This is a genomic window from Lentimonas sp. CC4, assembly GCF_902728235.1.
GTDB lineage: Bacteria > Verrucomicrobiota > Verrucomicrobiia > Opitutales > Coraliomargaritaceae > Lentimonas.
Map to the genome: position 1 here is coordinate 2,869,562 of NZ_CACVBO010000001.1, position 57,671 is coordinate 2,927,232.

Annotated in this window: 40 protein-coding genes and 1 tRNA gene (2 of these 41 running past the window's edge); 19 read left to right on the top strand and 22 right to left on the bottom strand. The window is 51.4% G+C overall.

The genetic code is table 11. From position 1 onward, the window contains the following. The 9 genes from GZZ87_RS12380 to GZZ87_RS12420 all read left to right on the top strand — a co-directional run. Positions 1–117: the end of a MoxR family ATPase gene (locus GZZ87_RS12380; protein ID WP_162025042.1), read on the top strand. 855 nt of this gene lie to the left of the window's left edge; the window shows 117 of its 972 coding nt (coding positions 856–972); its start codon lies off the left edge, out of view; the stop codon is at positions 115–117. A 12-nt stretch (positions 118–129) separates the two neighbouring features. Beyond that, entirely contained in the window at positions 130–999 is an 870-nt protein-coding gene (locus tag GZZ87_RS12385; protein ID WP_162025041.1) for a DUF58 domain-containing protein, read from the top strand. Positions 1,000–1,023: 24 nt separating this feature from the next. Beyond that, positions 1,024–1,746 (top strand): hypothetical protein, encoded by a 723-nt coding sequence (locus tag GZZ87_RS12390; protein ID WP_162025040.1) that lies wholly within the window; start codon positions 1,024–1,026, stop codon positions 1,744–1,746. Continuing rightward, a complete protein-coding gene (locus tag GZZ87_RS12395) occupies positions 1,743–2,768 on the top strand; it encodes a VWA domain-containing protein (protein WP_162025039.1) in 1,026 nt (341 codons plus the stop codon). Before GZZ87_RS12390 ends, GZZ87_RS12395 begins: the two co-directional genes overlap by 4 nt. Next, positions 2,765–4,888, top strand: a complete 2,124-nt coding sequence (locus tag GZZ87_RS12400) for a VWA domain-containing protein (protein ID WP_162025038.1) — start codon at positions 2,765–2,767, stop codon at positions 4,886–4,888. The genes GZZ87_RS12395 and GZZ87_RS12400 overlap by 4 nt, the downstream gene beginning before the upstream one ends. Continuing rightward, positions 4,888–7,473, top strand: coding sequence for a BatD family protein (locus GZZ87_RS12405; RefSeq protein ID WP_162025037.1), 2,586 nt, complete (start codon positions 4,888–4,890; stop codon positions 7,471–7,473). Before GZZ87_RS12400 ends, GZZ87_RS12405 begins: the two co-directional genes overlap by 1 nt. 215 nt (positions 7,474–7,688) lie before the next feature. Beyond that, positions 7,689–11,246, top strand: a complete 3,558-nt coding sequence (gene nifJ / locus GZZ87_RS12410; protein ID WP_162025257.1) for a pyruvate:ferredoxin (flavodoxin) oxidoreductase — start codon at positions 7,689–7,691, stop codon at positions 11,244–11,246. A 33-nt stretch (positions 11,247–11,279) separates the two neighbouring features. Further along, positions 11,280–12,281, top strand: a complete 1,002-nt coding sequence (locus GZZ87_RS12415; protein WP_162025036.1) for a dihydroorotate dehydrogenase-like protein — start codon at positions 11,280–11,282, stop codon at positions 12,279–12,281. A gap of 566 nt (positions 12,282–12,847) precedes the next feature. Beyond that, entirely contained in the window at positions 12,848–13,801 is a 954-nt protein-coding gene (locus GZZ87_RS12420; RefSeq protein WP_162025035.1) for a hypothetical protein, read from the top strand. Between the two features lie 578 nt (positions 13,802–14,379). Here the strand turns inward: GZZ87_RS12420 and GZZ87_RS12425 are convergent. The 4 genes from GZZ87_RS12425 to GZZ87_RS12440 form a co-directional block, all read right to left on the bottom strand. After that, positions 14,380–15,885: a pyruvate carboxylase subunit B gene (locus GZZ87_RS12425; RefSeq protein WP_162025034.1), complete on the bottom strand. Its 1,506-nt coding sequence runs from the start codon at positions 15,883–15,885 to the stop codon at positions 14,380–14,382. Between the two features lie 107 nt (positions 15,886–15,992). Beyond that, positions 15,993–18,590 carry a PAS domain S-box protein gene (locus GZZ87_RS12430; RefSeq protein WP_162025033.1) on the bottom strand — a complete coding sequence of 866 codons (2,598 nt, stop codon included), beginning with the start codon at positions 18,588–18,590 and terminating at the stop codon, positions 15,993–15,995. A gap of 149 nt (positions 18,591–18,739) precedes the next feature. Beyond that, positions 18,740–19,930, bottom strand: coding sequence for an alanine racemase (gene alr / locus GZZ87_RS12435; protein WP_162025032.1), 1,191 nt, complete (start codon positions 19,928–19,930; stop codon positions 18,740–18,742). Beyond that, positions 19,888–20,574, bottom strand: coding sequence for a hypothetical protein (locus GZZ87_RS12440; RefSeq protein WP_162025031.1), 687 nt, complete (start codon positions 20,572–20,574; stop codon positions 19,888–19,890). The genes alr and GZZ87_RS12440 overlap by 43 nt, the downstream gene beginning before the upstream one ends. Positions 20,575–20,721: 147 nt before the next feature. Between GZZ87_RS12440 and GZZ87_RS12445 the strand changes: the two genes are divergently transcribed. Further along, positions 20,722–21,231 carry a shikimate kinase gene (locus GZZ87_RS12445; protein WP_162025030.1) on the top strand — a complete coding sequence of 170 codons (510 nt, stop codon included), beginning with the start codon at positions 20,722–20,724 and terminating at the stop codon, positions 21,229–21,231. A gap of 89 nt (positions 21,232–21,320) precedes the next feature. On the opposite strand, the gene GZZ87_RS12450 is transcribed toward GZZ87_RS12445, so the two are convergent. From GZZ87_RS12450 to GZZ87_RS12465, 4 genes are all read right to left on the bottom strand, one after another. Beyond that, the gene (locus tag GZZ87_RS12450) at positions 21,321–21,869 is read right to left on the bottom strand and encodes a DUF4136 domain-containing protein (RefSeq protein WP_162025029.1); all 549 of its coding nucleotides are present in this window, start codon (positions 21,867–21,869) and stop codon (positions 21,321–21,323) included. A 93-nt stretch (positions 21,870–21,962) separates the two neighbouring features. Continuing rightward, complete coding sequence (locus GZZ87_RS12455) at positions 21,963–22,928, bottom strand: CPBP family intramembrane glutamic endopeptidase (protein WP_162025028.1); 966 nt, start codon at positions 22,926–22,928, stop codon at positions 21,963–21,965. 3 nt (positions 22,929–22,931) lie between these two features. Then, positions 22,932–24,227, bottom strand: a complete 1,296-nt coding sequence (locus tag GZZ87_RS12460) for a dihydroorotase (RefSeq protein ID WP_178106553.1) — start codon at positions 24,225–24,227, stop codon at positions 22,932–22,934. Between the two features lie 50 nt (positions 24,228–24,277). Continuing rightward, a complete protein-coding gene (locus GZZ87_RS12465; RefSeq protein ID WP_162025027.1) occupies positions 24,278–25,237 on the bottom strand; it encodes an aspartate carbamoyltransferase catalytic subunit in 960 nt (319 codons plus the stop codon). Positions 25,238–25,549: 312 nt separating this feature from the next. Here GZZ87_RS12465 and GZZ87_RS12470 point away from each other — a divergent pair. The 4 genes from GZZ87_RS12470 (at position 25,550) to ispF (ending at position 27,678) form a co-directional block, all read left to right on the top strand. Then, a tRNA-Val gene (locus GZZ87_RS12470) sits at positions 25,550–25,626 on the top strand. A gap of 196 nt (positions 25,627–25,822) precedes the next feature. Beyond that, a complete protein-coding gene (locus tag GZZ87_RS12475) occupies positions 25,823–26,620 on the top strand; it encodes a fumarylacetoacetate hydrolase family protein (protein ID WP_162025026.1) in 798 nt (265 codons plus the stop codon). Positions 26,621–26,787: 167 nt separating this feature from the next. Then, complete coding sequence (locus tag GZZ87_RS12480) at positions 26,788–27,192, top strand: nucleoside-diphosphate kinase (protein WP_162025025.1); 405 nt, start codon at positions 26,788–26,790, stop codon at positions 27,190–27,192. A gap of 6 nt (positions 27,193–27,198) precedes the next feature. After that, a complete protein-coding gene (gene ispF, locus GZZ87_RS12485; protein WP_162025024.1) occupies positions 27,199–27,678 on the top strand; it encodes a 2-C-methyl-D-erythritol 2,4-cyclodiphosphate synthase in 480 nt (159 codons plus the stop codon). 117 nt (positions 27,679–27,795) lie between these two features. Here the strand turns inward: ispF and lpdA are convergent, their stop codons facing one another. Genes lpdA through GZZ87_RS12500 form a run of 3 tightly spaced genes read right to left on the bottom strand, consistent with a single transcriptional unit; the run spans position 27,796 to position 33,252 of the window. Beyond that, entirely contained in the window at positions 27,796–29,187 is a 1,392-nt protein-coding gene (gene lpdA / locus GZZ87_RS12490; RefSeq protein ID WP_162025023.1) for a dihydrolipoyl dehydrogenase, read from the bottom strand. 46 nt (positions 29,188–29,233) lie between these two features. Then, a complete protein-coding gene (gene odhB / locus GZZ87_RS12495; RefSeq protein WP_162025022.1) occupies positions 29,234–30,463 on the bottom strand; it encodes a 2-oxoglutarate dehydrogenase complex dihydrolipoyllysine-residue succinyltransferase in 1,230 nt (409 codons plus the stop codon). A 53-nt stretch (positions 30,464–30,516) separates the two neighbouring features. After that, a complete protein-coding gene (locus GZZ87_RS12500) occupies positions 30,517–33,252 on the bottom strand; it encodes a 2-oxoglutarate dehydrogenase E1 component (protein ID WP_162025021.1) in 2,736 nt (911 codons plus the stop codon). 197 nt (positions 33,253–33,449) lie between these two features. On the opposite strand from GZZ87_RS12500, the gene GZZ87_RS12505 reads away from it, so the two are divergent. From GZZ87_RS12505 to GZZ87_RS12515, 3 genes are all read left to right on the top strand, one after another. Then, positions 33,450–33,677: a hypothetical protein gene (locus tag GZZ87_RS12505; protein WP_162051268.1), complete on the top strand. Its 228-nt coding sequence runs from the start codon at positions 33,450–33,452 to the stop codon at positions 33,675–33,677. Next, positions 33,674–34,072, top strand: a complete 399-nt coding sequence (locus GZZ87_RS12510; RefSeq protein ID WP_162025019.1) for a translation initiation factor — start codon at positions 33,674–33,676, stop codon at positions 34,070–34,072. Before GZZ87_RS12505 ends, GZZ87_RS12510 begins: the two co-directional genes overlap by 4 nt. 265 nt (positions 34,073–34,337) lie before the next feature. Beyond that, positions 34,338–38,714 (top strand): Ig-like domain-containing protein, encoded by a 4,377-nt coding sequence (locus GZZ87_RS12515; RefSeq protein ID WP_162025018.1) that lies wholly within the window; start codon positions 34,338–34,340, stop codon positions 38,712–38,714. Positions 38,715–38,772: 58 nt separating this feature from the next. Here the strand turns inward: GZZ87_RS12515 and GZZ87_RS12520 are convergent, their stop codons facing one another. From GZZ87_RS12520 to GZZ87_RS12570, 11 genes are all read right to left on the bottom strand, one after another. Then, the gene (locus GZZ87_RS12520) at positions 38,773–38,943 is read right to left on the bottom strand and encodes an NAD(P)/FAD-dependent oxidoreductase (protein WP_162025017.1); all 171 of its coding nucleotides are present in this window, start codon (positions 38,941–38,943) and stop codon (positions 38,773–38,775) included. Between the two features lie 428 nt (positions 38,944–39,371). Next, on the bottom strand, positions 39,372–39,617 hold the full coding sequence (locus GZZ87_RS12525) for an AbrB/MazE/SpoVT family DNA-binding domain-containing protein (protein ID WP_162025016.1): 246 nt from the start codon (positions 39,615–39,617) through the stop codon (positions 39,372–39,374). Positions 39,618–39,656: 39 nt separating this feature from the next. Next, positions 39,657–40,946, bottom strand: coding sequence for an NAD(P)/FAD-dependent oxidoreductase (locus tag GZZ87_RS12530; protein ID WP_162025015.1), 1,290 nt, complete (start codon positions 40,944–40,946; stop codon positions 39,657–39,659). Between the two features lie 154 nt (positions 40,947–41,100). Further along, positions 41,101–41,811, bottom strand: coding sequence for a cytidylate kinase-like family protein (locus GZZ87_RS12535; RefSeq protein WP_162025014.1), 711 nt, complete (start codon positions 41,809–41,811; stop codon positions 41,101–41,103). Positions 41,812–41,960: 149 nt separating this feature from the next. Continuing rightward, on the bottom strand, positions 41,961–43,862 hold the full coding sequence (locus tag GZZ87_RS12540; protein WP_162025013.1) for a hypothetical protein: 1,902 nt from the start codon (positions 43,860–43,862) through the stop codon (positions 41,961–41,963). Positions 43,863–44,000: 138 nt separating this feature from the next. After that, complete coding sequence (locus GZZ87_RS12545) at positions 44,001–44,906, bottom strand: MerC domain-containing protein (RefSeq protein ID WP_162025012.1); 906 nt, start codon at positions 44,904–44,906, stop codon at positions 44,001–44,003. A 50-nt stretch (positions 44,907–44,956) separates the two neighbouring features. Beyond that, entirely contained in the window at positions 44,957–46,858 is a 1,902-nt protein-coding gene (locus tag GZZ87_RS12550; RefSeq protein ID WP_162025011.1) for an ATP-binding cassette domain-containing protein, read from the bottom strand. Positions 46,859–47,134: 276 nt separating this feature from the next. Next, positions 47,135–48,181, bottom strand: a complete 1,047-nt coding sequence (locus tag GZZ87_RS12555) for an aldose epimerase family protein (protein ID WP_162025010.1) — start codon at positions 48,179–48,181, stop codon at positions 47,135–47,137. 23 nt (positions 48,182–48,204) lie between these two features. After that, positions 48,205–49,059: a universal stress protein gene (locus tag GZZ87_RS12560; RefSeq protein WP_162025009.1), complete on the bottom strand. Its 855-nt coding sequence runs from the start codon at positions 49,057–49,059 to the stop codon at positions 48,205–48,207. Between the two features lie 48 nt (positions 49,060–49,107). Then, positions 49,108–50,595 carry a SulP family inorganic anion transporter gene (locus tag GZZ87_RS12565; RefSeq protein ID WP_162025008.1) on the bottom strand — a complete coding sequence of 496 codons (1,488 nt, stop codon included), beginning with the start codon at positions 50,593–50,595 and terminating at the stop codon, positions 49,108–49,110. Positions 50,596–50,976: 381 nt separating this feature from the next. Next, positions 50,977–52,773 carry an endo-1,4-beta-xylanase gene (locus GZZ87_RS12570; protein ID WP_162025007.1) on the bottom strand — a complete coding sequence of 599 codons (1,797 nt, stop codon included), beginning with the start codon at positions 52,771–52,773 and terminating at the stop codon, positions 50,977–50,979. Positions 52,774–53,083: 310 nt separating this feature from the next. Here GZZ87_RS12570 and GZZ87_RS12575 point away from each other — a divergent pair, with 310 nt between their 5' ends. Both GZZ87_RS12575 and GZZ87_RS12580 read left to right on the top strand, forming a co-directional pair. Further along, positions 53,084–56,542 carry a DEAD/DEAH box helicase gene (locus tag GZZ87_RS12575; RefSeq protein ID WP_162025006.1) on the top strand — a complete coding sequence of 1,153 codons (3,459 nt, stop codon included), beginning with the start codon at positions 53,084–53,086 and terminating at the stop codon, positions 56,540–56,542. 212 nt (positions 56,543–56,754) lie between these two features. Beyond that, positions 56,755–57,671 carry the 5' portion of a right-handed parallel beta-helix repeat-containing protein gene (locus GZZ87_RS12580; RefSeq protein WP_162025005.1) on the top strand. 133 nt of this gene lie beyond the right edge of the window, so the window shows 917 of its 1,050 coding nt (coding positions 1–917); it begins with the start codon at positions 56,755–56,757; its stop codon lies beyond the right edge, outside the window.

Here is a 57,671-nt window from a genome sequence, read left to right on the forward strand (position 1 = left end):
GTCGCGCATGATTTGCTACGCCACCGCATGGCGATCTCGTATCGCGCTGAGGCCGAGTCGATTACTTCCGATGATTTGCTCGATCAGATCCTCGCGAAGGTGCCTGTTTCTGTTTAGCATTTTTTTGTCGTGCTGAGTGAACTCGAGAGCCAGCTGAATTTGCTGGAGCTGAAGTGCCGCCGTCCGGTGGAGCACTTGCTTGCGGGTGAGTATCGCTCTGTGTTTCGTGGGCGTGGCGTGGAATTTGAGGATGTGCGTCCCTATCAACCGGGCGACGATGTGCGCACGATGGATTGGAAGGTCACTGCGCGCACAGGTGAGCCACATATTAAACGCTACATTGAGGAGCGTGAGCAGTTTATTTATCTGTTGGTCGATGTGTCGGCTTCGATGCTACATGATGCGGATGGGCGTAAGCGCAAGACGATGGCGGAGGTGTGTGCGTTACTGACCTTGGCTGCGGTGAAAAATCATGACCGGATCGGGTTGATTTTATTCTCAGACCGGATTGAGCAAATCGTGCCGCCGAGCAAGGGGCGTAGCCATGCGATGCGGATCATGGATGAGCTGATGCATTTCAAACCGGTGGGGCGTGGCACGGATTTTACCGAGATGTTGGGACGCTTCGGGCATATGGCACGTAAGCATTCGATCGCGTTTGTTGTCTCGGATTTTATGACCGAGGACTATGTGCAGGAGTTACAGGCGTTGGCATTTCGGCACGACATCAATGCGATCAATTTAAGTGACGCGCACTTACTAAATCCAAAGGTGTCGGGCTTAGTGCGTATGCAGGACTCGGAGACGGATGAGCAACGGATTGTTGATCTCGGGCGTGGCGATGCGAATACATCTGCGCATAGCGACAGTTTAAAGCAGACGATGCTGGAGTCTGGCGTGAATTTATTAGATCTGGAAGTGGGCGGCGATTGCGTCGAAGCACTTGCAGGATTTTTCCATGAGCGGCAGCGTCGCCAAGCCAATGAAAGCGGGGGCTAAACAGTGAGAGGCCTTTTAATATTTTTGTGCGGTTGCTTATTGCCGCTGCTAGCACTTGCGGATGATGCGCAGGGTGTGTCGCTGCAACTCGTTGAAGGCACGTATCAGCCTGGGGATGTGATTGAGTTGCGTGCTGAGATGCGCCGCGCGGAGTATGCCGAATTTGAATTGCACGTGCCTGCCCATGCGCAGTTGCACTTCGTGGCGCATACTCGGAAGCCGGTGCGCTATGTCGAGGGCGAGTATGTGCAAAGTGTGTTGCTCCTCCTGCAACCGATGAATGCGGGTGCGTTTGAGCTAAGTGGGATCACTGCCACTTTGAAGCAAGGCGATGTCGCGATCGAGGTGGCATTACCCTCTGTGCAGTTTACGGTGGCTTCATATGCGACGGAGGATACGTCCACGGCACTCGCAACATTGACCGAAGCTACTATGAGCACGCCAAAGGCATCGATCTTACTTTTGGTGCTGGTTGTAGGGCTGATCATACTGGTGTTTGTTGCTTGGTTACTCTTGCGGAAACCCAAAGCAGTAGCGGTGGCCTCAGTTGAAGCTGCGAGTTTAAATGATTTGATTGCGGTGCTGCAAGCAGGTGAACCGGCAGTGGATTTGATCGAGCGCTTGCTTGGTAATACGGAGATTCAGATGTCGCCGAGTCTGCGAGAACGCTTGGAAGCTGCGGTGTATGCGAATCGTATCAATGCGGTGGACTTATTAAGTGCACTTAAAAAGGAGGTCGCTGGATGAGTTTTGTCTATCTTTGGGTGCTCCTATTGATCCCCGTGGTATTATTTTTACTGCGTGGGCGTTTGCGCCGCACATCACTGAAGGTGTCTTCGGTCGGTCTCTGGACGGATACGGATGCGGGTCGTGCGCGGTATTTATGGATTCCGGTGTTTTTGCGTCGCTTGGCTTTAGTGTTGTTGCTTGTGGCACTGGCGCGTCCGCAAGCGGGGTCGACCTATGACATGGAGGTGTCTGAAGGCATTGCGATTCAACTCTTGGTCGATGTGTCCAGTAGTATGGATATGAATGTGCGCGACTTGGAGGGGAAGAGTCGTAGCCGTATGGACGTGGCGAAAGAGATGGTGGAGCGTTTCATTGCTGGTGATGGCGATACGCTCGATGGGCGAGGGGATGACTTACTCGGATTGATTACATTTGCGCGCTATGCCGATACGCGGAGTCCGCTGACATTTGGGCATGATGCACTGCTACAGATCGTTCGCGGATTGGATGTGCAAGAGCGCCCTAACGAGGATGGCACTGCGTATGGTGATGCGCTGGCACTGGCTGCCGCGCGATTACATAACATAGAAGAGTTACAGTTCGGTCAAAGCTCTGTGCAGGCGGATGCCATTGAGAGTCGTGTGATTATCTTGCTGACGGATGGTGAGAATAATTCGGGTGCACATTTACCTTTGGAGGCCGCGGGCTTGGCGAAGGAGTGGGGCTGTCGGATCTATTGTATCAGTTTGGGCGATACAGAGGTGCGGCGTTCAGGTGAGGTTGCGGTCGAGGATTTGACGGCTGCGGAGAAGACGTTGAAACATATCAGCGACGAGACGGGCGGTATTTTTAGGCAAGCAAGTGACTATGAATCGCTGCTGTCGGTATATGAGGAGATAGATCGACTGGAGCGTTCAGAGATTTCAACGCGTAGTTATGATCATGTGGCGGAGTGGTTCTGGTTGCCGTTGGGCGTGGCGATTTTGAGCCTGCTCGGGGCATTAATATTGGAGGCGACAGTGTTGCGCGTGGTGCCATGAGTGGATTTGTTTTTCAATGGGTGGAGGCATTGCCTTTGTTATTGCTTGTGCTGCCGCTGGCTTGGTTGCTGGCGTATGCGCGTGCGAAGCGTGCCGAACTGATTCAGGCGATGGGTGGCGGACTTAGCACGCATCGTCGTTTGCGAGACACTTTGCGGATCGCGGCGTTTGTGTTGTTGATCTTGGCATTGGCGCGACCGGGGTATGATCCTGAGAAACTGTCAACCTCTCGCACGGGGCGCGATGTCGTCTTTGCGCTCGATGTGTCGCAGAGTATGTTGGCAGAGGATGTGTTGCCTTCGCGTTTAGAAGTCTCAAAGCAGGCGGTGCGTGATGCATTGGCTACGTTTAGCAATGAGCGGGTGAGCCTAGTTGTGTATGCGGGCAGTGCGACGATTCTGTGTCCATTGACGTATGATTATGACTTCGTGCGCTATATGCTGGAGCAGACACATACCCGAAGTGTGGATTTTGGTGGCACGATCTTGCAGTCCGCAGTCGAGAAAGTGGTCGATCAAGTCTTAATGCCTGACCGGGCTGGCGTGCAGGATCTCATCGTGATTACAGATGGTGGCGATAATGGGTCGCAGATGCCTAAGGTTGCAGAGCTTCTAGGGGAACACGGCGTGGATTTATTATTGCTAGGGATTGGTAACCCGAATGAGGGGGCGCCCATTCCGATTGTTGATGAGGAGGGACTGCGCACGTTACTGCGCAATAAGGAATCAATTATATATACCGAGTTGGATGATGCGACGTTGCGTGAGCTCGCTGCGAAAAGCCCGGATGCGCAGTATGTAGCTGTCGCCAATAAGGCTTTTGATCTCGGGCAGATTTATGCAGATTATGTAGTTGGGCGTGAGGTGTCTGCTTCGGTTGAGGGCGATGGGATTCTGGTGTATCAAGAGGCGGCACTGTTTTTTCTAATTCCTGCAATTCTGCTGTTGTTACTCTCTGAGTGCTGGGGAGCAAATGGACTACAGATTGGGCAGGCCTGTGTATTGCTGGTTGTGTTTGGTTGTGTGTCCGACGGTGAGGCTGCGAACTCGCAGTTGCAGGGGCAGTTTAAAGAAGCTACAAAACTGTATTCGGATGGATCGTTTATTGAGGCGGAGTCTTTATTTGCTGAAGTTGCTTTGCATGGTGATGCGCGTGGGATGTCGCCTAGAGATTTGGCGGCGGCGCAATTAAACCGTGGTCTGTGCTTATTGGAATTGTCGCGCGCAGAAAGTGAGGCCTCCGCTCAGGCTGGCTTAAGCTACGCACAACAAGCGCAGTTGGCATTTTTGGCAGCGAAGCGTTATGAGCCTGAGATGGATCGTTCAGGTATTCGGCTGGAATCGACTTCGACATGGGTGGCTCAATTACAGGTTCGAATTGCTGAAGAGGCCGAGGAGCAAAATGAAATGCAGGCGCAGATGGAGCAGTTGGTTGAGGTGTTGCAAGCATTACTCGAAGCTCAGCAGGAGCTACGACAAAAAGTGACAGATAGTGACATCATTCGCCGCCATCCGAAGCGCCCCAGAAATACGCCGCCACCGCCACCCATTCAGGCTCCGGAAGATGCGAGTGAGAATTCGCGTATCTTTGTCGCTGCTCAGGAAGTGTTGAAGTCTGAAGCGGAGCGCATCTACGCCAGTATGCAAACTTTGGATACTCAGCTGACGCCTGCTGCCATCGAAGGAATGCCACCGATGGAGAGCTTGATGGCCGAGCCGTTGAAGCTCATGGCGAGGGTGCCGACTGCGATGGAAGGAGCTCGTGGCTTACTTATTAGCTGGAATACGTGGCCGGCGGGACGAGCGGAGCAATTGGTTGCAGTGCATTTGATCGAGGAGATTTTGAGTCTACTGGGTAATAATTCATCGGATGAATCTGAGGGGGAGGATTGGGATGAAATGGAAGACTACGAGGACTATGAGTATTCAGACGAAATGGATGATAGCATGATGAGCTCAATGCCGATGGAGGGCGACTTTGCTGCAGGCGGTGAGATGCAGGCGCTGCCAGTGCCGAATTATTCGGCTGAAGATATTTTGATGGAAGAGCAGGGCAGTCTGCAATTTAGACAACAACAACGTGCGAAGGCGAACGCTGGGAAAGTGGAGAAAGATTACTAATGCGCGCGATTTTTTGGATACTACCGTTGCTGCTGACACCGCTGCTTTACTCACAAAAGGTAGAGCCGGAGGTCGTTTCTTCGAATTCAGATGTGTTGGAGCAAGTCGATGCTGATGAACTGGAGTCGATGCCCGTCGAATTGGAAACTGTTCCCGTGCAGGTGGAAATGGTGAATCAGAGCTGGTTTACGGATCGCACTGGCAAGGCTGTGATTCATTTCCCTGAGTCCGTGGAGGCTGCTGAGGTGCTGCCCTCAGGTGTCAAAGGCTTGAGCTTTATTGATGTCGAGGTGCTTGATACGCCGGACTCTAAGTCAGGCAAGTCGGCTGCGATCGTGCGCTTTATACTACGCGATACGGGTGTGGTAGTATTCCCTTTGTTGGAGTTTTTCAGTGAAACGAAGTGCTACCAGACGATTCCGCAACAAATCATGGTGGGCAAGCCTGTGCGATCTGATGCGATGTCTGTGACGCTCGCGCCTGCGAAGACTCAAGTCTATGTCGGCGAGCCGCTGCGTGTGGATTTGGTGTGGCATTGTGACCTTGAGGCAGGGCGCCTGCAGGCGCTCAATTACTATCCGCAATTTTTTAATAATTCAGAAGTGCAGATCGTTATCCCACGTTCGACTGCTCCGGAGGATCAACAGGTGGGTTTACCGATCGGAGGCCGGCGCGTGATTGCTCAGCGGACTCTGATAGAGGGGCAGCCCAAAGCGCTTGGCACAGTCGAGTTGCCGCTGTTCTTACGTCTGACAAAGCCTGGAACCTATACACTGCCAGCGACTCGCTTAGAATGTGCGTATCTGCAGCAAGCGAATCGAAACTTTGGTCAGTATGCCGCGCACTTTAATAACAGTTTGTTCGAGCCAGAGGAGTCGGATGTGCGCTATGAGCGTTTCTATGTGGAGACTGCGCCGATTACGATCGAAGTCTTGCCGCTCCCAGGTGAAGGCCGTGGGCTAAACTTCAGTGGCTTGTTTGAGCCGATTAAACTGGAAGTGGCGGTGACGCCCGAAGTGCTCAAGGTCGGGGATTTGATGCAGGCGGAGTTACATGTTTATTCGGACGCGCCGCATGGGATGATCGAACTGCCTCGCTTGAGCCAGCAACGTGGCTTACGTGGGCGTTTTTTGGTGGATGACGATCTTGGTCGTGTTTGGCGTGGCAATGGCACGACGTTTCGTTGTCGTTTACGTGCGTTGACTACCGGTGTGGATGCGTTTCCGTCACTGCAGATTCAAACGTTCGATCCGGATACGGGTGAATATGTGATGCGTTCTACTGAGCCGATTGGTTTGATCGTGGAGGCGAATGAGGGGCAGGAATTTGTCGATCTAAAATCTTACAATGGTGTGGGTGTAACTTTAAGTGAACAGTCAGAAGGGATCTGGCATAATCAGGAAGCAAATGGGATGAGTGATCTAATTAATAATACTGTCGTGTGCCTGGCGTCATGGTTTTGGCTTTGGCTGCTACTGGGAGTTGTCGGTTTTCTCCTGATGCTGCCGGTGGTGCGTGAACGCCGACGTCGATCTTTGGATGCAAAGTATCGAGCGCGTGCGGAGGCCTATGAAGCATTTCTAAAAGTCACTGAGAATGATCCAGAAAAGTGGCCTGCTTTTGTGCAATTTCTAGCAGTGAGCTTCGATGCGCAAGGAAAGGCCTGGACGGTGCGTGATTCGAAACAGGCGCTACAAGCAATTGGCGTATCTGATGAAGACATCAAAACTGTGGTTGCGATTCACGTGGCGACCGATGCACAGGACTACAGCGCGCAACATCCATCTGCGCAATTGAGTGCGCTCAATGCGGTGGGGAAGCGTATTTTAGGATTACTCGGTAAGGTGGCTCTCTTGCTTCTACTGGTGTTGGGGAATTTACCAACGTCGGCTCAAGCTTCCGATTGGACGGACGCCGAGGATTTGTTTCAACAGGCACTGGCTGCGCAAGCTGGTAGCGATGCCGCAGCGGCGCTCTATGCAGAGTCTGCGTTAAAATTTCAAGCGGTCGCTGAAGCGGGCGAGCGCCCAGGTGTCGCATGGTATAATGCCGGTAATGCTTGGTTTGAAACGGGTGCGTTAGGCCGCTCGATTGCCGCGTATCGGGAGGCGCAGATCTATCGTCCATTTGATGAGAAGGTAGCTGAAAACTTGGCCGCAGCACGTGCGCTGTCTCTGAATGATATTCCAGATGTCTCAACGTGGTGGTGGCAATGGCCGACGCTTTGGTTGCAGGCGTTGTTGCTCGTGTTGCTCTTCTTATTAGGTATTTCAGTCTTGGCGTATATGCGGTATCGCGGGCGTGTGCACTTGAGCGTGTGTTTGTTGCTGGCGCTAGTCTGTTGTGTGGTGTCAGGGCTTTGGTGTATGTCGGCGCAACTCGTCGATCAACATGGTGTGGTGATTGTGGATTCTGTGTTAGCGCGTAAAGGGCCGAGCTATGCGTATGCCGCAGCTTACCACGAACCACTGCATGATGGCGTCGAATTGACTCTGAAAGAAACGCGTGAAGAGTGGGGTTTGGTGTCACTCGTGGATGGTCGCGAGTGCTGGGTGCCGCTGACTCAGATACAGCTGATACGCTAAGCTGTGGCAGCGCTTGGGTGTATTTCCCTGTGTGCCGTGGTATGCGTTATTTTCCGTAAATAAAAATACGCTTAAAGTAGGCTTAAGGTTTACTTATGGTTCGCAGCAGCTACTCTGCACATCTGATTTATCGAATTAGAGTTCCTTGACTTAAAGCCAACCCCACTTTAGTAAAACTTATCGTGAATAGAAATAAAATTAGCAGAACTGCTTGTATGGTTGATGCGAATGAGGCTGTTGCTTCCGTTGCATACCGCGCCTCAGAGGTCATCGCCATTTACCCTATTACCCCCTCGACCAGTATGGGCGAAGTCTGCGACGAGTGGGCTGCCGCCAATCGACCGAACATTTGGAGTGATGTGCCTGAAGTGGTGCAATTACAGTCCGAGGCGGGCGTAGCAGGTGCACTGCATGGTGCGCTACAAACGGGGGCGTTATCGACGACGTTTACGGCCTCGCAGGGCTTGTTGCTGATGATCCCAAATATGTATAAAATTGCGGGAGAGTTGACGCCGTTTTGTATGCATGTGAGTGCGCGTGCGTTGGCAACACACGCATTATCGATTTTTGGTGATCACTCAGATGTGATGGCCTGCCGCCAAACAGGATTTGCGATGTTGGCCTCAAATAGTGTGCAGGAGGCTGCGGATATCGCGCTGATTGCACATGCTGCGACTCTGAAGTGCCGTGTGCCGTTTATGCACTTCTTTGATGGTTTCCGCACATCGCATGAGATCAACCAAGCGGAGGTCATTGATGATGCGACTATTGATGCCATGATCGACCCTGAGGCGATTGCACGCATCCGTGCGAACTGTTTATCACCCGATCATCCTACGATTCGCGGCACAGCGCAAAACCCGGATGTATTTTTCCAAGCACGTGAAGCGAGTAACCCATTCTATGATGCATGTGCGGATACCGTCGAAGCAGAGATGGATAAATTTGCTGAGCTGACTGGGCGCAAGTATTCGCTGTATGAATACGAAGGGCCAGAAGATGCTGAAGAGCTGGTAATCATCATGTGCTCAGGCTCAGAGACGGTTACGCAGACTGCGGATTATTTAAACGCGAATGGTCGTAAAGTGGGTGTGTTAAAGATTCGCCTCTACCGTCCATTGGATCTGAAACGCTTCATGGCTGCGATTCCGCAGAGTGTGCGTCATATTGCAGTATTGGATCGTTGTAAGGAGCCAGGTGCGATGGGTGAGCCATTACTCGTTGAGACAATGGCTGCGGTTGAAGAAGCGCGTCAATCGGGCATCGTTGCAGATTCGTTCTGCCCGACAATCATCGGCGGTCGCTATGGTTTAGGCTCGAAAGACTTTACGCCAGCAATGGCGAAGGCTGTGTTTGATGAGTTGCTTGAAACCAAGCCGAAGCGCCGCTTTACCGTCGGCATCAATGACGATGTCACTGGGCTCTCGCTCACAGTGGATACGGACTTTGACTTAGAAAAAGATGATGTGATCCGCGCTGTCTTTTTCGGTCTTGGTTCGGATGGCACCGTGGGTGCCAATAAGAATACGATTAAGATCATCGGTGAAGAGACCGACAATTTTGCGCAAGGTTACTTTGTATATGATTCGAAGAAATCCGGCGCAGTCACGATTTCGCATTTACGTTTCGGCCCTGAGCCGATCCGTGCGCCGTATTTGATTCAAAATGCAAGTTTTGTTGGCTGTCACCAAGCGCAGTTCTTGGATCAATACGATGTGCTCGATTATGCGGCACCAGGAGCAGTGTTCTTGCTGAACTCGATTCATTCGGCAGACACGGTTTGGAGCCAGTTGCCGCGCACCGTGCAAGCTGCGATCATTGAGAAGCAGCTGAAATTTTATGTGATCGATGGCTATGCCGTGGCGCGTGCCGCAGGTATGGGTGGACGCATTAACACGATCATGCAGACCTGTTTCTTCGCGATTTCAGGTGTGCTGCCACGTGATGCTGCGATTGAGCAGATCAAAGGTGCAATTGAGAAGACTTACGGCAAGAAGGGGGCGGACGTGGTGCAGAAGAATTTCGCTGCAGTCGACCAGACGCTTGCTTCATTGAATGAAGTCGAGGTGCCTACGGTTGTTTCTTCTGAATTGGAGTTGCCGCCAGTGGTGCCTACCGAGGCTCCAGACTTCGTGCAGCATGTGACTTCGGTGATGCTGCAGAATAAGGGTGATCAATTGCCTGTCAGTGTCTTCCGTCCCGACGGCGTGTGGGATGTTGGCACCAGTAAGTGGGAGAAGCGCAATATTGCACAGGAAATTCCGATCTGGGATCCGGCGGTTTGTATCCAATGTAATAAGTGTGTGCAGGCTTGTCCGCACGCTGCGATTCGTTCGAATTTCTACGATCCTGCTGAGCTGGACGGCGCACCAGATTGTTTCCGCTCTGTTGATTTCAAGGTGCGTAATTTCCCTGATAAGAAATTCACCATCCAAGTGGCACCAGAGGACTGCACTGGCTGTTCGCTTTGTGTGGCAGTCTGCCCTGCGAAGAACAAGAGCAACCCACGCGAGAAAGCGATCAACATGCGCACGCAAGCGCCGTTGTTGGACGAAGAGCGCGAGAGTTACAAGTTCTTCCTCGATTTGCCACATCCAGACCGCGCTACGCTGAAGGATGATGTGAAATTCACCCAGTTCAAGGAGCCGTTGTTTGAATACTCTGGTGCCTGCGCGGGTTGCGGTGAGACGCCGTATTTAAAGATGCTGACGCAGATTTGCGGAGACCGTTTGTTGATGGCGAATGCCACCGGTTGCTCGTCGATCTATGGCGGTAATTTGCCGACGACACCTTACACCTGTAATAGCGAAGGACGCGGGCCAGCTTGGGCGAACTCACTGTTTGAGGACAATGCTGAGTTTGGTCTCGGGATGCGTGTCGCAGTCGATAAGCAGTCTGTCATTGCCCGTGATATGCTCAGTCAGTTTAGCGGTCAGTTAGATGCTGCGCTTGTTGCGGCACTACTTGAGGCCGATCAATCGGATGAAGCCGGAATCGCTGCACAGCGTGAGCGTGTGGATCAACTCAAGAGTGTTCTAGTGACCATCGAAGGTGTTGCTGCAAAGCGATTGCTCGATTTGGCTGATTATCTAGTCGAGAAGTCTGTCTGGATTATCGGCGGTGATGGTTGGGCCTATGATATCGGATTTGGCGGTGTCGATCACGTGCTCTCGTCTGGGCGCAATGTGAATATCATGGTGCTTGATACCGAGGTGTATTCCAACACTGGCGGGCAGGCAAGTAAGTCGACTCCGATTGGTGCGATTGCGAAGTTCGCCGCGTCTGGTAAGGCTGTCGGTAAGAAGGATCTTGGCATGATCGCTATGAATTATGGCAATGTCTATGTGGCACGTGTCGCGATGGGCGCAAAGGATACGCAGACGGTCAACGCGATCTACGAAGCGATGCGCCATCCTGGGCCATCACTGATTATCGCATACAGCCACTGTATCGCTCATGGTTATAATATGGCGCAAGGCATGGAGCAGCAGAAGCTGGCAGTCAGCACTGGCTCGTGGCCGTTGTATCGTTTCGATCCACAACGTGGAGAGTCGGGACTGAATCCACTCAAGCTGGATTCGCGTCCACCGAAGGAGCCGCTTTACACCTATACGGATAATGAGGCACGCTTCCGGATGTTGAAGATGAAAGATCCCGAACGCGCGAAGGAACTTGGCCGCATGGCTCAGGACTTTGTTAATGAGCGCTATGCGCTTCACGAACGTCTCGCTACGCCTTATCCGAAACCTGAAGAGGAGAGCGACGACGCTTAATCCGACAGTATACTTTCCAACACAGCCTTTGTTATGAATCTCGAAACAGAATACCTCGGTCTTAAACTCAAACATCCACTTATCGTCGGCGCATCTCCGTTGGCAGATGACCTCGATAAAGTGCGCAAACTCGAAGATTCGGGTGCCGCTGCGATTACAATGTATTCACTCTTTGAAGAGCAGATCACGCAGAACATGCTCGGCTCTGAGGCGCACATCGGAGCGTATGAGAATTCCTTTGCAGAAGCGGCCTCGTATTTCCCAGAAGTGAACCAGCTTTTGGAGCGCGATGTGGAGGCTTATTTGGAGCAGCTACAGAAGGTGAAGTCTGCTGTGGAAGTGCCCGTCATCGCGTCGCTTAACGGCACGCGCGAAGGCGAGTGGGTTACGTATGCGAGTCTGATGGAGCAATCGGGTGCGGACGCATTGGAGTTGAACCTGTATTTTCTGGCGACAGATTTAGAAGAGAGTGCGTCAGTGCTGGAAGACCGCTGCCTCCGAATCGTCGAAGCCGTAAGGTCGCGAATCTCCATTCCATTGACGGTGAAATTGTCACCAAATTTTACGGCACTGCCTCATTTTGCAAACCGTCTCTGCGCGGCAAAAGTGGATGGTTTGGTGCTGTTTAATCGCTTTTATCAGCCGGACTTCGATATTGAAGACCTCAGCGTGCGGCCTTCGCTCGACCTCTCGTTCTCGAATGAATTGCGTCAGCGCTTACGTTGGTTGGCCTTACTGAGTGACCGCATCTCCTGTGACCTGTCAGTGTCGGGCGGGGTGCATACAGGAGTGGATGCAGTGAAGGCAATCATGGCTGGAGCGAATTCTGTGCAAATGGTTTCGACGCTGTTGATTAATGGGCCGGCTCGTATTGCTGATATATTCACTGAAATGGAGCAATGGATGACTGAGCATGAGTATGAATCAGTGGATCAGATGCGTGGGTGCATGAATTATAATCGTGCGCCAGACCCAGAGGCCTTGGAGCGTGCGAATTACATGCGTGTGCTGAAGAGTTGGCGGCCGAAACATTGATCAGGTGATTGGGGCACCTCTTTATGCGTCTCAACTCATTTGAAATCTATGGTTATCTGTTCAGTCAGAAATAGGTAAAGCTAGAAGATCTGTGGCGATCACGATCGGAGCGCTGTCTCAAAATTACTGGGGTCTAAGTAAATTAGTTGTGTGACTGCGACGCTCTTAATCTTATGCTTCATTATGAAGTAAAGGTTGAGGTGATGGAGTCCTAAAATATTCTACTTCTGAGATTGTTGACTTACGTGCATATCGCAGCGTGTCAGCGACTCGCACCCCAAGCACGCCTCATCTTGATAGGACAGTCCTAACAGGCTTCGCTCGCTATGTCCGTCAAAAACTTACCATAAGCGTTACACTCTTGAGCATCGGATTCCGATACTGCATCTGCCCTTCTTCCAGAAATAGCTAAAGTGTGCTATATTTGTTGTGTGCCCTGCAGTTACAACTTGAACTTCCCGTCCATCTCGTGACAAGTCTAGGTATAGAAAATTATGTGCGTGATGATTATTGAAGTATTGCTGAAGCGATCCTGAGCGTTCAAAGTTCCAATTTAAATTTTAATAATGATACAAGATACATCCGATAGATATTCTGCAGAGGAGTGGGAGCACCTGCGTCAGCGTTTTTTAAATTCGATCTTGATCGATACCGAAATCGCAATTCTAGGTCAGAATGCCAGTATTACTTGGCCTTTTAAGGGGAGTGATGAAACCCCCTCGAAGTATATCGAATATGACTTCGAGGAGCTCCAGTCTGTGCCTGGTCTCGTCGGTAAGATGAGCCGTATTAAGAAGTTGATGGACATCCTGCGCGAAACATTGGCATTTGATGATCCTTTTTCTGATATGGCGGATACTGTCGAGGTGGGGAGCGAGATCGATGATGCGTTTGAGCGGATTCTTGAGAAGTTGGAGATTCCTGAGAACTATCCTGCTGAGTTTATTCACTTTTCGCCTGAAACTAAAGAGCTGTTAAAGGCAGAGGGCATCGAAACTCTGATTCAAGCAATCCATTATGGCCAAGATATGTCACCTAGTATGTTGCTTGGCGGCGATCTGAAGTCCTTCCTTAATGGTTTGGCTCTTGTAGATGAGCCAAGTATCGTAAAGCACCTTCCGTATCGTCGGACAGAGCGCAACCTACACCTTGCTGAAGCCGTGGGGCTGATTGCCCGTGACCTCGATCAGCCGATTCAACTTGAGTTACTTAGCCAAGCGGGGGTTGCTTTGACAGATGACGAAGAAATGTTACGCAAGCGTGCGGGGCAAGATATCGTAGATACCGCTTTAAAGCAGGCGATGGTTCATTTTGATGCGCTCTGCGCGTGGTTCACTAAAGAGGCCGCAGATCTTGAGCAAGTTTGCAAGACGAGTGGTGAGGTGGAGCGCTATTTCATTGCGATTAACGAGCCGCGCCGTGAGCGTGTTGCTGCTGTGTTAGCGCGGGCGAAATTCGGGATTCCTGCATCTGAGCGCCGCGGCTTTCTCGGTAAGATCTCTGGCATGTTTGGAGGCTAGGGTTCGTCGATGAACCATGGTTGTGTAGCGAGTCGTTAGAATGCTGGAGTTCGGAGCTGAACATGAGTGCTTTATGTCGTCTGTGCCTCTCGCTAAGTTGGCGGCAATTGACGTGGCTCTAAGCGCTGCACAACGAAAGCGTGGGAGTTTACTTGTTCCGCCGAGCTTAAGTTGGCACGATGTCGGGCCTTTGTTTCGCGAAGACCGCACGTGTGCAAATGCCTGTAAATACTGTTGAAGCTAGGTATCTGTCTTTGACGGCGAACCCCCAAAAAAGCTTCATCGTCGATTCGCGGGATAGCAGTTGAGGCTTACCGCACACTGGGACTCTCTGATTCAAAAATTGTGGTGCATGCGTCCTTCTGTTGGTTTGTAAGCATGAGCTGATCGAATGGCAGTAGAGCATGTCTTCGACAACGCAAAACAGGCTCTCTGCGAGAAGCCCGTGCCACAACGCAATTTAGCTTCGTTCCATCTCAGTGATTCACCGCCCAACGAGTCCGCTCTCTGTCATCGACGATGAGCCAAAAAAAAGGCCGCTCCATGAGGAGCGGCCTTTTGTGTGAAGTGAAGTCTAACTAAACGATTTCTTCCACGCCGACTTCGATACGCTTGCCGTTTACATTGAGGGCGTAGCGTTTTACTGGGCCACCGCTAGTAGGTGCTGCCGCTGCTGGAGTTGCTGCTGCTTTTGCGGCTGCAGCAGGGACGTCGACCTTGGCTGGCTTGTCCTTGTTTTTGAAGTGTGTTTCCAGCTGTTGTGGGAACATTGCGTAGATGACGCAGTGCTCGTCGTCGCTTGGCATATTCTTGTCTTGGAGCTCCTTGCGCAGGTCGTCCATGTGCTTGTGGACAGCCTTTGGAGATTCGACAGGACGGCAAGTGATCGGCTCTCTGTCTGACTGCTTGGAGGCGAGCTCTTGCAGTTCAGTTGAGACCTTCGCGGGTGTGCGACCGTAGTAGCCGAGTGCGATATCGGCAGCTTGTGGAGAGATCTTGTTCCAGCGGCCAAACTTGACGTTCAGGAAGGCCTGCATGCCGACGATTTGAGACGTTGGTGTCACGAGCGGGATCCAGCCGAGCGCTTCACGCACCACTGGGATTTCGCGGAAGACATCTTCGAACTTATCTTCCATCTTCTGCTCTTTGAGCTGTGTGCGGAAGTTCGAGAGCATGCCGCCTGGCACTTGGTATTCGAGTGTATCAGTATCGATAATCTCGTTGGTGTGACTTGTGAATGCGCTGAGCTCCTTATAAGGACCTTCCAAGTAGCTGCGGATGTCTTTAAGTGCTTTGTGCTGTGCTTCGCTGACATCAGGGCAACGTGCGTGTCCCTTGAGCATGGCGAGCATACGAGTCGTATCTGGTTGACCGGTGCCGTTGGCGAATGGTGAGACTGAAAGGTCAATCGCATCCACACCTGCATCGATCGCAGACATATAAGTGCTAGCACCTAGACCTGCTGTGTCGTGTGTGTGGATCCAAACTGGAATTTTCAGGGTCTTCTTCAGACCGTCGATGATCTCGAATGTCTCGATAGGAGCGATGAGACCGGCCATGTCCTTCAGCACGATGGCGTGGCAACCCATCTTTTGAAGTTCGAGACCCATTTCGATGAACTTTTTGGCAGAGTGGACGGGGCTGCTGGTAAAGCAGATCGTGCCGTGTGCCTGTGCGCCCGCTGCCCGGCAGGCATCGATCGCACATTTCATGTTACGCGTGTCATTGAGCGCGTCAAAAATACGGAAAATGTTCATTCCGTGCTGCGCACTTGTCTTAATGAAGGCGGTGACGACGTCATCTGGGAAGTGAGCATATTGCACGATATTTTGCCCGCGAAGCAGCATCATGTGCGGTGTCTTCGGGCAAGCCTTCTTCAATGCGTCGAGACGATCGAATGGGAATTCGTCAAGGAAGCGCAAACCGGAGTCGATGGTCGCACCGCCCCATGTTTCCAAGGCGCCGAAGCCCCAGTTGTCTAATTGCTCACAAACTGGGAGCATTTGTTCGGTCCGCATGCGTGTTGCTGCGAGACTTTGATGACCGTCACGGAGGACGTTGTTGTTAAGCTGGACTGATTTCATATAAACGTAGGATTAGCGGAACTTAATAGTGTGAGATGGCTCGTTGCAAGTTTTTTTGAAGATATTATCGATGATTCATGCTGCAATAGGCTGAATCGGTGCTCGATTTAGATCGATTCGTTTATGTGCTCAAATAGTTCATGTGCGTTGATTGGTTTGCTCATATAGTGCTGCATGCCGACTGCGATGCAGGCGTCTTGCACCTTGGGGGTGACATCAGCGGTAACGGCGATGATCGGGGTGTGCTGATTTGGGTTGTCGGTGTTACGGATGTGTATGGTGGCTTCCTTGCCGTTCATGATGGGCATGGCTAAGTCCATTAATATAACATCGAATGCTTGCTGGCTGCAGAGAGTGACGGCCTCTTTGCCATTTGCCACGTCTGTGACGTGGCCACCAAAAGATTCAATGTAAGCGCGGGCGATTAATCGATTATCAGATTGGTCATCAACGACTAAGACATTGCAGGGCTTTTCGAATACATTTGGGGCATTCAAGGTGCTGGGGTGACTGCGTTCGGCTGTTTCTGTCTTTAATTCCTTGAGCGGGAGATAAACGGTGAAGGTCGATCCGATACCGATAACGCTTTCAACTTCGATTTTGCCGCCTAATATTGTCAGGAGTTTTTTGCAAATGGCTAAGCCGAGGCCGAGGCCTTCATGTTTGCGAGTGTAGGAACTGTCTGCCTGACTAAATGCATCGAACAGCATTTGTTGGCTCTGCGCATCTATGCCGATGCCTGTGTCGGAGACTGATATGATGAAGGTCTGATCTTCGGTCACAGATCGCTTTAGGGATACCGTAATACTACCTTCGTGGGTGTATTTGCAGGCATTATTGATCAGGTTGTCGAGTATCCGACGCAGCATCATTAGATCGCTTTCGACGGTAAAGTCGTCAGGAGAATCTTCCTTTGGAGCTTCGAAGTTCAGTTTGAGTGAGCCTGCAAAAGCTTTTGCATCGGAAACTGCAAGCTCGCAAAGATCAGTCAGGTTGAACGCCTCTGGGCTTGGTGCGACCTTACCGCCGTTGATGCGCATGTATTCTAAAATATCATCGATTAGACATAATTGTCGATTTGCTGCATTGATGATCGTATCAATATATTCGATTTCAGGTTCGGTGGTAATGCTCTGTCGTAGGATGTCTGCAAAGCCAATGATTGGATTCAAGGGGGTGCGCATTTCATGGCTCATGATGGCGAGAAACTCATCTTTGGCTCGACTGCCAGCTTCAGCGTCTTCCTTTGCTTTAACGAGGTCTTCCTTGGCTTCCTTTATCTTGGTGATGTCTTCGTATGTGCCGAGGACACCGATGATTGTATTTGTTTCATCACGTAGTGGAATTTTAGAAGTTTTGAGCCAGTTGATGCTGCCATCGGGGCGACCTTGAGGCTCTTCGAAATTGAGCTTAGAGCGTCCACTTTGCATGACCTCGGAGTCGTCGTCGCGAAACGCATCGGCTTGATCAGGCCAACCCATTTGATAATCTGTCAGTCCTTTCAATTCATCGGCGGACTGCTTGCCTGCGTCTTCTGCGAAGAGTTGGTTACCTCCTAGGTAGACGCTATTGATGTCCTTCCAGAACACACGCACAGGAATCGTATCGAGGATTTTTTGTAAGATACCCCTCGATTCGCTGAGCTTGGATTCGGCTCGTTTACGATCTGATATATCCATGGCGACTCCGAGGTAGCCAGTGAGTTTACCAGTTTTATTGTAGGTGGCCGTGATACTTAGTTTAACGGGGAACAGCTTGCCATCCTTAGACTTGTAAGTCCATTCGGGATGTTCTTTGCCGACCTCGAGCACTTTTTCCATGTATGCTGTAGGTGTTTTATCCTGAACGTTGTGGATTGCTAAACCTCGCTCTGTTAATTCTGACTCGATGTGAAATAAAAATGGAGTCGTTTTACCTATAATTTCATCCGCACCATAACCGAGCATATGTTCGGCTCCGGAGTTGAAGAGTGTAATGATTCCATTTTCGTTTGTTGCGATGACTGAGATTCCTGAGGTCGCATCAAATACGTTCTCTAGAATTTGGCGGTTTGCTTCGTTGGATGCTTCGGCCATTTTACGCTCAGTGATGTCTAAATGTGTGCCACTGATCCGCAGTGGCACGCCTTCGTCAGACCACTCGGTAATTTTACCACGTGCATTGACCCATTTCCATTCCCCGTTTTTGTGGCGTTGCCGGAACTCAACGTCATAATAGCTCAAGGTGCCTGATAAATGTTGCTCGATCTGTGTTTGAGCAACTTTTAGATCATCTGGGTGGAGTGTCTTCTCCCATGTCTTGCTGTTATGCGGTTGTAGCTCTTGCAGGGTATATCCTATGATTTCAGCCCAGCGTTCATTGAGCACTAGCTCGCTGGTTGTTAAGTCCCAATCCCAAGTGCCAGCTTCCGTGCCTTCGAGGATGTTTTGATTGCGTGTGCGTTCTTCCTTGGTGGACTGCGCGATTGAGTTACGTAAGGCTTCGACTTGCCTGCTTTCTTGGCGATTGAGGATACAGATTGCAACTAGTAGGAGCGGGAAGGCGACTGCTGCCGCTTTTAGCATTGTGACAATGACTACTTGCTTTGTTTCTTCTGGAGTCAGGGTCTCTCTTATTAAGAGGAATTCCGTCAGTCCTAGTAGGATAATTGCAAGGATTACCAGTGAACCAAGTGTTAGGAAGTGGCGTTTTGACGTAGGGTTCATTGAAAAATGTTAGCCTGTCATCATGCTTTTAGGTCAGGCATCAATAAGGACTTATCTATACTATTAGTGTATTGCTATAGGCAATTCTTATTAATGCGGTATGCATACTTTGCTGTATCGAATTACCACGATAAAAGAGTCGTTGATCTCTAGATTTCGCGCGAACCAACGTAGACACGTTCGACTCGTTTGGTGATGGAGCAGAGTGCTTCCCATGGGATGGTTCCTGCGGTTTCGCTGAAGGTTGTGGCAGTGATTTCGGCTCCGCCACTACGCCCAATCAGTATCGCGTGGTCGCCAGACTGGATGCACCCGTCTAGGTCTGTTACATCGACGATGGTTTGATCCATTGTCACGCGGCCAAGGATCGGACAGTGCTGCCCGTTGATTAGAACCGCACCGGCATTACTCAATTCGAGTGGAATGCCGTCGCCATAGCCTGCGGTGAGAACCGCGATACGAGTATCACGCGTTAAGCGATGGCTGCGACCGTAGCTAATGTCGGTGTCTACTGGCAGATCTTTGACGATACCGATGCGCGTATGGAAGCTGAATACTGGTTCAACTTCAACGCGACCTAGGACGGAGTCTGGGTATGGCGGTATCCCGAGTTGTAGCAGGCCGACTCGAACTGCATTAAACGGACTCTCGCCGCTTAATGAATTGAGGCTCGCTGAATTGTCTGCGTGGATTAGCAGACCTGTGGTATCAGTCTGTTCGAGCACGGCTAGGAATCGGTCGCGCTGAAGTCGTGTGAAAGCGCGGTCGCTATCAGCACTGGAAAAGTGTGTATAAATTCCTTTCAGAGAGAGGTGTGGAAGGTTCTTGACGATGTCGAGTAGGGCAAGTGCCTCTTCGTGCCAGACGCCGAGTCGCCCCATGCCTGTATCAATTTTCAGGTGTATTTGAATCGAGGTGCCGCGTTTTTCAGCTAGGGCGTTAAAGCGTTCGGCTTCTTCGCGTGTGCTAACCGTGCCGATTAAGTCGTAGTCGACCAGGTCGTTGTCTTCTTCCGGCAGCAGGGGACTGAGGACTAGAATGGGCCAACCTTTGCCCATGTGGCGGATGTCGGCGGCTTCGTGCACGTTGGCGACTGCGAAATAATCGACGCCGCTCTGCATGAGTCGACGCACCATTTGTGGCATGCCATGGCCATAGGCATCTGCTTTGACGACGGAGACGTAGCGCACACCTGATGGTAGCGCGGCTTGAATGCGTTTCAAGTTGCGTTCAAATGCGGCGAGATCGATCTCCGCCCAACAGCGATGTGGTAAATTCGTAATGTTAAAATATAGAATTAAGGTTGTGGAGTCGGTGCGCGGTGCCGTTCGGGTGTCCATTTCTGGAATACATTGATGCCTGATGCATACAGTTCGACGCCTGTGGTCGGCTTGAGTTGGTCGAGCGCTTCAGCTAAGCGCTGAGGGCAATATTCGACGGTGCTGGCGCCAACAGGCGGCTTTTGCCAGCCCTTGCGTTGGGGCAGGTGGTAAAGTGGGCCAGTCCAGCCGGCGATCATGGCATCGTCGGCGACTTCCGTTGAGCCAGGTTCACCTTGGTTGATTTTGACGGCATTCCACGCGCCTTTTTTCCAATCAGAGACGAGTAGTGCGTTGTCGATCCCTGGTGTATCCGCGCAGATGAGTGCGGCAGTGAGCTGCAGACTATTGTAAGCGTAGTAGTGCGCGGATTCGGGGTGCAGGCGGCTCCATGTCTCAATCGCCATTGCGCAAAGTCGTAAGCCTAAGACGGAGCCAGGGCCTTCGCAGTAGATGAAGCTGCGTAAGTCGGAGAGCGAGATCTGCGCGGTTACGAGCGTGGCTTCGACCGCAGGAAAGAGGCTTTCGAGTGGTGTGCCATCGAACTCGGACTTGGAGAGCCAGTTCCCGTCTTGGTCTAGCACGCCAGCGAATACGGCAGAGCCACTACCGTCGATGACGAGTGTGGGTGCTTTGGGCGGAGTCGTTGCTGGATTGGGTGTCATTGACCGTATCGGAACTGAAACAATGGAGGCTGGCAAGTTGAGAGTGGGGTGGTGACACTGAAGGTTGTCGATCGTGCAGAAGTTCAAATTGAGTTGTTTTAGTTGCCACGCGCGACCTAGACTCTCTGTTCTACCCTTTGATTGATTATGACGACTCCAAGTAACCTAGTTCTCATCGGTATGCCTAGCTGCGGTAAAAGCACTTTAGGCGTCTTACTCGCGAAGCATTTAACAATGAGCTTCATGGATACCGATTTGGTGATTCAGGCTGAAGTCGATATGCGCCTACAGGAATATCAACAATCCCAGGGGATGGCAGGTTTCCGTGCACTAGAGGAGCGTGTCTTATGCTCGGTCGAGTGTGAGCGCACAGTGATCGCTACGGGTGGGAGTGCTGTCTATTACCCTGCGGCAATGGCACACTTGAAGGCACTTGGGCGTGTGGTGTTTTTGGATGTATCGTTTGAGGTGGTGCGCGCTCGAATTGGCGACCTAGCCGAGCGTGGGGTCGTATTTGAACCAGGTATGACATTTGAGGAGCTGTTATCCACTCGCCAGTCGTTGTATCATCAGTATGCAGATTGTGTGGTCGATTGTGGATGCAAACCCTTGCATGAACTGGTTCATGAAGTCGCTGGACTTATGACTAGCTTTTAGTTCGTCGCATCGCTTGGTGTTCACACAAAAAAAGCTGCTAGCGCGAGGCCAGCAGCTTCTTTGTAAAATGATGTTAGACGATAGGATGTCTATTTAAAGAATGCAGCGAGTGCTTCATTGACGGCTGATTTAACGCGTGCATTGCGTTCGTCGACGTTCAGATATGTGAGGATCTCACGCTTGGCGAAGTCTCTGTAGATGAGGTCGCCGGTGTTTTTGTCGATAATGTCGATAATCAGTGCACCTTGCTCGAAGCTGCCTGGTAGGTCTTTCTTTAACATGCGGCGATGTGCCTCACTTAGGATGTCCGAGCCAGAGTTAATGTAATAATTACTGATAGCAGTGGTGACGGCGGTAGTTTGAGTGACCACTAGGTAGGCGACGATCAGTTCGGCATCTTCGGGTGAGCGTTTGAGGCCATGCGCTTGTAGTTCGCGGGCCAGTTCGTCTTGGATGATTTTATTTACCTCGTCTTCGCGGTTGGCGAAGTTGGGGTCGGAGGGGCCATCCCGATACAGGCGATACGTGGTATAGCCTTTGCTTGAGCCTTTGGGTAATTCGACTTTTCCGGTGGTGGAGCAACCGCTGAGTAGTGCGATGCCAAGGCAGAGTGAAAGTAGAGCGAGGATTTTTTTCATATGTCGGTGTTGTGGGTTAATTTTGTGAGAGTTATAGAGTTTAAAAATATTTTGTAAAGACGCGTGAGTGACTTCTTGTCCACTCTGTCAATGTTACTGCCCCATCGGGACGGAAGAGTGGTTCATTATGTAGAGCATTAACAAGCTAAAGCCGTTGAAGCAGGCGTGGAAGCACATCGGCACGAGTATGTTGCCCGAGCGTTCATAGACACGTGCCAATAATACGCCGACTACCACTAAAGGGAGGAATGACATGAGATTCGCATGCATGAGTGCGAAGATGGCACCGCTAATGATTTGTGCGGGCAGTCTCGTGGTTTGGCTTTTGAGGAAGCGATAGATTCCGCCGCGAAAAATTGTCTCTTCGGCCAATGGTGCTAGTATGACAGCGCAAATGACTAGCAGTGTGATTGCGACCGGATCGCCGCCGTTAGTAAATAATTTGATGAGCTCTTGTGGAGGGAATTCATCAATGATGCCATAGCGTTGTAGAACCGTGAGTAGACCTGACCAGGTGAAGCTCACGATCCAAATAATAGGTAGATACCGTATGAATAAGGGGAGCGCTTGAGCCAACACTTGCCTGAGCGACAGGACATGCACGTTGAGTCGACCAGCAAAGTGCTCGGGATAGAACTTACGCAAGCCATAGAAGGTTGCGAGCAATGGGAGCTGTAAGAGTAGCACTGCGGCGACTGCCATCCAGGGTGTCAGCTCTGGTTTTTCGGCGCTGGACGGCTCTTCGATACTTTCAGTGTCGGTCCTACTTGTTTCGATGACTTCGCGCGAGATCTCAATGGGCGAAGTCGCACTCGAATGGTCCGCGAGTTGGAGCATTGCGCCAGCAAATAGCTGCGCGATGACCACACTGATGACTATCGCACATAAGAAAATTCCGAAGTTAATCCAGCCGATGGTCCATGCGGGGACATTTGCTTCGCACTCAAAGTTGAGTTTCGGGCGCTGAAAATGCGCGATCCATAAGGCCGCACTACCGCCTAGGATTCCCAGGAAGATCAATCCCGCGAGTGTCGCGGCGGCGTCCAATTCTACGGGCATCTTCTAGGCAGAGATGGATTGTCCGTAGAACACTGGTTTCCCGTCGACATAGGTCGCTTTGATTGCACCTTTCAGGTCCTGACCATGCCACGGGCAATTTCGTGATTTACTGAGAAACTGATTCGCATCGACTCGCCGCTCTTCGTCGGGGTTGAATATGCAAATGTCTGCTGGCACTCCGCCGCTAAGTGTGCCGGCGTCTAGCTTACATATGGCTGCCGCTTTATTCGTCATCAATGCCACGACTTCACTTAGGCCCAGTTTGCCACTGTGATACAGTGCGGTGAGCGATGCTGCGAGCGATGTTTCGAGGCCTATGATGCCGAACGGAGCGATGTCGAACTCGCAGTCCTTTTCTGTGGCGTTGTGTGGCGCGTGGTCGGAGGCGATGCAGTCCAACGTGCCATCTTTGAGGCCATCAATAATTGCTTGGCGATCCACTTCAGTGCGCAATGGCGGGTTGACTTTAAAGTTAGTGTCGTAGTCGTGCAGATCGGCGTCGATAAACGAGAAGTGGTGTGGGCAGGCTTCGGCAGTGACTGGAGCATTGCGCTCTTTTGCGCGTCGAATGATATCGATCGAAGTCGCTGAGCTGACATGCTGCATATGTATACGAGCACCAGTGAGTTCTGCCAGCAGCACATTGCGCGCGACCATGATATCTTCAGCAAATTTAGGCCAACCGCGTAGGCCGAGTCGGAGTGACCATTCACCCTCATTCATCACTGCGCCTTCGGTTTGTGTCTCGTCTTGGCAGTGATCCATGATGGTGAGGTCGAACATTTTGGCATATTCCACTGCACGGCGCATGATTTCGTTGCTTTGCACGCACTTACCATTGTCAGTCATTGCGACAACGCCGGCCTTTTTTAGCTGACCGGTTGGGGCGAGGCGTTCGCCCTCCATGCCGAGTGTTAGGCAGCCAGTAGGATAAACGTTAATCAGTGCATCGCGAGCGACTTTGTCGATGATGCGTTGAATGGTGCCGGCATTATCACACACTGGACTCGTGTTGGGCATGCAGACCACTGAGGTGAACCCACCGGCCGCTGCGGCTTGAGTGCCCGTGAGGATGCTTTCCTTATGCGTTTGTCCAGGGTCGCGAAAATGGACGTGTATATCAACTAGGCCTGGAGCGACGACGAGGCCAGTCGCATCGATCTTTTTGGCGAATTGTTTTTGATCGCCGGTGAGAATGTCAGAGATTTTTCCGTCGATTATATAGACGTCGCCGATGGCATCGCGATTATTTGCGGGGTCGATTACGCGACCTCCAGAGATCCAAAGTATGTCAGGCATGTGGAGAAATATTGAAGAATGAAACAGTCCGCGACTACGCGTTTATATGTTTAGGCAGGGAGCTCGATGGGCTTGTTTTTGTAAGCGCAGCTACACAGGTGTAGGACGGCCATGCGCACGACGATGCCATTTGTGACTTGTTGCAAGATCACAGAGCGCTCCGAATCAGCGACTTCCGAATCGATCTCAACACCGCGGTTGATCGGGCCCGGGTGCATGATGATGGCGTCTGGCTTAAGCCATTTGACGCGCTCGTTGTTGAGGCCGAACATGCTGGTGTATTCGCCCAGCGAAGGGAAGTGTGTCGAACTTTGGCGCTCATGCTGAATGCGTAGCAGCATGACTGCGTCTGCATCTTGCAGTGCTTCGCGTAGGTTATGGCTGACCTTTGCGCCCATCGCTTCAAATCCTTTGGGCACCAGTGTGCTTGGCCCAGCGATGGTGACCTCTGCGCCCAGTTTTTGCAGGCAAATGATATTTGAGCGCGCGACGCGGCTAAATAGGATGTCACCTAGAATCGTGACTTTCTTACCATCTAGACTGCCAAATTTTTCTAGTAGTGTGAAGGAATCGAGTAGGGCTTGTGTCGGGTGTGAGTGCGAACCGTCGCCAGCGTTGATCACTGGGATGTCGACGACCTTGCTCAAATAGTTGGGTGCGCCGGAGGCTGAGTGACGCATGATGATCATGTCTGCTTTGAGCGCAGCGATGTTTTGCGCGGTGTCACGCAGTGTTTCGCCCTTTGTCAGGCTACTGGCATTGCCAGTCATGGTGATAATATCTGCTCCGAGGCGTCCCGCAGCGACTTCGAAGGCGAGGCGTGTGCGTGTGCTCGGCTCAAGGAAAAGGTTCACGACTGTGCGACCGTCGAGATACGGCTGCTTTTTGTCATCTGCCTCCATCGCGCGTTTGAAGGCGGTGGCCGCAGTGAAGATCGTCTCAATTTCCTCTCTAGAGAGAGGTTCGATTCCGATCAGGTCTTTTCGGTTCCAAGTAAGGCTTTTGCTCATGTGTAAATTGGCTGGCACGCACACACACTGAGGCGCCTAGCTCCGAAAACCGAAATGTGAACCCCAAATTGCAAAGGGCAACGAGAAATATCAGAAAATGGGATTCGCTTGTTGGTATAAGGGATGGGGATTTGCTTAGAACGTATCGCAGATGTGACTGTTCTAGGAAGTCTGCCGCGGTGTAGAATTCCTGCTCTTTAGGCAAGTCTAAGTAGCGCGGTTAGGTTCAATCGAAAATAAAATTCAATTTTTTGAAAGTCGACTTGACTTTAGTCCAGTCGGATTACTTATTCCCCACCTTCTCATGTGAGAGGGCGCGTAACTCAGTTGGTTAGAGTGCCACCATGACATGGTGGAAGTCGTGGGTTCGAGTCCCTCCGCGCCTACCATGAGAATCGGTTCATTGATTTGAACACAAAATAGCCCGACCTCCAATTTTTGGAAGTCGGGCTTTTTTTGGTTCATCGTCGACTCGTGGGAGCGGACTCGTTGGACAGTGAATCACTGAGATGGAACAAAATCCCTCGTCCCGCTTTGCACCCGAATAAATTTGAAGAAAATTCGAACTTCTCAAGAGTGTGTTTTATGGAAATCGTTCGAGTCGAAAATATGGATGGCGAAATTTGTTACGGCTGCGAGGTCGGCAATCAAGTATTCCGCCTGAAAGGTGATCTATATGGCACGTTTTGTTGCTCGGAAGAGATATTGCAACCAGTGCGCCGTTTAGCGCCTGTTGAGCCGACGGCGATCTATGGGATTGGCCTGAATTATCGTGAGCATGCCGCAGAGATGGGGTCGCCTTTGCCGGAATACCCCGTGGTCTTTATGAAGAGTATCACTTCAGTGCAGAATCCCAGTGAGCCGATTCTACTGCCGCGTCACTTGCATAGCGATCAGGTCGACTACGAGTGTGAGTTGGCTGTGGTCATCGGGCGTGACTGTAAGAATGTGTCAGTTGAGGATGCGTTGGACTACGTGCTTGGCTATACCTGCGCAAACGATGTGAGCGCGCGCGACTGGCAGAAAGATAATGGCGGGGGGCAATGGGTGAAGGGCAAGAGCTTTGATACATTTTGTCCGTTGGGGCCGATTTTGGTGACTGCGGATCGCATCCCAAATCCACAGATTCTGCCGATTCGAACGATCTTGAATGGTCAAATTCGACAAGAATCCTTTACTGGAGACATGATTTTCACAGTGGCCGAGATGATCGCCTTTCTCAGTGGCAGCACGACTTTACAGGCAGGGACGGTAATTCTGACTGGCACGCCGCCAGGAGTCGGCGTAGCTGCGAATCCACCGAGATTCCTTAAGCCAGGCGACGAGGTCGTCGTGGAAATTACTGGAATTGGGCGCATTCAGAATCCTGTTGTGGCTGAGTAGAAAGTGATACAGGCATTCCTGCCTGTTTATGAGCGAGGGGACAGGCAGGGCGGAGGTCTGCCGTAGATGGCAGTAGCAATGCCTGTGTCACTTCGGTCGCACGTTGCTTTTAACTTGTATTAGCCTGTGTTATTGGGCATTGGATGTGCCTTTAAAATTAAAGACTTATGGAAGAAACACTTATTATCCTAAAACCCGACTGCATGGAAAAACGCATTGCTGGCGAGGTGATTACACGCTTTGAAAACGCTGGCTTCGAAATCGTCGCCTCTAAGGTGATGCAGCTCGACGGTCCGATTCTTCGTGAGCACTATGCACACGTTGCAGATCTTCCGTTCTTTCCAGAGATTGAGGCATTCATGAGTTCGCGCACCGTGATGCCGATGATTCTGAGTGGCGAAAACGTGATCGCTAAGGTGCGTGAGTTGCTTGGGCCGACAAATTCGAAAGAAGCGCCAAAGGGCACGATTCGCGGCGACTTGGGCACTGACATGATGCGTAATGTGGTGCATGCTTCGGATAGTCCTGAAGCTGCCGCAGCTGAAAAAGCACGTTTCTTTCCGGAGCTATAAAATATTGTGAAGGTTAAAACCGGACTTGGCCTAGATAGTCATCGCTTTGTTGAAGGCGATACGGACAAGCCGTTTATACTCGGGGGTGTCGTCTTTGACGATGCCCCTGCGTTGTCCGGTAATAGTGATGCAGATGTGATTCTGCATGCAGTGACGGATGCGATTAGCGGCGTCACTGGTGTGACCGTGATTGGTGCGGTCGCTGATAAGATGTGCCGTGAGGGCATTACGGATAGTAAAGCATATTTGGCAGTCGCGCTTGAGAGCTTGGGCGACTGGCAACTCACGCACGTCTCGATCGTGCTAGAGTGCTTGCGCCCTAAAATTGACCCGAAGGTGCCGGTGCTACGTGCATCGGTTGCTGCGTTACTAGGTCTGGAAGTCGCGGATGTGTGCATCACTGCAACGACTGGTGAACAGCTCAATGATGTCGGTCGCGGGTTCGGCATACATGCCAGTGTCGTGGTTACGGCGGTGGCTGAGTAGGCACTTCATTTTGGGAGGGACGACCTCCGCGTCGTAGCTGACAGTCTGCGTGGTATCAGCCACAAAAAAAGCGACCTTCAAAATAGAAGGCCGCTTGGTGTTAAGTTGGTTGTGAGTCTACGCGCTGTGTAGTGCGTTGCCGTCAACTGCGAGTGCGGCTTCCTTGATCGCTTCACTGATTGTTGGATGCGCGTGCACGGTGCGTGCGAGGTCTTCGGCGCTACCACCATATTCCATGTGAGCGACTGCGGAGGCAATGAGCTCCGAGGCGCCTTTGCCGATGACTTGCACGCCGAGGATGCGATCTGTTTTCTTGTCCGCAACGACCTTAGCAAAACCGTCAGTCGCATCGCTTGCAATGGCACGTCCGTTACCCGCGAAGTTGAATTTGCCAACCTTAGTTTCGTAGCCTTGTTCTTTCGCTGCGGCATCGCCGAGGCCGACGCTGGCGATTTCTGGGTCGGTGTAGATGACATTAGGAATGACGTCGTAATTGACGTGTCCAGCTTGTCCTGCGATGCGTTCAACACAGGCCACGGCTTCTTCCTCTGCCTTATGCGCAAGCATTGGGCCGGGGATGACGTCACCAATCGCATAGATTCCAGGAGCGGATGTCTTGAAGTGTGCATCCACTGGAATACGGCCTTTCTCGTCGGTTGTAATGCCGACTGTTTCGAGGCCAAGACGATCGGTGTATGGCTTGCGTCCAACAGCGACGAGCACCTTGTCGACTTCAAATTCAATCTCCTTGCCAGCTTTTTCAGCTGTAAGGATTTGCTTGCCCTTCGACTGTTTGATGCCGGTGACCTTCGTCTTGAGGTGGAAATTGAGACCCTGCTTCTTCAGCAGGCGTTCGGCCATTTTTGACACATCCTTATCGTAGGTCGGAGCGATGACTGGAAGGAATTCGATGACGTTGACCTCTGCGCCGAGACGCGCCCATACAGAACCAAGCTCTAGGCCGATGGCACCTGCGCCGATGACGGCTAGCTTTTCAGGGACTTCCTTGAAGGCAATGGCTCCAGTGCTGCTCACTACAGTTTCGCCGTCAAAGGGGAGGAACGGAAGTTCGATCGAAGTGGAACCTGTTGCGATGATGATGTGCTTCGCATGGAGCGTGGTGTCTTGCACGCGCACCTTGTTATCTCCGTCAAGAACACCGAGTCCGTTAAAGACTTGGATCTTATTGGCCTTCATCAAGTGCTGAATGCCTCCGCAGAGTTGGGCGACGGTTTTGTCCTTCTTCGCCATCAATTGCTCTATGCTGATAGAGAGGTTAGTCAGATCAATGCCGTGTGCTGCTGCGCCGTGACCAGCGAAGTGATACATCTCGGTGGAGTGTAGCAGTGCCTTGCTTGGAATGCAGCCGACGTTGAGACATGTGCCGCCGAGTGTCTTGCTTTTTTCGACAAGGGCAGTCTTGAGGCCGAGTTGAGCGCCGCGAATGGCTGCGACGTATCCGCCAGGGCCGGAGCCGATGACGACGAGATCGAAGTTGTTTTCAGACATGATATAAATTGCTAATGGCTAATGAATAATAGCGAATGATGATTGGCTAGATGCCGAAGAGTAGGCGACTTGGATCTTCGATCGCGTCCTTGATCTTATTCAAGAAGGTCACGGCTTCTTTGCCATCGATCAGGCGATGGTCGTAGCTGAGGGCGAGATACATCATTGGGCGAATGACGATTTCGCCATTCACGACGACTGCGCGCTCGGTGATATTATGCAGGCCGAGAATCGCTGGCTGTGGATAGTTGATGATTGGCGTGCTGAGCATCGACCCGTAAATGCCACCGTTGGAGATGGTGAAGACGCCGCCTTCGAGGTCGCTCATTTGGATCTTACCATCACGGGCTGCTTTCGCATAACCGATGATGTCTTGTTCGATTTCAGCGAAGCCCTTTTGGTCGCAGTCACGAATCGTTGGCACCATCAGTCCCTTGTCTGTGCCGACGGCTACGCCGATATCATAAAAGTGCTGTGTGACGATTTCGTTGCCTTCGATGCGTGCGTTGACAGCGGGCACTGCCTGTAGGGCATGTGTGACTGCCTTCGTGAAGAAGGACATGAAGCCAAGCTTGATGCCGTGGCGCTCAACGAATTTCTCCTGATGCTGCTTGCGCAACTTCATGACGGAGCTCATGTCGACTTCGTTAAAGGTAGTGAGTAATGCGCACTCTTGTGTCGCAGTCACGAGGCGCTCTGCGATCTTGCGACGCAGCGGGCTCATCTTCTTGCGAGTTTCGCGTGTCGCTGGATCAACGGCGACTGGAGCCGCTTTGGGTGCAGCGGGCGTTGGAGTGGCTGCTGCCGTAGCAGGTGCCGCTGCTGCAGATAAGATGTCGGATTTCGTGACGCGTCCGTCTTTACCAGAGCCAGTGATGGCAGCGGTGTTGACGCCCGTTTCTTCAGCCGCCTTGCGGGCAGCGGGGGAGAGTGGGTGCTGTGTGCCAGAGGTTGCTGGAGCGGTCGCTTCAACTTCTGCGGCCGCAGGTGCGGACGCTTCTGTGGCAGGGGCTGCCTCACTGCCACCTGCGGGTGCTGTGGCGCTTTCGTCGATTGTCGCGACGACTTGGCCGATGTCGACTTCGTCATCCACTGCAACTTGCAGTGTAATAACGCCAGCGACTTCAGCGTTCGCCTCAGAGGTGATCTTGTCGGTTTCCAGTTCGAAGATCGCCTGACCTTCTGTGACGTAGTCGCCGTCTTTTACATGCCAAGCGGCGAGGATGCCGCTGCTGATGGATTCGCCCATCGCGGGGATTTTAACTTCAGTAGCCATAATGTGAGTGAGAACGTTTTATAAAATTGAAAGGTTTGGAGGAGTTGTGAGCGTTAAGCGCCGAATGCTTCTTTAACGAGCTTGGCTTGTTCGCGTTTGTGTAAGGCGAGCGAACCAACGGCAGGGCTGGCTGCTTCGTCGCGGCCGGCATAACGTGGCATCTGCTCGATGCTTTCCATAAGGCGCGGTGCGATGAATGTCCAACCACCCATATTTTTGGGCTCTTCTTGGCACCATACGATGTCTTTGGCCTTCGGGTAATTTGCGGTGATTCGTTTGAGTAGTTCGGTGTTGAGCGGGTAGAATTGCTCGATGCGAACGATCGCGGTGTCCTTGATGTCATTTGCATCGCGATGAGCGATTAGGTCGTAGTAGACCTTGCCAGAGCAAAATACGATACTCTTGGCGGTTTTCTTTGCTACGGTCTCATCGTCGAGAATCGACCAGAATTCGTTGTCGGTAAAGTGCTCCACTTTAGAGACGCAGTCCTTATGGCGCAGCAGGCTCTTAGGAGCCATGATGATCAATGGCTTCTTAAATTCGCGCTTCATTTGGCGACGCAGCACGTGGAAATATTGTGCGGGAGTCGTCAAGTTGCAGACTTGGATGTTGTTCTCTGCGCAGGCTTGAAGGAAGCGTTCGAGGCGAGCGGAAGAGTGCTCCGGTCCCTGGCCTTCGTAGCCGTGCGGTAGCAGCATGACGAGTCCGCTGAGGCGTCCCCACTTGGACTCGCTGCATGTCAGGAATTGGTCGATGATTACCTGCGCTCCGTTAACGAAGTCGCCAAATTGCGCCTCCCACATGGAGAGCATTTGCGGGTAGTCGAGCGAGTAGCCGTAGTCGAAGCCCAGGACGGCAGCCTCAGATAGGAGCGAGTTATGCACGCAGAACTGCGCTTGTCCTTCTTTTAAGTCGAGGAGTGGCACGTAGCGTTCGCGTGTTTCATTATCGTAAAGCACAGAGTGGCGGTGACTGAAGGTGCCGCGTTCACTGTCTTGGCCGCTCAAGCGGACGGGAGTGCCATCCATTAACAAGCTACCAAATGCAAGTGCTTCGCCCATGCCCCAGTCGATGCCGCTGTCGGCATTGAAGGCCTTGAGCTTGGTGTTGAGCTGGCGGATGATCTTTTTGTTTGCGTTGAAGCCTTCGGGGAATTGCACCATGCGCTCGGCAATGTGCTTGAGCTGTGCCTTGGGCACACGGGTGTCGAAGCCCTTGAAGTTGTAAGGCGGTTGCTGCTTAGCGGTCGACTCGGAAAGTAGGTCGCCCTTGAGGCTTTCTTCCTTCTTCGCAATTTCATAGGCAGCTTCGAGGCGTGCGTGGTAGTTCGACTCAATCGTGTCGATCTCCTCACGCGTGAACTCTCCAGATGCGACCAAACGATCACCTAGTGCACGGCCAATCGGCTGCATACTAGAGATCTTCTTGTAAAGTGTCGGTTGAGTGAATGCCGGCTCATCGGACTCATTGTGTCCGTGTTTACGCCAGCAATACATATCGATTACCACATCACTGCCAAAGGTTTGACGGTAGTCGAATGCAGCTTCGATCGCGGCAATTGTAGCGAGCGGATCGTTGCCATTCACGTGGAAAATGGGTGCATCTACGATTTTAGCAACGTCCGTGCAGTAGCGACTCGAGCGCGCTTCATCGGGGCCAGTTGTGAAACCAATCTGGTTATTCACAACGAGGTGGATCGTGCCGCCAGTGCGGTAGCCTGGTAGTTGTGAGAAGTTAAAGACTTCGGAAACGACGCCCTGACCTGCGATGGCTGCGTCACCATGGATCAATACCGGTAGCACACGCTTACGCTCAGTGTCGCCGATAATACGCTGACGTGCGCGAGCCTTGCCTTCAACTACAGGGTCAACTGCTTCGAGGTGACTCGGGTTAGCAGCCAAGCGGATTTCGACAGGGTGGCCTTCGCTCGTCTTGCGCTTAGTTTCGAAGCCGAGGTGATATTTTACGTCGCCGTCGCCATGTATGGTGTCGGGGATGTAGTTCTCCGAGAATTCGCGGAAGATGTATTCGAAGGACTTGCCTAGGAAGTTAGCCAACACATTGAGACGGCCACGGTGAGCCATGCCCATTACGATTTCATCCACATTGTTCTGTCCGCAACGTTCAAAAATACTCTCTAAGCAAGCAATCAGAGTTTCACCGCCTTCGAGTGAGAAACGCTTCTGGCCAACGTAGCGTGTCTGTAGGAAATTCTCAAAGTCCTCCGCCTGCATGATCGTGCGGACGATGCGCTCCTTTTCCTCCTTGGAGAAGCTGGGGATGAAGCATTCTGGCTCGATGCGCGCCTGTAACCAGCGGCGTCGGGGCGTTTCCTGAATATGAATATACTCAAAGCCGACGGTGTGGCAGTAAGTCTTATCTAGGCGTTCAAGCAACTCGCGTGCAGTCATTTCGACTCCGTTCAAATAGTTACCTGTATGAAATACAGTATCCAGATCCGCTTCATCCAGTCCCAGGCGCTCAAGCGTGAGGCGAGGGTTCATCGGCGCCTCCTTCGTCAATGGATTGAACTTAGCGATCGTATGCCCGATCGAGCGGTAGGCGTAGATCGCGCCGATCAGTCGTGACTGCTTGCTAGCAATCGTATCTGATGCGGAATAGTCGGCCGTCGTAGCCGAAGTTTTGCTACCACTGCTTTGGGCGAGTTCGAAGCCTTCAAAGAAGGCGCGCCACTCGGGAGTGAGGGAGGCAGGGCTGGATAGCCAAGTCTCGTAGTTCTGGTCGATCAGGTCTGCGTTCCAACGGCTGGCAATTGTAGAGTGCTTCATAGCGTCTTTTGATGGGATAAAGATTAGAACCTAGGAATTAGCTATTAGCGTTACAAATCTTAAAACTTAATTGTCGGGGTTATTTGAAATGCTAATACTGAAATAACTTGATGCCACGGATTTTGTCTTGAGGTAAAGCTATTGTGCTTGATTTACAGCTTCATTCCTTATGGGCTTGCCCCTGTTGTAGAGGGCTTATGAGTATATCTATTATGGATCAAGATAGGCTTAAGTTAGATTTACAATACATCACGTTGGCATGCGAGTTACCTGAAGCTGAGAGCCTTGGGGCTGTGCTCGCTCGACTGGATGCCTATGCGAAAACTCCCGATCTGCCAGATCGCTTACTCCACTATTTGACAAAGCGCAGTTATGCCAAGGCATTGAACTGGCTCGATAATCCAGATACGCCGCACCACCCATGAGCAAACGATCAAAACATAAAATTTCGACCGACAGCGCGGATAGTTCGTTCGCAAGCAACCCGTTTGGCGCACTAGATACAGGAGGCTTACCCAGCGGCCCGACGCAGGAGCAAATGCGTCCGAAACGCGCGGACAAGAAGCCTAAGTCTAAAGGGCGCGTCGAAGTGCGCCGCGAAAAAGCGGGTCGTGGTGGCAAGACCGTGACGACTTTGAAAGAGTTTTCCACAAATGTGCCACTCAAAGAGCTAGAGGCGATGGCCTTTAAGTTGAAGAAGACTTGCGCATGTGGTGGAGCTTTAAAGGGGAGGGCGATTGAACTGCAGGGAGATGTGTGCGATCGGGTGATGGGTGAACTCGAAAAACTCGGCTATAAACCAGTTCGCGCTGGCGGGTAGTTCGGTGTGCGTTTTTTTGTCACTGATTGCAGTCAATGTATCAATTCGACGGATACGATGGATTAATCCAGTGGCGAGACGGTTTTGCACTTTTTCATTTAAAAAAAGCCGTCATAGTGCATTTGCAAGGCAATCATTATCAACGCCTTGTAAAAATATAAGAATAATCAAGTGAAGCGCGCTTCTACGCTTGTCATCCGATCGAAGTGACTGTGTTAACTAAGGAGTATCCCCAATACATCCTAGTTAACCCCTATCTTATTCTATGCCAGTATATTCTTCTGGGACTCCTTGGGCATACCTGCCTCGCGTTTTTACCATTAGCGCTTTTAGTTTCTTTTGTGCCGCCACGGCATTTGCGGTTTTACCGACTCCCAAGCACGCTTGGGATTTTACAAATGGCTCGGGAGCCGATTCAGGGTCGATCGGCACCACGGATCTAATTATCTCGCAGGCGTCTAAAGTCGCTGACCGTGATGGCAACGCGAATGCGGCACTCGATTTTGATGGAATCAATGACGATGCAGTGACCAGTAGTAATAACCTGATCTATAATCCACATGCGGATGCTGGGGGCTCTGGTAAAGTCTCGATTTCTGGCTGGTTCAAGATGGATCCGTCCTACGTCGGCTCAGGCACTGACCAGCTCTTTAGTATCGAGAAGAAGTATGTGCTCTCATATGCCGACGGAGCCTTTCAGCCATATTTTGATGGTTCTGCAGGGCTGGACTCCTATGGCGAAGGTTATAATGACGGCGCATGGCACCACTTTGTCATGCAAAATGACGGACTACAGACGCAGTTTTACCTAGACGGTTCATTGGTCGTTTCATTTAGCGAGGCGATGTCAAATTTGGATAGTTTGAGTAAGAAATCAGGCTTTGGTGCTGATTTTCGCGGACGTGCTAGGCATTTTGAAGGTTCACTGGATGATCTTCAATATTTCGATGTGATACTGACGTCAGCGCAAATCCGTGAGCTTGCTGGTTTGTCGACACTGCCACCAGTTGCTCAAAATGACATTTATCTAATCGTTGAAAATCAAGCACGTTCAATCTCTGCCCCTGGTGTGCTTCAGAATGACTACGATGCGGATGGTGATGCCTTGGTCGCTACACTCGTTACAGAGCCGTCTTCAGGCACATTAACCTTCGATGCGGATGGCTCTTTCGATTATACTCCCGCGACTGATTTCACTGGCGATGTATCATTTACATATAAAGCTGATGAATCGACATCGAGTGACTTATACTCATCGAATGTCGTGACTGTCACATTGCAAGTCGTCGCTGAAAGCCAGGTCTTGACGAGTGCTGAAGTGGCTCAGATTAACACCGACTTAGATCTTTCGCTTAGTGGACCACTGGATGCTCGAGCCCTCGATCTGGCGGCCATTGTTAAACCGCAAGGTAGCGGAGCATGGCGCACGGATGCAGAGGCTCGTATTGAATCCAGTCGAAAGTCGGACCTGACGGTCGAAGTCGTAGATGCATTGGGCAATCCAATTCAGGGCGCGACGGTTACCGTGAATCAAAGCAACAGTGCCTTTAAGTTTAGCGGTTCGGTCAAAGCGTTTGACGTGAATAATGGCAAAAATAACTTTACAGGCACATTGACGACGGCGCTTTGGAAGTCCCGTGCACTTGCGCTGTTTAATGCGCTTGGCACAAACAATGCACTCAAGCCCAAGCTGGATCAGTCGAATAGTTCGGCAAGTGCCGCAGTTGATTTGATTAATTGGACTGAAGCCGAGAATATTCCGGTGCGTGGGCATACCGCAATGTGGCCAGGCACAGCCAGCCTCGCGGATGTGGATGACTTGGGTTTTGACCCGACTGATTCTACTGATGTTGATTGGGATCAAGATGCCTATGATTCGTTGATGAATCATTTGTCTCCCTATGTTCGCAACAAAGTCGAAGAATACATTGCCGCACGCCAAGGGGGAGGGGACTTGACTGCAGCTCGAGCCGCGGTGAAGGCTGCTGCAAATACTGAGGTTCAAAACTGGGTCTCCAATAGTCCTGGAGGATTGCAGTATTACAAGACTCCGGAACATCGCACCAGTAGCACGTTAACGACGCAGACGAGCCATGCAAAAGGTTGGAATGTCTATGAGTGGGACGTGATCAATGAAACCATTACCAACACATTGCTGATGGAGATCATCGACGATCCTGCGACAACAGCAGTCGATGAAGGCATGCAATGTATGGCTCAATGGATGAACACCGCACGTGCGGCAATGGATGCGTGGAATCCATCTGCAAAACTATTGATCAACGATTATCAAATCATATCCGCAAAATCCTCAAGTCTTGTGCCCGATAGTAATGGCACGAGCTATGCAACGCGTTCGACGATTCTGAAAGAACGACTGGACCAGGTCATTAACGATGGTGGCGCGCTGGAGTCGATTGGCTTCCAGAGTCGTTTTAAATTCGAGCACCCAGATCCTACGACACTCTATTCTCGTTTGGTAGATTTTGGTAATGAATACAACCTCCCGATGTGTGGCACTGAATTTGAAATTTGGGATGGTGGGCGTTTAGATGATGCGTCCAATAAGAATTTCACTGAGTTCGAACGTGCGCAAATGACTGAAGAGATCTTAACCACATATTTCAGTCATCCGTTAGTGTATGGTTTGACTGTGTGGTCCTTCGCTGGTGATCCCAGCGAACCGCAATTCATGATGGGCTATGATGGCTCGCTGAATCTAAACGCATTGGCATGGTATTATTTACATCGTATACGCTACACTTCGCAGAACGTTAGCGATGTCAGCGATGCCAATGGAGCCGCGACGCTGCGAGGCTTTCATGGTGAGTATGATGTATCCGTTTCTTATGCTGGCAGCACCGGCCATGCATTGACTACTACACTGACAGCAGATGGCACCATTCAGGTGCAATTGTCAGATGTCAGTTTGGCTCCGTTTGAGCCAACCGCGAATGGAATCACATTAGAAGATTGGCAGTTTGATGACCTGGTCGACACCCAACTCAAAGACACTCACAATGCTGCGAGTAACACGGCATTCAACGGATTCACTCCAAACATAGTGACTGATGGAGATGGCTCAATTGTCGTGACGTCCGGTTCCGATCAATACAAAACCTCTGGTAGCTTAAGCATCGGCTCTAGGACGACGGGGCGCTACGAGTTGCTTGCACATATTGACACTCTCGATTTCTCTGAGGCGGATGATACGGGTGCGAGTGTTGGGTTCAGCTTTCGTGATTCCTCGATTTCAACATCAGGTTTCCAAGATATTTTCTATATACGTCTGATCAAGCAAGGCGGTAGCCTGTTGTTGCAGGCTCGAGTTGATAATGCCAATACGACATTAAATAACTTTGGTGCGACTGCGTTGAGCAACTCATTAACGATTCGATCGGTGATCAATCTGGATACTGGCACCGCTGAAGTTTTCTTTGCCTCAGGCGCTGCAGATGAAGTATCTGCTGGTGTCGTCAATCTAGCGTCACAGGCCAAGGTCTGGGATCAAGTCCGATTGGTGGCGACGGCAAGCGAGTTCACTGGTGCGGATTTCGCTAAGATAAATCTAGTTACTATTTCTGAGCTGCCGACGCTATATGCCACGAGTAGTCTACTCGAAGAGTGGAACTTCGAGGGCGCTGCGGACGTCCAACTTCAGGGCGCTCTTAACAGTGCCGGCACTGCGGCATTCGGTGGTGCGACTGCAAATGCGACTACGAATGGTTCAGGCTTACTTCATATTACTCAGGGGGCCGATGCCACCGATAATCTTTATCGAAATGGAGGCAATTTGACTGTCGGCGCACGGTCGTCGGGGATTTACGAAATACAGTTTCGCATAGATACGATCGACTTTTCGGGAGGTGATCTGGGGGGCTCAAATGTAGCCTTTGGTATGCGTGACTCCTCGATCACAACAGGTGGTTTTCAAGATGTTATACTGATTCGCCTACAAGAAGTAAGTAGTAAAATACAGTTACAGGCACGTCTGGATAATTCGACGAGCGTGTTGCATACCTTTAGCTCGAATGTGGTGAATGATCTAGTGGTGCGTGTTGTCATCGATTTGGATAATGACACTGCAGACATCTATTATGCTTTAGCGAGTGTTGACGAAGTTGCGGTTGCCTCCGATTTGCCTCTGGGATCACTCGCTACGACATGGGATCTGTTGCGTTTTATCTCGACTACCAACACCACTGATTGGGGGCAGACTGATTACGCGACGGTCGATTACCTACGCGTCTCAAAGGTCGATCTCGGTAACTACGATGAGTGGTCTTCCGCTGTTACTTGGAGCGGTGAGACTCAAACACATCGTGAGGATGACCCTGATGGCGATGGCGTTAATAACTTCATGGAATATGCATTAGGTGGTAATCCATTGCTTGCAGACTCCCATTCGAACCGTCCGATATTATCAGTCAATGCGGGTGTCCCATATCTTGATTTTCAATTGGGCACAGACCCAGTCGATGTGGAGTATCGCGTCGAGCATTCGTATGATCTCGTAGATTGGAGCTCAATAACTCCCACCATTGTGACGGGTATGCCCGGTGATACCGTTTCGGTTGATATTTCGGACGTTGCGAGTAAGCGTTTTAGCCGACTGACGGTCCGACCTAAGTTGCAACCGTAACAGGATGAGCCATCGCTTGGGGCTCTGTCGTTGCCAGCCCAGCCAGTCGTCCGCCGGTTCATGTTGCCCGAAAGTTATAACCGCCAGTGATGCCATCGATGGCGAGGCACCCGTCGGCGAAGTAGAGGTTCGGGATGCGCTTACTCTCAATGCGTTTGAAGTTAATTGCCTTTAGACTGTCACCTCTGCAGGTGACGAACTCGTCTTTCTTGCGGGCGTTTACATTCATTTGACTACAGCAAGCCCTTTTCACGCTGCTCCATTAACCACTCACCGGGGGTTCGAATGGCAATGCCATAGAATTGGGGTCCTAGTCTATCATGGAAGTCGGTTCGGTCTAGAGTGAGTAGTGCATCTGGCTTACATGCCAGTGCGCTGATCAAGACGGGGCGATCCTTAGCTTTTTCAAATACAATGATGTCGTCTGCGGTGAGGGCATTGAGTTGCCAGACTCAATGAGTCTATCTAAGCGTTTTTCGAAGTAAACCTGAGCATTTTCGCCAAGTTTGCTCAAGTTGCGGAAAGTTTCTTCTCAGCAGTAGTGGGCGCTGATGAGGTTCCAGTCATCATCAATCGCGATTCGAGAATGAAACGACTGGCTCCTTTGTCCGAGCCCACAGGCTGAAAGAAGCACACTTGTGTCCAGAATGAGATCCACTACTTGCGTTTCTGAGTGCTGCGAAAAGCAGTCATTTCTTTTTCGTCTTCTTTGATCCAGCTCCGAAGCGTTGATTTTGGAATGTCTCGAACGGGAATTGCGGCGGCTGGCTCCAGGTAGAGTTTTCCGTCGCGCTCTTCAACCAGAAGCATGGGATTCTGTAATTGGTCGACTCCGAGGCGTTTCCGCATCTCAGGTGGTATTGTAACGGTGCCGCGCTTGCTGATAGGAATTGCTATGGCCATGCTGCAATACTGAAAAGTCAAGACGTTCAGGCTTCAATGCTATTCAGTCATGGCGAGTCCCGCAAGGCGTCCACCGGTCCAAGCGGCTTGAAAGTTAAAGCCCCCTGTGATGCCGTCGATGTCGAGGCACTCGCCGGCGAAGTAAAGGCCGGGCACTTTACGGCTCTCCATGGTGCGGAAGTCGACTTCTTTGAGGCGCACGCCCCCGCAGGTGACGAATTCATCTTTGTTGGTCGTCTTGCCTTGAATGCTAAATTTTGCGGCGATCAGTTCGGTGATGAGCTTCGATTCAATCTTTTTAGAGAGCTGTGACCATGGGGTGTCTTCGGCGATGCCGGCGGATTCGACGATGCGCTCCCAGAGGCGGCGGGGGATGGCTTCAAATACCTTACTACGCACTAGTGTGCGGCCGTTGTGCTTGCGCAGCTTGTCGAATTGTTCGCGCACTTGGTTTTCAGTTTGGTCACCAAGCCAATTGATTGCGATGTCGAAATGATACTTCTGCTCCTGTAGGCTGCGTGCCTCCCATGCGGAGAGTCGGAGGATCGCGGGGCCGCTGAAGCCGCGGTGTGTGATGAGAATGGGGCCGGTTTGCGGTTTGGCCTTTTTTTTCTTCGTTGCTCCGTTGTCGGTGACGACTGAGACGCTGGCATTTTGCACGGACAGACCTGAAAGGCCGTGCGTGCGACTGTCGGCGACGTTGAAGGCAAAGAGGGAGGGTGCGAGTGGTTCAATCGTATGGCCGAGAGCTTCGATTGCGCGGGTGAGTGGTGAGGCCTTGAGTGAACCGGTGGCGATGCACACGCTTTCAGCCGACACTTGCGTGTCGTCTGAAAAGTGAAGAGTGAAGAGGGGCGAGTGAGATGTGGACTTTTCCTCAAGGCTCAAGGACTTGAGGCCCACTCCTTTGCGGAGCTGCACTCCGGCTTTGCGAGCTGCTTCATGGAAACAATCGATGATTGTTTGTGAGTCGTCGGTGTCGGGAAACATGCGGCCGTCGCCTTCGGTCTTGAGGGTGACGCCTCGCTCGGCGAACCAGTGGATGGTGTCTTGCGGTTGCCAGCGGTGAAAGGCGCCGCGTAGTTCGCGGGCGCCGCGTGGGTAGTGGGTGGCTAATTTCGCTGGGTCGAAGCAACTATGAGTGACGTTGCAACGGCCACCGCCAGAGATCTTAACCTTACTGAGTGTTTGCTGGCTGCGCTCGTAAATTGTGACCTGAGCTGTAGGGTCGGCCTCGGCCGCTGTAATCGCGGCAAAGAAACCGCCTGCGCCACCGCCGATGATGGCGATATGCTTGGGTGTGTGAGATGCGTCGTTGGAGGTCGTCATAGCGATCTCCTAGCCTTGGCGTATGGCTGAGTGGCAGACAATACTAGAATGTCGGATTATGACGGTGGCAGCTTCCTTGAAGTAACTGACCGCCTGTGGCCGCACGCGACCACTAGCGAAATCGGTCAGGCTGCGAAAGCAACCTAACTACGAATCACAGTGGCTTGCATCCTTTTTTCGCTTCGACGGCGGCGAGGATCATTTCTACGACGGCTTCGTCGCTGTAGTGATCTGTGTTGATGACGAGATCGTATTGTGTGGGGTCATCGATCTCGGAATTGAAGTGGTGCTTCATATAGCGATGGCGCGCGTGGTCTTCGTCTTTGATGTAGTGCTTCGCGTCATCGACTGATTTGCCATATACAGTTACCATTTGTTGCATGCGTCGGGCATGACTGCCGACGAAACGAACACGTGTGACATTTGAGAGACCTTCGGCGATTTTGTTGCCTCCACGCCCGACGAGGATGCAATGGCCAACGCTGCAGAGTCGCATCATGGTTTGCGTGGTGTGCTCAAAGAGTGTCCAGAGTGAGGGGTGGCGGCCTAAGATCTCGTTTACGGTGCTGCTGTATTCGTTGACCGTGTCTTCTGGCATGAACTTTGCCAAACTTTTGGGGAGGTCGTGGTCCTCGAGCACTTTCTCGACTAAGGTTTCGTCGAAAAAAGTCCATGGCACGGCATCTTTGGGTGAGTCTGCGCGTAATCGATTTTTGAGCTTTTTACCGATACTGCGGCCGCGTGCACCAGACTGGCGTGAGATGGTGATGGCTGAGGGGACGTGGGTATCTTTGGGGATGGGGTGCTCTTGCACTAGTGCTGCAACATAGCTGCAGCACTCGTTGAATGTGGCTGTATCACTCATGTCTTTTCTTTCTATTTTGGGGTTATTTTAGCAGACAGCCCCCAAGCTTGAGAGCTTGTAAATACAATAAACGGTTGGCCGAGTTTTGCAATCCTGATTTACGAGTGACCTTTCAAGTGGAGCGCGCGAGACTCGGTTTGTCCTGTTGCCTAGGAGGTCGGGAGTTCCTTAAAGAGCGCGTCTTTTTCAGAGTCAGTTAGGTCACTCGCCTTTATGGCTGCCCGTGCTGCATCTGGATCCTCTGATTGCCATCGTTGGATGACTCGTTTCGACTCTCTTTGACGAATTTCCTCGGTGCCAATGGTTGCTGACCATTTGAAGGCAGCTTCAGGTTCTGAAGTCGTCACTTTACGAACGAGGTTTGTGACTGCCATATCTCGACTCGTGCCATTTTCCAGCTCGGATATCCAGACCGTGGCTGCGTAGGTATCATGCTCTAGCCATTCCCATGAAACTTGATTAATCGCTGCTCTACTAGCATCCTCATCTTCTATTTGGACTGCCCATGTGGAGGCTGCACCGGGATCTTTGCTAGCCCAGCTTTGGGCGATGTTTTTGCTATGCTCTCGTTGAAGTTCCACGCTTTGAGTGTCGAGGTAATCGACCAGAGCGGATGGATCTTTGAATGCCCAGGTGCTCAGCACTTTGTTCAATGCGCTCGCGGATGCATCGGAGGGTTCAAGCGAATGAACCCAGTCAAGTGCAACTTGCGGCTCGTCACGTGCTAAATGTGAACTGATGGATTTAATCAGTAGTGTTTTCTCTTGGCCGTCAGCCAAGCTCAGTATTCTATTTTTGGCTGCATCGATGCTATTGCTGGTTAAGGCATTGATCGCATGTCTGACGGCATCATTACGCTCATCGCTTGGGGGGAGGGCGCTAGCCCATTCTAGGGCTTCGATGGGTGCGCTTTTTGACCACTCCTTGACTAGTGAGTTGACTGATTTTTCATACGCGCGACCGTAAGGCATATTATCGATTAAGGCAATCGCTTCTGCCGGAGAACTGAGCGCAAGTTCATTGATGATCGATTGAATGGCATTGTCGAATTGTCGACCTTGTAAATGCTGCTGAGTATAGGCTAAGGCGGTTGCGGGTGATACCTTCGTGATTGAATAAATAGAATTCGCAATAAGGTCGGTCTTGAGTGATCCTTCAGGCGTTTGTTCTAGATAATCAAGGGCTGCATCGATGTCTGCTACAATCCATTGGCCAAGAACCGTGCTGAGCACTTCCTTACGGTCGTCGGCATCTTTAAGTGACGATGCGATCGCGGCAGATTGAGGCAGATCTTGCTGAATCAGCGCGATGCTGAACCCTTGTCGTGCATTGTTACGCGTCGTCCCTGGTTTGAGGCTTTCCAATGCTGCAAGAGCGCCTCCTACATCGTTCTTCGCCCAATTCATGAAGACGGAGGTATAGGCCCAATCATCTCGAGAAGTAGGACTCTCTGTTAAGATATCGAACGCTTGCTGTGGGTGATTCATCGATAGTCCATGTAGGAGTGATATCTTTGCTGACCTGCGATCTTCTTGATTCTGAATGCCTTCAATTGCTGTCAATGCCGCTTCGGGATCCGACTGTCCCCATTCTAAAAACAGCACCATCCCGAGATTTGACTTTTGAAGTGGATCAGTCAGCGACTGGCAATAGGCATGAGCACTTTCGGGGTCGATCGCGACCCATGCGTTCATAATTTGGAATGGCAAAAAATAATCATTCGGGTTCCGAGATTCTCTCAATCCGATAGAACTGATTGCCTCGCGTAATTCTGTTACGCCCATAGAGTCAATTACCTGAAGCGCTTTGATCGTTCCTTGCAGCGTCTTGAGTTCTCTAAACTCATGGAAGCGTTCTAATTGTTCCTCAGGGGAGAGTTTGGTTGTATTAGCTGAAGGGAGGTTCTGTTCCTGTTGCTGATCGTTTATTCGATTCAGTTCTGTGTGTGATCGATCTGATTGTGGATCGGTTGCTCCTTCATTCGGATTGCCGCGAAGGAACCACCCCAACGCAAAGGATGACAGAATTAGAATCGGAAATAGGTATCTCATGGTAATAGGCACTGAACTAGCAGCTTAGTGCTGTTTGGTTCAATCTTATTTTATTATCGTTATTGAAAGCAGAGATTCTACGAATATTCCTTCAACGATCCTAATTTCACGCAAGTTGCGGTTTGCTTCCTAGAGGCCTTACAGCTGTTGCAAGATGGTGCTATACGGCAATAGCGCCCACTGCTTAACTTTGAAATCGAAAGGTGGGTTCTTATAGACTGCTTCGAAGTCCGCCCATTGCTCTGCGTGCAGTCGCGCCATGCGAGATGAGACTTCTCGCATATTAATATCGATATTAAGCGGCGTTGTTTTCTGCAGTTCTTCGTGAGTTAGGTATTTTTTGAAATACGGCTGCCACTGTGAGCGTGGCATGCTTCGAAACATTTTTTTATATGAAGCTGCACTCGGGGCAGTGAAGCTTGCAGGTGGGATGCCACGGCATGCGTTTATTTCGTAGGCGATCAGCATTTCCGTTTGGTTGGTGGGTTGCCAATGACCCTGGCCTAACAAATTGTCTCCGCTCCAGCTAGTTACGCGCAAAATATCAAGATTCCAAGAGGCAAGACCTGCGGCAATTACAAGCCCCGTTATGGTGAGGGCGATACTACTGCGCCTGCGTGTGATGAATTGATACGACTTAATTAAAGCAGCGACAGACAGCGCGACAGAAAGAACAAAGGGGAGATACCAACTGAGCGGCTCCAGCTTCGGCCATTGCTGATAAATATGGGCGTAACCATAGGTTAAGCCTGCGGAAACGAGGAACAGCAGCGCTATGGCGCAGGTAAGCGCGATACGTCTTAGTATCGATGCTCGCCGTGCACGCTTTTTTTCAGGGCTATATGCATCTTCTAGGATGTCATCGATACGGATTTTATCCGCGTTCGTGGATACGTATGTCCTAGAAACTTCAGTATGCTGTAGCGTTAAAGGGGCATTTGGCTTTTCTGGTTCTGCATTCGCCTTTCGAGCCTGCTCCTCTGCTGCGAGTTGCTCGGGAGCACGAGACAACTTCATTTTGGGGCGCTTGTTTTCTTCGGGCATCGCCACATAATCAAATTACTTTAATTTTTGAGCAAGGATTAGTTTTTACACTACTCCGCTTCTAACGCTTCCAATTGCTCGTAAGCTTCGAGTGTATCGGCCTCTAGCTTTTCCAGCTTTGCGGCATCGCCGGTGAGGTCGTTGCTCTTGTCCTGATAATATTCGGCGGTGGCCATTTTCTCGCTGAGTGCGGTGTGCTCGGCTTCGAGTTTTTCAATCAGTCCTGGCAATGTCTTAAGGGCTTCACGCTCTTTGTTCGTTAGCTTGCGAGCCGGGGCCGCGACAGGTGCTGGAGCGGCTGCGGGTTTCGCGACTGGGGCGGGTGTTTTGGCGGCGAGTGCTTCCGCTGCCTTGCGCGCTTCGAATTGCTCCAGCCAGTCTTCACAACCACCGTTATATTCGGTGACGAGGCCGTCGCCTTCGAGGGCGATGGTGCTGGTGACAACGTTATCGAGGAAACTACGGTCGTGACTGACGAGCAGTAGGGTGCCTTCGTAGTCCAGCAGGCGCTCTTCGAGTAGCTCGACGGTTTCGATGTCGAGGTCATTGGTCGGCTCATCGAGCACCAGCACGTTGGCAGGTTGCAGGAAGAGACGTGCGAGCAGGAGACGGGCACGTTCACCGCCCGAGAGCTTGGTAATCGGTGAGCGTGCGGTTTCCGGCGTAAACAGGAAGTCCTGCAGATAGGTGATGACATGGCGAGGCCGACCATTGATCGTTACCATATCGCCTGCGGGGCTCACATTCTCTGCGACCGAGAGTTTTTCGTCCAATTGAGCGCGGTGTTGGTCGAAATACGCGACTTCGAGCTTGGTGCCGGCCACCACGGAGCCTTGCTGTGGCTGCAGCTTTTCGAGCAGCAGATTGAGCAGTGTGGTTTTGCCTGAGCCGTTGAGACCGACGATGCCGATCTTATCGCCACGCCAAATGACGGTGGAGAAGTCCTGAATGAGTGGCTTGTTGCCCCAATCGTAGCTGATATTGTCGACGGTGATGACCTTGCGGCCGGACAGTTGGCCTTCGTTGACGCTGAGCGAGGAGGTGCCGATGATGTTACGGCGCTTGGCGCGCTCGACGCGCATTTTCTGCAGCGAGCGCACGCGGCCTTCGTTACGAGTGCGGCGCGCTTGGATGCCTTTGCGAATCCAGACTTCCTCCTCGGCTAGTTTTTTATCAAAGACGGCTTGTTGCTTGGCTTCACCTGCAAGGAGGTCGGCCTTGCGCTGGAGGTAGGTGTCGTAATCACAGCTCCATGAAGTGAGTTGGCCGCGGTCGAGATCGACAATGCGGTTGGCCACGCGGCGGATGAAGGCACGGTCGTGCGAGACGAAGAGCAGTGAAATGTCGGCCTTGCGCAGGAATTCCTCCAGCCAACGGATGCCGGGGATGTCGAGATGATTGGTAGGCTCGTCAAGGAGCAGGATGTGTGGCTCGGCGGTGAGCGCACGAGCGAGTAGGGCGCGGCGCTTGTTGCCCCCTGAAAGGGAGGAGAATAGGGCATCGCCGTCGAGTTCGACTCGGTTGAGGATGTTTTCGACTTTGTGCTCAAGCGACCAACCGTCAGTGCGGTCGAGCTCTTCCTGTAGGTCATCCAGGCGTGTGGCAATGGCTTCGTCGTGGTTCTCATCGTATTCGTGCACGAGGCGGTGGTATTCGGCAACGACTTTGGCCGCAGGGCCGAGACCTGCGGAGACGATGTCAAACACGGTGCCTTCCAAATCTGAGGGAACTTCTTGGTCGAGCTTGCCAATGCGTAGGCCTGGGATGGCTTCGATCTCACCAGCGTCGGGCTTGATCTCGCCGTCGATGATGCGCAGTAGTGTGGATTTACCCTCACCATTACGGCCAATCAGGCAAATGCGTTCGCGCTTCTCGACGGTGATTCCGGCGTTGTCGAGCAGGCGTGGCCCGCCAAAGGAGACGGTAAGATTTCTGTAAGTGAGGAGAGCCACTATGAGTGAGGAGTGAGAGTGATGAGTGAGAGTGTGATGAATGCGAATCGGAAGCGTCCGATAAACATACAGGAGTTAGAAGTGAGGAGTCAGAAGTTAGTCTTTGGTGATGAAGTGCTTGAAATATCGCCAGTCACGTCAATTTTGCGAAGGACAAAAGCTACAGAGAGCATTGATACTCAGCTTCTAACTGCTCTTTTAAGAGATAAACAGAATCGCCACAATCGAGACAAGCCGATTGTGGCGATATTAAAGGTGTTGTTTCGCTGCCGTTGCCTATTGCGTTCTAAAACGGAAGAGTGTGGTGGAGCTGAATGACTCGTCGGGCGTGAGGATCGCGCCGCCCATTTCTGGGAAGGTGACGCTGTCCGCGTAGTCTTGAGTTTCAAGGCAAAATCCAGTCATTGGTTCGTGAATCGCGCCGCCTTTACCGATTTCAGGAGCACCGTCTGATAGGCTGAGGCCAGCGTAGAATTGCACGCCTGGCTCAGTGGTGAAGACTTCCATCACGCGGCCTGACTCTGGTTCGCGGACGATTGCAGCGGACTTTGGCAGCTTGGTGCGGCCGTTGTCTAAGAAGAAATGGATGTCTGCGTTGCCGACGCACAGTTCGAGTGTGCTGAGGAGCACTGGCTCACGATAATCGTTGAAACCAGCGACTACAGGATCACGACGACCGATCAGTGTGGAATTTTCATCAACCGTTGCGACGGAGTCTGCAAAAATCTGCATTTCATGGCCAAGGACGTCGCCCTTACCGGAGCCTTTGAGGTTGAAATACGAGTGATTTGTTATGTTGAATGGCGTGGTCTTGTCGGTCGATGCAGTATAAGCGATTTCGAGCGTGTTATCGTCGAGCAATGCGTAAGTGACAGTGCACTCGACCGTGCCGGGGAAGCCGTTGCTGCCATCGGGATCGGTGATCGAGAGGCGCAGCTTGTCGACGCCGTGGTCGTTGATCGTTTCGGCAGTCCAGACGAGTTTGTCGTAGCCATTGAGCCCGCCATGCAGTGCGTTTGCCCCGTTGTTGGCCTCCAGCGGGTAGGTTTTACCCTCCAGTGTAAAGGTGGCATCAGAGATGCGACCGGCGACGCGTCCTGTCGTGGCGCCGAAATGTGGGTGGCCAGCGACATACCCCTCGAGTGTGTCTTTGCCCAGCACTACGTCGGCAAATTTGCCCGCGCGGTCTGGCACGTTGAGTGCGACCAAAATACCACCGTAATTGGTGACTTTAGCGGAGAGGCCGTTTTTATTAGTAAGTGTGAAGAGGTTAACCGCTTCACCTGTTGGTAATGTGCCGAATGGCTTAGTTACAATACTCATGACGGGTCGCAAAAAAGCCAGTTCTAGCGGAAGAGCAATACGGGAATCTTAACAGTGCGGATCATAGCAGTCGTGGTGCTACCTACGATTAGATGACGTATATGGGAGTGTCCGTAGGCACCCATGACGAGTAGATCGATGTGATCTTGGGCGACGACATCGCCGATTACTTTGTCTGGTTCGCCATCACGCTGCTCGACTGTGACTTCGTAGCCAGCGGCTTCGAGAGTGTTCTTCGCGTTCGCTAGTGCCGATTCGATTTTCGCTTTGCCTGAGCCGACATAGAGCAAATAGCAGTGCATCCCCTTTAATAGAGGGTGACTTGCTGCATACTCGACCGCCATTTTCGAGCTGTCACCGCCATCGAAGGCTAGCACGAAACTCTCCATTTTGGTGAACTCACGCGAGGTCACGAGGACCGGATGTTTGCAGCTACGCACCACGCGCTCGAGATTGTGGCCTATATGTCCAGCTGCGAAGTCAGCGTGATTACCGCGTTTGCCGATCACCACGAGATCTGCGTCGCGCTCGTAGCTGTCGATCGAATCGCTGAGCCGTCCATGTTTTTGATCGGCGACGACTTCCTTCACGCCAGCTGCAGTGAGCTGTGTCGTTGCGTCTTCGAGGATGGCTTCGCCACGCTTGCGAGCAAGTTTCGCGCGGGTAGCTTCGAGTTCGACGATTTCCTTTAGCAAGGCACTTTTTGCACCCAAACCAATGCTACCGCTGGTATCAGCCTTGACTGGATTTTCGTGGTGCGGGTTGAGCATGTGCAGCACGTGAACGGATGCAGACATCTTTGCTGCAGCCCATGCTGTGTGATTGTAAACGCTGGGTGCGTAGATTGAGCCGTCGGTGCAAGCAAGTATGTTTGGCATTTGGGAATTAGGAGTTTGGAATTAGGAATTAGGAATGAACTGTCGGGTTTAGTGCCCTCCTGCTTCATCCATCGCACCAGGTTTATCGTGGGTGGCGATCTTTAGGACGAGTGTTTTACTGGCTTCATTCATACCCACAATGTCCACTTCAGTGCCTTCTCGGCGGAATTTCAAGACAACTCGGTCTAAGGCACCCACTGCGGAGAGATCCCAGAAGTGTGCGTGCGTCACATCGATGGTGATGGTATCTAGAACTTCACGGAAATCAAAGGCATCGGCAAACCTGTCAGCCGAGACGAAGAACAATTGGCCTGTGACAATATACTTACGGCCTTTCTTCGACACATCGAGCTCAGATTTGATATCGAGCAGTCGAGAAACTTTGTAGGCAAAGAACAGAGCACTGAGCACCACACCGATTCCGACACCGATAGCCAAGTTATGAGTGAAGACCACTGCGGCCACTGTCGCTATCATCACGACACTGGAGGTGCGGTGGTTATCGCGTAGGCCTTTGATCGAGGACCAGTTAAATGTGCCGAAGGAAACCATCAGCATGACTGCCACGAGTGCGGCGATCGGAATTTGATTCACCAAATCGCCCAGCACAAAGATGAGAATTAGCAATACGATGCCCGAAGCTGCAGTCGAGAGACGACCACGACCACCTGATTTGACGTTAATCACGGACTGCCCGATCATTGCGCAACCACCCATGCCACCGAAAAATCCAGCTACGAGGTTGGAAATACCTTGGCCCTTACATTCGCGGTTCTTGTCACTTTCGGTATCGGTAAAGTCGTCCAAAATACCCGCAGTCATGAGTGACTCCAGCAGGCCGACCACTGTCATTGGAATCGCGTAGGGAAGCACAATCATGAACGTTTCCCAGTTCCACGGGATATCAGGAAAGAGGAAAGACGGGAGTGAAGTCGGCAGTTCTCCCATTTCGCCGACAGTTTTAAGGGTCGTATCGAGCCCCATTGTGATCGAAACCGTAGTTAATACGATGATGCAAATCAGTGGCGATGGCACTGCGGTTGTTAAGCGCGGGAACCCGTAAATGATGACTAGCCCGCCGGCGACCATCGCATACATTATCCAGCCCTGACCTACGAACTCTTTGGCTTGGGTGATGAAATAGAGGATGGCGAGCGCATTGACAAAGCCTGTGACCACCGATTTTGAGACGAAGCGCATCAGGTCCGCTAATTTAAAGACGCCACACAATATCTGCAGCACCCCAGTCAACAGTGTCGCGGCCAGTAGATACTGCACGCCATGGTTGGCGACTAGTGAGCCAATCAACAACGCAATCGCGCCAGTTGCCGCGGAAATCATACCCGGACGTCCACCTACAAATGCAATGGTGATCGCGATACAGAACGATGCGTAGAGTGTAACCTTGGGGTCCACTCCAGCAATGATGGCAAATGCGAGGGACTCAGGGATGAGTGCAAGGGCAACGACTGTGCCAGCGATCACATCGCGGCGCGGATTCGAAAACCACTCTTGGAAATATTTGTTCTTTGTCATTGTTAAGTCTAAAAAATAGAAACGCCAACAGGGTCTCTGCTGGCGGGGTTGGCGCGCAGCAAGACAAAGAGTGCGCTCTTGATCAAGTAGAACTTTCAGAACCTTTTGACTTAGAACTACTCTGATTTCGTGGTGTGCGAGTATAGTGGTTCGCTACTGTAGATCCTCCGCATTTAGACCCGAGTCAGGGATCGATACGATCTACACGCTTGCTACGGTCTTAATCATACTCTTAATCCTAACGTTTAGAATGAAGACCTTTCGACTGAGCATGGACGATTGTGATGATGTATAAGATTACGAATATGACATAGTATATGCACTATTAGTAATCTTGAGGCGTGATCCAAGCGCGGAGAACTACTGGCGTTGTCACTTCGACTATGGAATTAACAATTCCAGCTCAGTTTCCTGATCCAGCTCAACCGTGTGCTCGCTGGTTTTTCCATCGTGTTCGATGGTAATTCGGTAGTCGCCCTTGAAGGCGCTGAGTGACAGTTCGCCGTTCTTATCTGAAGCGTGTCTCTCATCGGTCTTCCAGGTTTCATTGATCAAGCGTTCCCAGACCAAGCCGACTTTGCGCGGCGTGAAGTCCTTATTATAAAAGGCACCGTCCGGGCGGAACGTGTTCTCCAAAAATGTCCAGGTGACGAGGCTAGTCATCTGCGGGTGGCTGAAGACAATGGTCATGAAGTCTTCGGTGAACTGCGCCTGTAGATCTTCGTCCGGATGATCGAAGTCGTATTCCGTGATCTGCATCGGCAGGCCGAGCGCTGCAAAGCGTTCCAGACGCTCCCAGATTAGTTGGGGCGGTGTGGGGCTCTTGTAATGACCTTGAAATCCGATGCCATCGATCTCGGCATCATTGTCGACGAGGTATTGAATCCAGTCGAAATAGACATCCTGATGCTTTTGATCGCGATCCGATAGAATGCCATAATCGTTAATGTAGTTTGTATAGTTTGGATTCGCATCGCGCGCGGCTTTGAACCAATCTAGCACGACGTCTTTGCCCAGCAGATCCATGAAGTCATGCTCGGTATAGGGCTCATTCATCACGTCCCACTCGGTGAAGGAGTCGGGGAAGAGATTCGCGAATTCATAAATGTGGTCGATGATATCCTGACGAAAGGCCTCGGGGTCCTCCTTATAGAGATTGTAACCATCAGGGAGGCGCTCAAAGCCAGGCCATACGAATAAGTGGCCGCGCACCTCGATGTTGTTGGCCTTGGCCCAATCCAGCATCGCTGGCACGTTATACTTCATGTGCTCGTGCAGTCGCCACTTCATCGCGTTCTCTGGCGTGATTCGATTGCAGGTGCGTTTTAAAATCTCTGCATAACTCGCACGTTGATCGGCCGGAACTTTCGGCGAGGCTAAGCGCTCGGTCGAGATCGCGGCACCGAATCCAAACGCATGACGTGTCATCTCAACACGGACCTGTGCGTTTTTAACGGGTTTGCCATGGGCATCTACTAGTTTCAGCGAGAGTTGTGCTTTTCGGTGTTGCTCGATACGCTCGGCTGCAGCGGCACGCCACGCTGCGTCGGCGTCTTGCCCTGGGTAGATGATCTTCGATCGGGGCAACTCTGCTAGGCTTACTTCGTCGTTATACTTATAGACTGTGACTGCCGCTAGTTCGAGCACCTGTGGCTCAATGCTACCAAAGAAGAGGTTTAGCGACGTGTTGACGCCATCAAACCCAACCTCGAATGGAGCCATCACGAGCTGCCAGTCAGTGTCTAAACACATATCTTTCAAGTAATATGCCGCCCAGTGGTCACTCTCAGGTTTAAACTGCATCAACATACCATTCGCTCCAATCGCACTTTCGCTCGAAACCGACCGTGCATAAAATGCCACCATACCGACGTCGCCCTTTTTCCATTCGAAATCCTGCGTAAATGTGACCGACGGATAGTAAGGCGTGTCACTCGGCTGGCGAACATCGATGGTTAGACAGTTTTTAAATTCGAGTCCCTCGACTGAGGAAACGGTGCAAAGCATTGCATCGTCTTTGATCGACTCCGCGATACGTTGCAGATCTGCGTTATGGTTGGTGCACTGTGCTGCAGGAAATGCCGCCTCAAGTTCTGCAAGCGTAGTAATCTCTGCGTGTAGTGCACTACCGCAGGCAAGTAGTAAGGCTGTGATGGTCGGGCGTATCAATGAATACATAGTAAGTCGAAAGAGGTCTAAGAGTGGCGCAGTGCGAGCGCGGGGATTTCATAATCGTGAGGATGTTGTTATTAAGCTCCAGTGAATTTAATAATTATGCTAGCCGTAGAAAGAATGAGAATGCGCACCTTCTGTGGGGGTGGGGCCACTTCCAGAGATGCTGTCATTCGACAGCTAGTATTCGCCTATCTCGCTATGCAAATGTGCCTCACACAACAAACAAAGGGAAATTATCCACGAAAAATGTCGCCATATCGCCGTAAGTCCGTGCTATAGACGGCTTCGGTGATTTTAGAGCTCCGATTTCAGTATGAATAGTGATGCACTCAGAGTCTTTGAAGATCTACCCGTTGAAGCATTTCGACGCGTGGCAGATCCTACGTATTTACAACAAGGCCTAGCGTATTTTAGAACGCATGCGGTTAAGAATTTGCGTTGGGATTCAGTCTCTCGTGAGATGGTTGCAACGATCTGGGGCAGTCGCAGTAAGCCCTATCGGGTCGATCTTTGGGGCGAGTCTGGCAATTTAGAGCATCGTTGTGATTGCCCTGCGTGGGAAAATCTAGGCCAGTGTAAACACTGCGTTGCTGCAGCAGCTGCCTTGTATAGTGCGATACATGAGAAGAGTTTCGAAGGTATCAGCATGCCGGATACGTATATTCGGGAGCTTCGTCGTCAACTTGGCTACGTATCGCTAGAAGATGCTCCAACTGTGAGTCATGCTCAAGTCGCCAAAGTGACAACGGTCAAAAATACTCTGCTATTAACGGTTAAGCCTAGCACCGGGGATATTGCGTTTAAAATTCTGGGGCAATTGCCAGGTGGTTTCCTAAGTGCGGTCGCTTCCATCTCCGAAGGTGATGCGACTGCCCGAAGATTGGCTCGAGAATTTAGCTTACAGGATGTAGAGGCGGAATTACCACTCTTACTATCTGAAGCGAACGAACATGGCGTCGAAGTATTGATCGAAGTCGGTCAGGTTCGTAAGCCGCTGAAAATAGGTGAGGGCACGTTGCAACCGCAATATGTGCTCAACATTTGTGATGATGAAGTCGTCGCTAAAATGATTGGCCAATCTGATACTGGTGAGCGGCTTGAGATCCTTGGGGCACTCGGCAATACATATTGGGGCGTAGCAGAAGACGGCACCTTGTATGATTTAGGGGATAATTCCGCTGTTGAATATTATCACTTGTTTAGTGCACGTCATGACTCTGTCCGCAGCGATGGACTGCTGCCATCACCCTTGTCGATCGATGATTTTAGTATGCACGCCACTGTGCTGCCTTTCGAACAGGCATGGGTTGCTGGAGCTCAATTGCGATTTGCGTGCGAGGGTGAAGACTCCACAATTATTCATGTCGAAGAGAAAGACGTCAGGCTGGCTGTCAATATGACTGCTGGCCCTAATGCTCGAACTGCAGCGCTCGGATTTGCAATCGAGGTTCGCGGGCACCGCATCTCGCTCTTGCCGCTCATTCAGCATATTTTGCAGCCCGTTCTTGAACAGCGTGGTGATTTCTTTAATGCCAAATCGCGTGTTCGTGCGTTGATGGATACTTTACGCCAATACGTTGCAGCAGATGCAGAAGGCCGTCTACGCATTCGAGCACGCGTGTCGGGTGAGATTCCAGAGTTCTTTGGCGCCTATCAGGAAAGCATCGTATTAAAGATATTCAGTGGCTTAGATCAGGTGCTGAGCGCTGAAGCCGACGGCTATCGAGTCCTCGGGGTTGATTCAGCGACTGCGGAATGGGTGAGTTATCCGATCCCCATTCAGCGTCTCGCGATGTCGATTTTTAGCTTTTTTGAGCCTGAAACTCGCGATGATATTCGCTTGTTAGAGAAGGGACACTTCTCAGTCGAGGGCACCGGTGCGCGTGAGACGATGCTGCAGCGCGCGTCGTTGGTGTCGCGAACCATGCAGGTTGATTTTAAATATGAGAATCAGTCGGTTCGATCCGCGCCTGTTAAGGTGGAATTGACCAGTGAGTTGGAGCGCAAGAGTGATATCGACTGGTTTGCACTACACCCATCCATTCAATGCAATGATCGACAATTATCAGGAGCCGAGTGGCAATTGTTGGTTAGAGGAGAGCTATTACTCCGAGATGACGAGGGTAATTGGATTATCCCAGATTTAGGCGTCGATGAAGAGGCAAGCATGCACTTGCTTGCTGAGATGTTTGCTAAAAAGGATCGCGCTCGTGTTTCGAAGCGCGGTGAGCATGTCGAGGAGGCGATTCAAATCTCTCGATTAGAAATGTTGGATTGGCTCTCGATGCGTCGTAGCGGTTTAAAGATCACACTGCCACCAGAGGCCGAAGAACTGTTTCAAAGTCTGCGAGACTTTGAGCAACTTGCCCCCTTTACGCTTCCAAAGGGCTTTAATGCGGATCTACGCCCGTATCAAAATGAAGGCTGCGCGTGGATTGAGTTCCTCTATCAGCATCGTTTCGGAGCATGCCTCGCCGATGACATGGGACTCGGTAAGACAGTGCAAACCATCGGGTTTATTGCAGAACGCTTGCAGACAGACCTCAAGGATAAGACTGGCGCCATACTGATCGTGTTGCCGCCGAGCCTTGTGTTTAATTGGTTGGATGAATTTGAGCGTTTCGCGCCTGACATCAGGGTGCAGGATTGTTTGACGAGAGGTAGTTTAGGATCCGCGCTTGAAACCGCGGAAGTGATTCTGACTACTTATGATCGTGTTCGAGTCGAAGTCGCCGCCTACGAAGCGCATCACTTCGATGTCGTTGTGTTTGATGAGGCTCATAGCTTGAAGAATGTAACAGCTGCACGCACCAAAGCCGCTGCTCGTGTGACGCGGCGCTTCACGCTCTGCCTCACTGGCACGCCCGTTGAGAATAATATCAGCGAATTTTACTCGGTGCTGTCGACCTCGGTGCCGGGCATTTTTGGCACTCTCAAGCACTTTAAGGAAGCTTTTCGAAGAGACCCTGAGCGCCTGCTCGGTCGTGCTAAGCCTTTTATCTTGCGCCGAACGAAGGACAAGATTCTCAAAGAATTACCACGTAAGGAGGAGCACGAATTATTCCTCGAAATGTCTCCTATGCAGAAAGAGATGTATGCGCGCACTGTTGCGGAGGTGCGTGAGGAAGTGGCCGAAGCTTTTGAGGATCGTCCCGGTCAGCAAGCAGGCATCGTGGCACTCGCGGCCATCTTACGCTTACGCCAAGTTTGCGTCAGTCCCGAGTTGCTAAATAAGCCACTCAAAGAACTCTCACCGAAATTTGCCTATATGGCCGATAAGCTCGAAGAGCTGGAGTCCGAAGGCAACGCCGCGCTCGTCTTCTCGCAGTTTCGCGGTGCGTTGGATCAGATGGAGAAAGTCGCGAAGCAGGCTGGTGTGCGTTACCTGCGCATGGATGGCCATACGCCGATGGCCAAGCGCAAGAAGCTCGTGCAGGAGTTCCAGTCCGAGGACGGCCCTTCGTTTTTCTTTATTAGTCTCAAGACCGGTGGCGTCGGTCTGAATTTAACCCGTGCTAACTACGTGTTTCATGTCGATCCATGGTGGAACCCTGCAGTTGAAAATCAAGCGAGCGACCGTGCCCACCGTATCGGTCAAAAGCGCTCCGTATTTGTGCAACGACTCGTCATGAAGCATACCATCGAAGAACGCATGCTGGATCTAAAAGCTCGCAAGGCGGAGTTGTTTAGGCAGCTAGTCGATGAGCCAAGTGCACAATCCTCACATAGTGGTCTTTCGCGAACCGATTTCGAATTCCTGATTAACGGTTAGTATACCCCAGAAATACTGCCAGACAATGCTACGGATTTGTCACCTCCTGCTTTTTTGCTTTTTAACGACGTCTGTGTCGGCACAAGTAGAAGTGTGTTCTCCAAGTGAGCTACTGGAGTTTCTGGATGACGATCATGTGCATGTGAAACTGAAAACCAGGCACCTATTCTATTAGTGCTGCGGATGTTAAGAATGGCACATATGGTAATCCTTTGTTCAAAGTCACGGGGCATCACAGCACCTATGATTTTACAGGCGTCACGATCAACTTTGATACCGATCTGCTGAAAGCATTTGGCCGTGAAGATGTGCACCAATTGCAGATCCTCGGTAATTACAATGTCTTAAAGAACCTCAAGATGGTCGATGTCGGTTCTAGGACAGATCGGCCGACATGGCGGGCAACTAATGTGGTGCTGGATGGTTCGTATAATCGTATTGAAGGCTTCCATATGACTGTCAAAGGCTCACGGCCCTACGGGTATGGCGATGCATTCGGCAAAGGCGGGAACTATGTGATCAAGCATTTTAAGCATTGCGGCATATTGATCCGAGGGGAGTCGAATCATGTCAAGGCGTGCACCATGATGCACATGGCCTATGGCCACGCTATCTACATGCAGGCAGCAAATAATGCGCTGATCGAGGATTGTTACGTCGAAGGTGAAATTCGCTCAACGGATGATATGTTGGCGGAGCGGGGCAGTGGTTCACCCGCTGACAAAGTGGACTTTAAAACCGTCTGGGGATATCCGCTTCCAGCAGGTTTTATGATGAGTCTTCAAGAGGGTGTCATTCGAGCCTACAACGGTGGTCACACGGTGATCGATGGTAAAGCATACGAGCGAAGCACAACCCATGTGACTGTAGTCAATTGCACGATCAAGAATATGAGAACTGGCATCACCCTGACACATGCTAAAGGCAAAAAACTCGTTCGAGGTTCAACTACGATAGGTTGCGAACGTGGGTTCTGTATCGGGTCTGGGGACATTATCAACTGTCGTGGCGATGCCCGCTATGGGCCAGTGTTTGGTATTGATTATGAGTCCAACCGAAATTGCAGGGCAGACATCACCATCTTGTCCAATGACGAGTCCTATAATGGAAATAGTCAATTGGCGTATAT

Excerpts from the sequence above, each read along its gene's own strand:
- GZZ87_RS12395 (WP_162025039.1), top strand. The coding sequence starts at position 1,743 with ATGAGTTTTGTCTATCTTTGGGTGCTCCTATTGATCCCCGTGGTATTA.
- GZZ87_RS12400 (WP_162025038.1), top strand. The coding sequence starts at position 2,765 with ATGAGTGGATTTGTTTTTCAATGGGTGGAGGCATTGCCTTTGTTATTG.
- GZZ87_RS12405 (WP_162025037.1), top strand. The coding sequence starts at position 4,888 with ATGCGCGCGATTTTTTGGATACTACCGTTGCTGCTGACACCGCTGCTT.
- nifJ (WP_162025257.1), top strand. The coding sequence starts at position 7,689 with ATGGTTGATGCGAATGAGGCTGTTGCTTCCGTTGCATACCGCGCCTCA.
- GZZ87_RS12415 (WP_162025036.1), top strand. The coding sequence starts at position 11,280 with ATGAATCTCGAAACAGAATACCTCGGTCTTAAACTCAAACATCCACTT.
- GZZ87_RS12420 (WP_162025035.1), top strand. The coding sequence starts at position 12,848 with ATGATACAAGATACATCCGATAGATATTCTGCAGAGGAGTGGGAGCAC.
- GZZ87_RS12425 (WP_162025034.1), bottom strand. The coding sequence starts at position 15,885 with ATGAAATCAGTCCAGCTTAACAACAACGTCCTCCGTGACGGTCATCAA.
- GZZ87_RS12430 (WP_162025033.1), bottom strand. The coding sequence starts at position 18,590 with ATGAACCCTACGTCAAAACGCCACTTCCTAACACTTGGTTCACTGGTA.
- alr (WP_162025032.1), bottom strand. The coding sequence starts at position 19,930 with ATGGACACCCGAACGGCACCGCGCACCGACTCCACAACCTTAATTCTA.
- GZZ87_RS12440 (WP_162025031.1), bottom strand. The coding sequence starts at position 20,574 with ATGACACCCAATCCAGCAACGACTCCGCCCAAAGCACCCACACTCGTC.
- GZZ87_RS12445 (WP_162025030.1), top strand. The coding sequence starts at position 20,722 with ATGACGACTCCAAGTAACCTAGTTCTCATCGGTATGCCTAGCTGCGGT.
- GZZ87_RS12450 (WP_162025029.1), bottom strand. The coding sequence starts at position 21,869 with ATGAAAAAAATCCTCGCTCTACTTTCACTCTGCCTTGGCATCGCACTA.
- GZZ87_RS12455 (WP_162025028.1), bottom strand. The coding sequence starts at position 22,928 with ATGCCCGTAGAATTGGACGCCGCCGCGACACTCGCGGGATTGATCTTC.
- GZZ87_RS12460 (WP_178106553.1), bottom strand. The coding sequence starts at position 24,227 with ATGCCTGACATACTTTGGATCTCTGGAGGTCGCGTAATCGACCCCGCA.
- GZZ87_RS12465 (WP_162025027.1), bottom strand. The coding sequence starts at position 25,237 with ATGAGCAAAAGCCTTACTTGGAACCGAAAAGACCTGATCGGAATCGAA.
- GZZ87_RS12475 (WP_162025026.1), top strand. The coding sequence starts at position 25,823 with ATGGAAATCGTTCGAGTCGAAAATATGGATGGCGAAATTTGTTACGGC.
- GZZ87_RS12480 (WP_162025025.1), top strand. The coding sequence starts at position 26,788 with ATGGAAGAAACACTTATTATCCTAAAACCCGACTGCATGGAAAAACGC.
- lpdA (WP_162025023.1), bottom strand. The coding sequence starts at position 29,187 with ATGTCTGAAAACAACTTCGATCTCGTCGTCATCGGCTCCGGCCCTGGC.
- odhB (WP_162025022.1), bottom strand. The coding sequence starts at position 30,463 with ATGGCTACTGAAGTTAAAATCCCCGCGATGGGCGAATCCATCAGCAGC.
- GZZ87_RS12500 (WP_162025021.1), bottom strand. The coding sequence starts at position 33,252 with ATGAAGCACTCTACAATTGCCAGCCGTTGGAACGCAGACCTGATCGAC.
- GZZ87_RS12505 (WP_162051268.1), top strand. The coding sequence starts at position 33,450 with ATGAGTATATCTATTATGGATCAAGATAGGCTTAAGTTAGATTTACAA.
- GZZ87_RS12510 (WP_162025019.1), top strand. The coding sequence starts at position 33,674 with ATGAGCAAACGATCAAAACATAAAATTTCGACCGACAGCGCGGATAGT.
- GZZ87_RS12515 (WP_162025018.1), top strand. The coding sequence starts at position 34,338 with ATGCCAGTATATTCTTCTGGGACTCCTTGGGCATACCTGCCTCGCGTT.
- GZZ87_RS12520 (WP_162025017.1), bottom strand. The coding sequence starts at position 38,943 with ATGAATGTAAACGCCCGCAAGAAAGACGAGTTCGTCACCTGCAGAGGT.
- GZZ87_RS12525 (WP_162025016.1), bottom strand. The coding sequence starts at position 39,617 with ATGGCCATAGCAATTCCTATCAGCAAGCGCGGCACCGTTACAATACCA.
- GZZ87_RS12530 (WP_162025015.1), bottom strand. The coding sequence starts at position 40,946 with ATGACGACCTCCAACGACGCATCTCACACACCCAAGCATATCGCCATC.
- GZZ87_RS12535 (WP_162025014.1), bottom strand. The coding sequence starts at position 41,811 with ATGAGTGATACAGCCACATTCAACGAGTGCTGCAGCTATGTTGCAGCA.
- GZZ87_RS12540 (WP_162025013.1), bottom strand. The coding sequence starts at position 43,862 with ATGAGATACCTATTTCCGATTCTAATTCTGTCATCCTTTGCGTTGGGG.
- GZZ87_RS12545 (WP_162025012.1), bottom strand. The coding sequence starts at position 44,906 with ATGCCCGAAGAAAACAAGCGCCCCAAAATGAAGTTGTCTCGTGCTCCC.
- GZZ87_RS12555 (WP_162025010.1), bottom strand. The coding sequence starts at position 48,181 with ATGAGTATTGTAACTAAGCCATTCGGCACATTACCAACAGGTGAAGCG.
- GZZ87_RS12560 (WP_162025009.1), bottom strand. The coding sequence starts at position 49,059 with ATGCCAAACATACTTGCTTGCACCGACGGCTCAATCTACGCACCCAGC.
- GZZ87_RS12565 (WP_162025008.1), bottom strand. The coding sequence starts at position 50,595 with ATGACAAAGAACAAATATTTCCAAGAGTGGTTTTCGAATCCGCGCCGC.
- GZZ87_RS12570 (WP_162025007.1), bottom strand. The coding sequence starts at position 52,773 with ATGTATTCATTGATACGCCCGACCATCACAGCCTTACTACTTGCCTGC.
- GZZ87_RS12575 (WP_162025006.1), top strand. The coding sequence starts at position 53,084 with ATGAATAGTGATGCACTCAGAGTCTTTGAAGATCTACCCGTTGAAGCA.